Genomic DNA, 55,018 nt, shown 5'->3' with positions numbered 1-55,018 from the left:
GTGGAGGTCGAGGCGGTGGCGAGAGGTCACGCAGGCGGCGCTTCATGTCCGGACGGTGGCCGCTTCTCGGGCCGACTCCACGACCGTTGCCAACGCAGGCTGAGGGACCATCCTCCGGCCGACCGGGACTGCGGGTGTGAACGGCCTTCGTGGGCGGCCACCGGCACGGCCCTGCCGCAGGCGATGGCCGACCTAGGCGGCATCGGCGCTCCCAACGCCGGGTCGGCGGGGCGGGGTGTTCACCGATTCCTCGCTGTCCGTGCCGGGGGAGAGCGGTCGCGCTGCTGAGACGCTGGAAGAGCATCAGCTCGAGCCACAGACGGACGTTGCCCGGCCGCATGGCGAGGGCAGAGTTCATGATCACCTCACCGTGCAGCAGGGCGAGGTCACCGAGCCGGGCACCGCTGGCGGCGCCGGAGTGACAACTTGGCCCCCGGGCCCGTTATCCCGCGCGGCACCCCGGGGCTTCGGCGGGTCAGGACGGTGCCCAAGGCGGCCAGCGGCAGTTCGGCGAGCACTGCCATGGCGAGGGCCTGCGCCAACGGAGTACCGGGTGCGGAGGTGAGCAGGTCCGCCACCGCGTCGGCCAGCAGGAGCAGGGCGGCGCCCGCCGCCGGGACCCGGTGCCCACCGTGCCCGCGGGCCTGCCGTGATCAGGCAGTACGCCTCCAGGCTGTCGGGTAGCCCCCAGGCGACGGCCTGCGCCGGGGGCAGTGTCGCGGCGAGGTACCCGATCCAGGGCAGCAGGGCCAGACCGGCGCCGGTGAGCACGGGGGCGGTCCAGCGAGGGATGGCTGCCGGAGAGTTGAAAGCGGGGTGGGCCATGGTCGGTTGCCTTCCGGGGGCGGGCTGCCCGGCCGGTGCCCGGTCCGGGGAACCTTCTTGTGCGGGCTCGTGCTTCACACTCCCGGACACGTATGCGCAGGTCACTGCCATTGCTGTCCGTCTTGGGGTGGTACTGGTTGCACCCCCGGAACGGGTACGGGCTTCATGGTGGCTCCGTGGTCGCTGCGGCTAGGCTCGGAGCATGCACATGCCGTCCCGGCTGCGCCGTTCGCTGACGCGGCTGCGCCGCGACCTCGCCTTCCTCGCGTCCGGGATGCTCTTGCACCTGCTGACAGCACTGCTCGGCTTGTGGGCGGCCGCCCAACTCGTCGGCACCCTGGACGGCTCGTCCACTGCGGCCCCGATGATCCTGCCCGTGCCGGTACTGCTGCTCTTCGTCGCCGGCATCGGACTCACCGACGGACATCGCTGGCGCCACCGCGAGTTGACAGGTGTGCTCATTCCCCGGCTCCGGTTCGCCGTGCCGGGACGGCAGTTGGCCTACAACTGGCTGGTGGCCCCATGTCTTGGAGTACTCGAACTGCTGGTTCTGCCGCTCCTAGCGGGAGGCCTCGCCGCCACCACCGTCTACGCCTGGGAGTTCGCGCTGGTCCCGAACGACTGGCGCTCCGCCCACCCCGGCTACACCACCACGACCGCCTGCCTCATGGTCGCGGGCATCGCCACGCTCGCCCTCACCCCGGTGCTCGCCGCCGCCCTCGTACGTCTGGAACACCGCATCGCACCCGCCCCGTTGCGGGACGAGCGCGACGAGACGCTCAAGCGGCGGGTCGAGGACCTCACCGAGAGCCGGGCCGGCGCCCTCGACGCCGCCGCGGCCGAACGCCGCCGTATCGAACGCGACCTGCACGACGGAGCCCAGCAGCGCCTGGTCTCGCTCGCCCTCAACCTGGGCATCGCCAAAGTGGCCCTGCCCGACCTGCCGCCCGAGGCACGCCAGGTGATCGACGAGGCGCACCGGGAGGCCAAGGAGGCCATCGAGGAGCTCGACACCCTGGTGCGGGGCCTGCACCCGGCGGTCCTCGACGAACGCGGCCTGGACGCCGCCCTGTCCGGCCTGGCCGCACGGGTGGCTCTCCCGGTGAAGCTGCAGGTCGAAATGGCCGAACGGGCTTCCCCCGCGGTCGAGGGCGTCGCCTACTTCGTCGTTTCCGAGGCGCTCACCAACATCGTCAAGCACGCCCGTGCCACCCGGGCGGAAGTGACCGTCGCCCGGCTGGGGGCGATACCGCGGGTGGCCGTCACCGACGACGGCGCGGGCGGTGCCGTCCTGTCCGGCGGCACCGGCCTCAAAGGGCTCGCGCAGCGCGTGGGTTCGGTCGACGGGACCTTCCGGCTGACCAGCCCCGTCGGCGGCCCCACCGTGATGAATGTGGAGCTGCCGTGCCTCGCGCCGTGATCGCCGAGGATTCCGTCTTGCTCAGGATCGGCGTGGTGAAGGACTTGCGGATGGCGGGCTGTGAGGTGGTTGCCGAGCGCGGCGACGGCGAAGGGCTGCTGGCCGCCGTGGCACGGCACCGCCCCGCCCTCGCCGTCGTCGACGTACGGATGCCGCCGAGCTTCACCGACGAGGGAGTGCGGGCAGCGCTTCGACGCTGTTGGCACGGCGGCGGAGTGACCCCTTGGAGCGGCTCACCGAACGCGAACGCGAGGTGCTCGCCTTGATGGCGGAGGGCCGCTCCAACGCCGGAATCGCCGCCTGACTCATCGTCAGTTAAAGCGCCGTGGCCACACACATCAACAGCATCCTCGCCAAGCTGGACCTGCCGCGCGCGGAGGCGGACCACCGCAGGGTGCTGGCGGTCCTCCGGTTCCTGGAGGGCGTGGCTTAGTAGGGCCTTGATGCGTCGGGACGTGGGGTGATCTCGCCCGGGGGTCCTTCCCGTACAGGCGTCAGAGCCGACCCTGGCCCGAGGCTCTCAATCGGCACCGGAACAACCAACCCATCCGGCCCGACCCGCACACCCGCGCCGGGCAAGGGAATCAGTGCCTGGACAGAGCACCATGGGTGACGTCAGAGCTGCCGAGTTGCTCCGGAGTGGCCGCCCGAGCAGATGGCCGGCCGCGAGGGCGGTGACCGCGTTGACCACGACGGCCATCACGCCCCCGCTTGCGGCCCCAGCCGACCCTCCGCGGCGCCTTCCTGGTGCCATGCGCTTTGAGCGGCTGTCCCCGCTACTTCTCCGCCTGATAGAGCTTGATGTTCTTGTTGACGAAGAGGTGCACGTAGCCACATCGCCAGCAAATCAGGCCCGTAGCGCTCTCGTCGGCCCAGGCTAACTTCAGGAACTCCATACCGGTGCTGTTGAGCAGGACACTCCGCTCTCGGAACAGGTCTCCCTGACAGACCTGGCAGGTCAGCCAGACTTCACCTAGTGCTGCACGTACCGGCTTCGCCATTGAGCGCCCCCCGTCTTGCCATGTGAACGCAACGAGACTACGGGGCAGCACGAGCCGCTCAGGCACCCACCCCTACGCAGGCAGCGCACAGGGCTATGAGGCGCTCAGCCGTCGGCTGCCGGCCCGCTGCGGTGTGACTTCTCGATGGGGCGATGTGGTCTACGCGGGCACACTCGTCGCCAGTTGGGACAGGAGGCCACCGCATTATGTTCGGTCAGCACTTGGGGTGATGAGCTGGGACCACACGACATCGGGGCGCAGAGGAAGGGTGCTGAAGCGGCGGCCGGTGGCGTCGCGCAAGGCGTTGGCCAGCGCCGGGGCGACCGGGTTGAACGGGAGTTCACTCATCGGCTTGGGCGTCTGGTGGTGGGCGGGAACGTCGGGGCGGACGAAGTGGACCTGGGTCGGGGGCAGATCGCCGTAGTGCGGGACGGCGTAGCTCCGCAGGTCGGGCGTGATGATGTGGCCCTGGTCGTCGGTGGGCAGGCTCTCGAAGAGCGTGGTGCCGATACCTTGCGCGACGGCCCCTTCGATCTGCCCGCGGCACTGGGTCTCGTCGAGAACTCGGCCGGCGTCTGCGGCGTGCACGCTGTCCAGGACGGTCACGATTCCGGTGGTCGTATCGACGCTGACGCGGAACCACTGGGCGCTGAGGGCCAGGCTCGGGTGGCGTTCCGCGGTGGTGGCACGGCCGGATGCCGTCAGGTGCTGCCCGGCCGCCTGCGCGTACGCGTGCAGAGCGGTCAGGGGCAGGGCCGTCTCGGCGCACCGGACCTGGTCCGTGTCCAGCCGACAATGGGCGGGATGGCTGCCGCAGTGGGCTGCCGTCAGTTCGGTCATCTGCCGGGACAAGCTCTGGCAGGCACGGGTGACCGCCGTGCCGGCGAGAAGGATGCCGGTGGATGCGAAACCGCCGGAGTCGTGGGCGAGCAGGTCGGTGTCGGCCTGGTGCAGGCGGATGCGGTCCGGTCGGGTGTGCAGGGCGTCGGCGGCCAGACGGTGCAGGACGTTGCTCGTGCCGCTGCCGAACTCGGGTGCGCCGACGGCGAGGTCGTAGTGGCCGTCGGCGCGCAGAGCGACGCTCGCGGTGGCGATGTGGTCGTCCGCGGGTTCGGTGTGCCCTGCGGCGACGGCCAGGCCCTCCCCGACCAGAACATGCGGGTGGGCCGCCGGCACGGGCCGGGCAGCCCGGCGGTGGACGCGGGCGGCGGCGAGGGCGTCCAGGCATTTTGACAGGCCCGTGTCCATGATCGGGTGGTGGCCGCCCGCTCCCGCGAAGGGGCTCTTGTCGCCGGCTTGGAGGTATGCGGTGCGGCGCATGGCCAGGGTACCGAGGCCGAGGATGCGGCGAGTTCGTCGAGGGCGGACTCGACGGCGAAGGTGATTTGGCCGACGCCGTAGCCGCGGAAGGCGCCGGCGGGCACGTTGTTGGTACGTACGCTGTAGCCGTCGACCGCGATGTCCGCGCACCGGTACAGGGCGAGCGCCTCAGTGCACCCCTTGCGCAGCACGGCCGGACCGTGGTTGCCGTAGGCGCCGGTGTCGGCGACGACGTGCAGCTTCAGGCCGGTGAGGGCCCCGTCGCGCCGCGCGCCGAGAGTGACGCGCACCGTGAAGGGGTGGCGGGTGGTGGTGGCGGTGAGCTCTTCGGCACGGGTGTACTCCAGTTGCGCGGGGCGACCGGTGTGCAGGGCGGCCAAGGCGGTGATGTCCTCGGTGAGCAGGTCCTGCTTGCCACCGAAGGCGCCCCCGAGCCGGGCGGCGGTGACCCGGACCCGCTCAGGCGGCAGGCCGAAGATCGCACACAGGCGACGGCGCGCCAGGTGCGGGGCCTGGGTGGTGGTATGGACGTGCAGGCGCCCGTCGGCCGCCCTCCAGGCTCGGGTGGCGTGACACTCCAGGGCGGTGTGCTGCACACGCTGGGTGTGGAAGGTGGTTGTGTAGCGGGCGTCCGCCTGGGCCAGGCCCCGCTCCACATCCCCGGTGGCCAGGTGGACCTCCTCGACGAGATTGCCGTCGGGGTGCACGCGCGGGGCGCCGGGGTCCAGCGCCTGCTCGGCGTCGGTGACGGCTGGTAGGACCTCGTAGGTGACGCGGATGAGTGCGCAGGCCCGCTCGGCGGTGGCCGCGCTGTCAGCGACGACGGCGGCGACGCGCTGCCCGACGTGACGGACGACGTCGTCCAGGACGCGGGTGTCGGCGGGGTCGTAGTCGGTGCGTTCGTGCAGGGCCGTGGAGAAGCGCCCCGGCGGGGCGTGCTGGTGGGTGTGGACGGCATGCACGCCGGGCACGGCCCGGGCGGCGGTGGTGTCGAAGTGCCGGATGCGGGCGTGGCGGTGCGGGGAGCGCAGCAGGGCGAGGTGCAGCAGACCAGCCGGTTCGGGGTCATCAAGGGTGAAGCGTGCGGTGCCGGTGACGACACCGAGGGAGGCCGGATCCGCCGCATCCCAGGCGGGTGATGGGCCGGGCTGGGCATGTGAGGCCCTCACGGCCTCGCCGATGGGCCGGTAGCCGGTGCACCGGCACACGTTGCCTTTCAGGGCCTGCGGCAGGTCGGCGTATTGCTCCGGGGCAAGGGCGGCGGTGGTCATGACGAGGCCGGGGGTGCAGTAGCCGCACTGGAACGCCCGCGCCCGGTGAACGCCTCCTGCGCGGGATGCAGCCGATCCCCCGCGCCCAGCCCCTGCACAGTGGTGACGGCACGGCCGTCGGCGCGGTGCGTCGGATACAGACAGCTGTGAACGGCCAGGTCGTCGACGTGCACGGTGCAGGCACCGCAGTCGCCCGTGTCACACCCCTTCTTCACCTCCCTCCAGCCGTGTTCGCGCAGATAGGTGCGCAAACACTGGCCGGGGGCTGGCGGCTGTGCGGTCTCATGGCCGTTGATCCGGACCGAGAAGGGCATCCTCTACCTCCGCGACAGGGCACGCCGTACCTCGTCGGCCAGCTGAAACACCAGGTGGCGCCGCCACGCGGGCAGGCCATGGACGTCCTCGACGATGAGGCCGGGCTCCAACGCGTCCTCTAGGCGTCGTGCAGGACGGTGGCGGCCGGCGGTTGATCGAAGGTCAGCACGACGGGCCGGATGGTCGCCGCGGTGACCGCGATGCTCGTCCGGCCCGTGTCGGAGGCGCGGGTGCCCGTCACCAGGGCGGCGGAGCGGCCCAACGGGCGCAGGCTCACCCGGCGCCAAGCCACGGGCCGAGTGAGCGCCGCGGCCGGCAGGTGAAGTGAACGCAGCAGGTCACCGGGCCGGAGCACCGTGCGGCCGGGCCCGGTCACGAAGTCCGTCACCGGCACCCGGCTCCGACGCCCGTCCCGTCCCCACACCTGGCACATGCCGTCCAGGGCCACAGCCAAGGAGATCATCGGGCCGGCCGGCAACGCCAGGCACACATTGCCGCCGACGGTGGCGGTCTTCCACACCTTGAAGGACGACGAGAAGGCCCGGCAGCAGTCGGCGATGAGCGTCCGGGCCCGCGGCCACGGCTGCCCAGGCGCGCGGGCGAAGGCCAGCAGGTCGCTGACGGTGCAGGTGGCCGCCACCTCAAGGCCGTCCTCGGTCACGGTCAGGGGCGGCCATCCGCACCGGCTCAGTGCCTCGACCGCGGCGCGTACGTCCGCGGTTTCCAAATCCCTGCCGCTGGTGACCACAACCGTGCCGCTGTCGACATCCACTGTTACGGCGGTAACGCCGACGATGCGCTCCAGCTCCTCGGCGACCGACTCCGCGCAGTACCCGCAGGCCATGCCCGTGACCGTGTGCGTACTCTCGGTCACGGTGCTGCCTCTTGCCGCTCGCCGCTGCCGTCCACGGGAACAGTGCGGGTTGTCATGTGCGCCTGACGCATACGCCCTTCGGGGGTGAACTGGCCGAAGAAGTAGATCTCGATGGCGAGGTCCTTGCCGCGCTGCGAGGAGTGCAGGGTGTAACGGGCGGCGAGCCTGCCCTCGTCGGCGATGGCCTCGTGCACTTCCATACGGATGGTGGGCCGGTTCTTGCGGACCGGGCGAGTGTGCGCGATGAGCTTGTCGCGGTCCATCCGGTGTCCGTCGGCGATCTCGACGATGTCCGGGGTGTGATAGCGGTCGACGATCACCGCCGCGTCATCGTCCGTCTGCAGCAAGTCCTCGGTGAAGCAGGTGAAGAAGTCGGCGATGAACTGCTTGGGGTCGGTGTTGCCGAGTGGGCGCATGTCACTCCCGTCGGTCGGATGCTCACACGCGATCTTTTACACTCTGTAAGATATGCAGGCTCGAATAAGTTTGGCAACATGTAAGAGATGACGTCTTCCCCCGCCCGAAACCGCCGTGCTGACGCCCGCCGCAGCAGGGCCGCCATCCTTGATGCCGCAACCCGGGTCCTCAACGCCGAACCCGACGCCAGCCTGGAGACGATCGCCAGCGCCGCGGGCGTGACCCGCCCGACCGTCTACGCCCACTTCCCTTCACGGGAACAGCTGCTGCTGGCCGTGGTCGAGCGGATCACTGAGGAGGCCGTCGCGGCCATGGATGCCGCCGACCTCGGCACGGGCCCCGCCGCGGACGCCCTGATGCGCATGCTCGATGCCGCCGCACAGGTTACTGGGCGCTACCCCGTACTGCTGCAGGTGATCAGCGCGCACCCCGTCAGCTCGCAGGCCGACTACGACCGGCACACGCCCGTCGCCGACCGGATCAGACGGGTGATCCAACGCGGACGGCAGACCGGAGATTTCGACAACCGGCTCCCCGTCGACTGGCTGGTCGCGGCGACCATCAGGCTCGGCCATGCCGCGAGCGAGGAGCAGGACACCGGCCGCCTGTCCGCCCCGGCTGCACAGGACGCCCTCCGCGTCAGCCTTCTCCGCATGCTCGGTGCCACCGCACAAGCAGATTTCTCACCTCGGCTTCGGTGAGCGCATCGGGCCCCATCTCATGATTCCGGGTCGACCATGCGAGCGGCCTCGTCCGCAGCGCGGCGCGGGCCGCGGACGGTGATGGGCGCGAAGGAGCACTTGGCCGCGCTGGTCGAAGCCGGAGGCTTCTTCACCCAGCCGCGGGCGGGCTTCTTCCGGGTCAGCCGCCTGGTCATGAGGGTGATGAGCGACCAGTTCAGGTGAGCCTCGGAATGCTGCGGGAGGCGTTCGTAGTCGCGTGCGTTGCGGCGGGCGTTCATGATCCACCCCAGCGTGCGTTCGACACGCCAGCGGCGCGGGAGGGCGACGAACCCTTTGGCTCCTTTGGGGTGGGAGACGGTTTTGAGGGTGATGTGGAGGAAGTCCTCGGCCCAGGTGACGAGTCGGCCGGCGTAGGCGGAGTCGGCCCAGACCTGGGTGATCTGCGGGTGCGTGAGGCGAAGGCGCCAGAGTAGTTCGCGGGCGGCGTCCCGGTCTTGCATGTCGGCAGGCGTCACCATGATCATCACGGGGAAGCCCTTCGTGTCCACCGCGAGGTGTCTCTTCCGCCCATTGATCATTTTCGCGGGATCGAATCCGCGAGTTGCCCGGCTCACCGTGGTGGCGCCTTTGACCGACTGCGAATCGACTATCAGCGTCACCGGGTAGGGGCATCGTCCCAGGCCAGTGCGGAGACGGCGGCGGAGCTGGTCACGGATGAAGGTGACGACGCCCCGGCGGTTCCAGCGGGTGGAAAACCCGTAAACGGTCTCCCGCGGAGGATAGTCGGACGGCAGCGCGCGCCACTTCGCGCCGTTGTCGGTGATGTAGCGGATGGCGTCGACGATCTGGCGCCGGGGCCACTTCTCGGGGTGCCCGCCGGTCTTGGTCTGGCAGGCCGGGACGGGCAGGAACGGTTCGAGGAGGGCCCACTCGGCGATCGTGGTGTCGGACGGGTAGCGGCGACGGCGGTCAGGGCTCGGCATGGCGGACTCGTCGATGGCGTAGAGAGGACAGGGGTTACTTCGAGAGCTGGGCGAGTGTCGCGGACACTCCGGTCAGCTGGGCGGATACCAGCTGGGCCCATTCGTCGTCGGGGCAGCGTGCCAGGTGCGGGGCGAGCGTGCCCGTGATCATCCGGGTGAGGCGTCCGAGACCTGGGCGAGTTGCTTCTTCTCGTACTCGATCCAGTCCGCGGGGTTGTCGGAGAACATGTAGCCGTCCTTGCGCCGCCAGATGATCGGGGTGGGGTTCTCCGCGGCACCGACATCGCGAAGGTGCCGTCTCCGACCTGGAGATGACCACGGCCACCTACCTTGCCCAGGGGCGCCCGCAGCGCGAGGCCTGCAAGAAGGCGCGAGCCGACCTCCGGCAGATGGCCTCCCGTATTCGCCGCGCACGCGAAGGGGCCGGGGACCCGGATGTGCGGGTGAGCGAGTTCGGACAGTGGACCGCCAACCCCGAATACCAGCGGGCCCATGCCTACGCCCAACAAGCCCTGCACGACCCTGTCTACCGCGCCCTGTGCCGCCAGGGCACGCGAGAGGCGGTCAAGGCGAGGATGCCTGACAGCTGGGAGCCGACCGAAGCGCAGATCGACGCCGGGCTGGTCCACGGTGACAGGGCCCTGCCGTTCGTCCTCAACGCCGTCGGCATCCTGGGCGCACCGGAAGCGGTCACCGCCTACGGCAAGCCGGCCGCGCACTTCCAGTACTTCTTCACCGAAGGCGGCACCCACCGGGCTTTTCCCGGCCAGGGGATACATCGGCCTGCGCGCACGGCAGTGACAGCTACCAACTCCTCCCGGTGACACGTGAGGGACTGTGGCAAGACACCGGCCCCTCGTGCGACGGCCTCACTCGACGGCCCGGAAGCAGTCCGTGTGCCGCTGTAGCCGACTATTCCTGCAAGCAACGTCGGCCGGGAGTGGATGTGCAGGGGGGTCGTCAAGCCTGGTGGCCGAAGTGCTCGCATCGTGAATGAAGACCAGATGACGATTCTGGCGGTGGTTGCCCCGGCGGTCGTCGGATTCGGCGGCACCGGCACGGTAATCGGGGGCGACTCGGGCAAGCAATCGTCCCGATCGCTATCGGCCTTGGTGTACCCGGTCAAGTTCCGGCTGAGCAAAGAAGAGTGATCCCCGGCCGACGCCGCTCGGCTCTGACCTGGACCGCTCCCAACTCCTCCGATGCCTGAGTACGCGTACTCAGGTGCCGTCTGCCGGACTCCTCCATGCTGAGGCGCGAACGCCGGACCGCCTCAGGGGGGACACACACATGGGCCACGCGCTGCAGTTGCGCACTGCCACGCCTCAAGATCACGACTGGATCCACGAGCTGCGCCACCGGGTGTACGCGGAGGAGCTCGGCCAGCATCCGGTGGATCCGTCGGGAAGGCTGAGCGACGGACTCGACGGCGACAACGTCTATCTCGTGGCCGCGCGCGGCGAGACACGGATCGGCTTCGTCAGCCTCACCCCGCCATGGGTCGGCCGCTACTCCCTCGACAAATACCTGACGCGCGAGGAGCTGCCGGTCCTGACCGAAGAAACGACGTTCGAGATCCGCGTCCTGACCGTCGAGGAGCACTGGCGGTCCACCGCGGCGGCGGCGCTCCTCATGTACGCGGCCCTGCGCTGGGTCGCGGCGCGGGGCGGCCGCCGGGTGGTGGCGATGGGACGTACGGAGCTGCTGGAGATGTACCTCGCCGCCGAGTTGCGGCCGGTCGGGCGCACGGTCCGCGCGGGAGCGGTCTCCTTCGAGGTCCTCAGCGGCTCCGTGGCCGAGCTGACGAGGACGGTCGCGGAGCGCCACGGCCGGACCCTGGAGCGGCTGCGGACGGACCTGGACTGGCGGCTCGACGTGCCCTTCGCACCGCGTGCTGACGGCTGTGAGCACGGCGGGGCGTTCTTCTCGGCGATCGGCACCGACTTCCGGACCCTGACCCGCCGTCACGAGGTTGTCGCGGCGGATGTGCTGGACGCCTGGTTCCCACCCTCCCCAGGGGTCCGCGCGGTCCTTTCGGAGGATCTGGGGTGGGCGGCCCGGACCTCGCCGCCGACTGGCGCGGAGGGACTGCTCGCGGAGATCGCCGACGTACGCGGGCTGCCGGTGGAGTCGCTGGTCGTCGGGGCGGGTTCGTCGGATCTGATCTTCCGGGCGTTCGGCCGGTGGCTGACGCCGGGGAGCCGGGTGCTCCTGCTCGATCCGGGCTACGGGGAGTACGCCCATGTCACCGAGCGGGTGATCGGCTGCCAGGTCGACCGGCTCCAGCTGCGCCGGGAGGACGGCTGGCTGCTCGACCCGGCCCGGCTCGCCGCCGCGACCGGTGACGGACGGTACGACCTCGTGGTGGTGGTCAACCCGAACAACCCGACCGGCCGCCACGCTCCCGCCGACACGCTGCGCGCGGTGATCGAGGCCTCGCCCGGGCGGACCCGGTGGTGGATCGACGAGGCGTACCTGGGCTACGTCGATCCGACGGACTCGCTCGCCGGGCTCGCCTCGGCCGACGCCCGGGTCGTGGTCTGCACCTCGCTGTCGAAGATGTACGCGCTGTCGGGGATGCGGGCCGCGTACCTGGTGGCCGCTCCCCAGACGGCCGCGGCGCTGCGGCGCTGGACACCGCCGTGGCCCGTGAGCCTGCCGGCGCAGTTGGCTGCCGTGACGGCGCTGCGCGACCCGGCGTACTACGCGCAGCGCTGGGCCCACACCCATGTGCTGCGCGGGGAACTGGCGCAAGGCCTGGGGGAGTTGGGCCGGTTCCTCTCGGTCGACGAGGGGGTGGCGAACTTCCTCACGGTGACCTTGCCGCCGGGGGGCCCGAGCGCGGCGCGGCTGGTGCGCGAGTGTCGGCGGCACGACGTGTTCCTGCGTGACCTGTCGCCGATGTCCCCGGCGTACCAGGGACGGACCGTGCGGATTGCCGTCCGTGACACGGCGGAGAACGCCCGGATCGTGGCGGTGTGCCGGAGCGCCCTGGACGCGCTGAGCGCGCCGACCGCCGTGGTGGCGGACACGCTGGCACCGGCCTTCCGGTGACGACGGTCGCCGGTCTCGTGCCGCACCTGTGCGGGGCGCTGGCGGTCGGGGGCGTCGCGGTGGCGGCGACCGGACGCCGCGAGCTGATGGTCCGCTGGTGTGTGTGGGCGCTCGGAGTGCCTCTGGTGACTGCCGCGTTCTGGCTCGGTCCACCGGGGATCGCGGTGCTCGCGGCCGTGGTCGGTGTGGTCGCGGTGGCGGAGTTCGGTGGGCTGCTCCGGCTGGGTCCGGTGGACCGGGCGGTGCTTGCCGTCGCGATCGTCGGACTTGTCCTGGCCGCCTGGCTGGCCCCCGGAGAGGTGTTCCGGGTGGCGGCGGCCGGGGCGCTCGCGATCGCCGGGGTGCCGTTGCTCTCGGGCGACGCGGAGCACGGGCTCCGCCGCCTGGGGGTGGGACTGCTGGGCCTGGTGTGGCTGGGCGTCCTGGCCGGCCTCGTATCGTCCGGAGCCCTTGGTCTGGTGCTGTTCGTGGCCGTGTCGATCGCCGACATCGTCGCGTACGCGGCGGGTCGCCGTCTCGGCGGCCCCCGGCTCTCCCCGCTGTCGCCCGCGAAGCGGTGGAGCGGCACGCTGGCCGGGGCCGCGGCCGGTCTCCTCACGCTGGCCGTGCTCTCCTCCCTGACATGGCAGACCGCGGTGGCCGTGGCGGTAGGCGGCCCGCTCGGGGACCTGCTGGAGTCGATGGTCAAGCGGGGTGCCCGCGCCAAGGACGCCGGCCGGTGGCTGCCCGGCTCCGGCGGCCTCCTCGACCGGATCGATTCCCTTCTCGTCGCTCTGGCAGTGCTGTTGGTGCTGGGGTGAGCCACGAGGCGGGATGAGACGTGTGACGGTGTGAGACATGTGACGGTGTGAGACATGTAACGGGGTGAGACATGTGACGGGATGAGCGTGAGGCCGGGTGGGGCCGGTTGCGGGTGGGAGCCACATCCGCCGCGTAGTGAACGGCCCGGCTGACGGTGAAGCAAGACGACGGAATCAACCGAAATAGCCGACACGGGTGGCCAGCGAGGTCGAGTCGGCCAGCGCGTCCATCAGGACGTCGTCACCGAAGTCGGGGCCGAGCGCGTCGATGCTCGGGCCGAAGGCCTCGGACAGCGCCTGGTCGAACGCTGCCCACTCCGTGCCCGGCCTGAGCCGACCCACTCTGGGTCAGTCCTGCAGCCCTGGGCGGTCACCGCATCTGGATCCCCGGGACGGCCGGACCTGGTCGGCCGGCAGGGCACGGAAGGACGCGTCGATTATCCCTTCGAGCACAGCTCGGGCGGCCTGGGCGGCGTTCTCCTTGCTCAGCATGACCGCGTCCAAGTTCGTCTCAGGCTCGGGGTGGGAGCGGTAGAACCGGTAGACGGCCTGGGCCGGGGAGATGCGCCGATTGAGGACATCGACGCGCAAGGGACGGCTTGCGGGGCGCACAGCCTGCTCGGCCTGCTCGACAGCCGCCAAGACCTTCTTGGCGTGCGACAAGAAGACCTGCCCGCCCACGCCCGGCCGGGAGCCTCGGGAGGCCCGTACCAGAAGCATGACCTCGATGTGCCGCTCCAACTGGCCTGTATCGGTGTTTCACAACCATTAGTTGTGCCTGGCGTGACTCAGGGTTGTTTGATCGAGTGTTCTTCGCGGTGGTGAGATCTGCCCATGTCTACCCGCACAGAGCAGGTTATGTATGTCCAGACGCCTGAGTTCGCGCGTCATGCGGAGCGGATCGTGGAGGTGACCGATGCGACGTCTCGACTGAACGTGCTTCCGTTCAGCGACAGCCAAGGTCGCGCGGAACTACTTTCTGTTGTGTTCGGTGGTCCGCTGCCGGAATCGGTGGTGATCTATCCGCCCTTCTTCACCGAGTGCGGACTGAACACGACGTTCGGGGAGAATGTCTTCGTCAATCAGGGATGCACCTTCATGGACAAGGGAGGCATCCGTATCGGCAACGGCGTCATGATCGCCCCGAAAGTCAGCCTCATCACCGGAGGCCATCCACTGCCCCTGGCCGAGCGCCGCGAGTACCTCTCCTTCGCCCCGATCGTCATCGAGGACGACGTCTGGATCGGGACGGCTGCCGTGATCACACAGGGGGTGACCCTCGGTGCCGGTGCGGTGGTCGCTGCCGGTGCGGTGGTCACGCGTGATGTCCCTGCCGGCGCCGTGGTCGCGGGAGTGCCCGCCCGGGTGATCAAGAGGATCGACTGAGCCCGGCCGGGCTGGCGGTCCGGGTACGCAGTACCTCTGTGATCTGCTCCTGATGCCTCGTCACGCCCGGCTGCGACCGGCAGTGGGACCGCATCCGGCCTCTGCTGCCCTCCAGTACCGGTCGTCGCGGCAGGCCTTGGGCCGATCACCGCCCGATGGTGGAGGGCGATCGTCTACCGATACCGATACCGATACCGATACCGATACCGGCACCGGTATTCCTTGGCGAGACCTCCCAGCCGGGTTCGGAACCTGGCAGACCGTGTGGGCCCGCCACCGCCGCTGGGCCGCCGAAGGGACCTGGGACCGCGTGCTCAGCGTCCTGCTCACCCTCGCGGACGACGAAGAGCTGCCAGTACGCCACCAAACCAGCCGCCCCGAGAAGTACTGGCCCGCAGCCCGAGGCAGGGCCTCGACGCCCACCGAGAGCCCCCGGGCACGCTATCGGCCGTTCCCGCGGCGGGCTGACCACGAGGAGCCACCACGCCGTGGACGGTCAGGGCCGACCGCCGACCGCCGGCCGTCGTCGGGACGTCCGGGCAGGCGCACGACGGCCAGTCCCTGTCGTTGCTCCTCGGCGACCTGCGAGTCCCCAGAACCGGAGCAGGCCACCCGGTATGACCCCGGCCATGCTGCTCGGGGACAAGGCCTACTCCTCCGACCTCGCCCACCTCAAGCAGAGATCAGCCGGGACGTCACCCAGACCCTCGTTTTCCATGCCCTCCACGGCCTGGCCGGACACCTGCCGACCGTCCACGAACAGGCCGCGGCCATGCACGGATGCGCTCTCCACGCAGGTCCTGCACCACTCCGACGCCGCTGACCATGTCTCCCAGCTCGCCACCCACGGCCCCACGGCCCTCCGACAATGGCGAGAGCACCCTGTACTTTCGCCTGTCTGCTCGGTCTGGCCGGATGCGCCGACGGCGCCCAATCCTGGTGGCAGTTCTCGTGGCAGTTCACCGTCGGCGCGGGCAACGCAGCGGCCGCACGGTGCCTGAACGTCTGCCACCTCAGCTGCGGTGAGGTACACGACGCCAACTTCTGGGCCCAGGCGCATGAACGTCTTCTACGGCTCTGTCAGTTCTGCCGCTGGTCCAGCCCCCGGTCGGCCTCAGCCCAGTGCCTTCTTCACGAGGGCGCCGATGAGTGCTTCGTCGGCCGCGGTCAGCTCCTTCAGGGCGTAGGCGGTCGGCCACATCGCGCCCTCGTCGAGTGCCGCCTGGTCGCTGAAGCCGAGCGTGGCGTACCGCGACTTGAACTTCTCCGAGCTCTGGAAGTGGCAGACGACCTTGCCGTCCCTGGCGTACGCGGGCATCCCGTACCAGAGCTTGGGCGCGAGGTCGGGGGCGGCGGTCCTGACGATCTCGTGGATCCGCTCGGCCAGGACCCGGTCCGCTTCCGGCATATCGGCGATCTTCGCGAGCACGTCCTGCTCCGCTGCCGCCTCCTTCTCCGCCCGGGACGCACCGCGCCGTGCCGCCGTCTTCTTCTGCTCGTGTGCGTGCTCCTTCATCGCGGCCCGCTCCTCGGCGGTGAATCCGTCGTACTTTTCGGCGGTCGCGCCGGAGTCCTCGGCGGGCGATTTCGTGGAAGGCATAGCAGATCTCCTCTCGTACAAAGTGAGACATGGCGGTGCGGAAGGGGAAGTACACGACCGGAAGTCAGGACGGTGCGGGAGCGGGCGGCGCGGCGGCCTCCCAGGCGAAGCCGTCCGGGTCGGTGAAGGCGTCGGCGGTGCTGCCGAGGACGATGCGGTGCGAGCCGGTGCCGTCGGCGGGGACGCCGAGGTCCTTGGCCAGCGCGCGGCGCTTGTACAGCGCCAGCTTGACGGGGCTGGACTGACCGGGGGCGAACTCGGCGTACTTGCCGCCGAAGCTCTTGGCCACGGTCAGGCCCCGGCCTACGTAGAACTGCTTGGTGGCCTTCACGTCCTCGACACCGAGCAGCAAGACGACCTCGTCGATCTCGCGGGTGGCGGGGCCGGTGTCCTTCTTCGCCGAGGTCGCGATCTTCCAGATCGTCCCGTCGGGGGCCCGGACAACGCCGCCGTAACCCCACAGCGACTTCGTGGCAGGCTTCAGCACCGAGGCACCGGCGTACGTGGCGGCGGCGACGAAGCCGTCGACGGTGGCCGGCCCGGACACCGTGAGCGCGAGGGTGAAGCCGCGAAATCCAGTCGATTGCGCCTCGGACGCCCGCAGGCGTATGTACGTGTCCACGCCGAAGGCGCCGTAGAAGCTGCGGGCGGCCTCGAAGTCGGCCACCTCAACGGTGACGGACGCGAGGGTCGTGTGGGCTGCGGTGGAAGTGGTGGTTGCCATGTCCATAACGCTAGGGGCTGGGTGGTGCCCAGGGCTTCTCGATTCCTGACCGCTCTCGCCACTTGCTCGGCCAGGCACGCGGGCACCCCCTCCACCGTGATCGCCGAGCCCGCGTCACGGGTCGTATGAGTGGCACCGGCGAAGCTGACCTGTGGGCTGGCGAGTTGGAGTCGGTTTTCGCTTGTGTGGCGGGTCGGTTCTCACGGGTGGATCTTCGGTGGCGGATGCGGGACTACGTGCGTGGTCTGCTGGCTCCGGTGGAGCGGAAGAACGGCTGGCAGTTGGCCGAGTACGCAGGTCACCGTGGACCGGCTGGTTTCCAGCATCTGCTGAACGGTGCCTCCTGGGACGCTGACGCGGTCCGGGACGATCTGCAGCGGTACGTGGCCGAGCGGCTCGGCACCCCGGACGGGGTGTTGATCGTGGACGACACCGGCTTCATGAAGAAGGGCATCACCTCTGCCGGCGTGCAGCGGCAGTACTCGGGCACGGCCGGCCGCACCGAGAACTGCCAGATCGGGGTCTTCGCCGCGTATGGCCCCTCGAGGGGAAGGGCTTTGGTGGACCGGGAGCTATACCTGCCCAAGTCCTGGACCGCGGAGGCGGACCGGTGCAGGGCAGCGAAAGTTCCTGACAGTCGTGGCTTCGCGACCAAGGGAGAACTGGCCCGCGCGATGATCCTGCGGGCTCTTGCTTCGCCCCTCCCCATCGCCTGGGTGACGGGTGACTGCGCCTAACGGACAGGAATGGCTATGCGCCGAACCCTGGAGGAAGCCGGTGTCGGCTACGTCCTGGCCGTGCCGAAGTCACAGCAACTGCACGCTCCCTTCGGCCGCATCGACCAGGCCATCGCTGACGCTCCCGACGAGGCATGGGAACGACGTTCCTGCGGCGACGGTGCCAAAGGCCCGCGCACTTACGACTGGGCAGCCGCCCGTCTGCCAGTGATCGATGTCTTTGACGGTGACCGGCCCACCCAGCAACGGTGGGTGCTGGCCCGCCGCAGCCAGGCCCGACCGGACGAGACGCAGGCCGAAATCTGGCGTCAGGGGAAGGCGTCGGGCGTCGTCAGAAGGCGGCGTTCTCGTAGGCCCAGTTGTGCCACTCCCACCAGGCCGTGTGCGTCTTGGAACGGTTCATGGTGTGGTTCTTGGCGCGCGTGCCGGTCTGCTTGTCGACGGTGATCATGTAGCCGTAGACCTCGGGCTTGGCCCGCCCTGCGTAGGTGAAGGGCAGGTCGAGGAAGTAGCCGTGCCAGTGGTTCCGCTTCACGAGCAGGGTGTGCAGGGCGCGCGCGGTGTTGTAGTTCCACTTCGGTTCGTTGTCGAGCGCGGACAGGGCGTAGATGCCCTCGTTCACATCGCCCCAGAACACGACGTGGGTGTGGTTGGGGAAGCGCGACCGGTTGCCGTGCATGTAGCGCTCGAGGTCGGCCAGGCCCATGTCCTCGCGCAGGTACTGGATCTGCCGCTCGACGCTCGTCCTCGACGTGTAGCCGACGTAGTAGTCCCACCGCCTTTGGTGGCGCCCGAGCTTGCAGATGGGTTCGGGATGGCTGGGCATGTGCTTGTAGAGGAAGGCGAAGCGGCCGGTCTGGGCCTTCATCTGGCTCAGCCATGTGGTGCCGCCGTTGTGGATGCCCTTGAAGTAAGCGCCCATGCCGCCGCCGGGGACCATCAGGGTGTGCGTCCTTCTCCGAACCCCAGACGAAGAGCCGACCAGCGCAGGGCAACGGGCAGGCCGATCTTGCCACCGACGATGACGCAGCAGCACGAGCTGTTCCAGCAGTGCGGCGGCCCGCCAGTAGGCGTCGGGCTCGCCTACGTCGAGCTGCGGGGTGTTCACCCGGTGGCGGGCGACGGCGGCCACCAGGACCGAGTAGTCGCGCCATCCGGGCCTTCGGCGAGGTTGTGTCCGATGACTTCGAGCCGTGGCGGGCCCTGATAGAGGACATCCGCGCCCTGCGGCTGACGGTGTACGACATCGCCGACCGGCTGCGCTCCCTGAGAGCCCCGTGACCGTGGCCTCGGAACGAGATGTCCGCTGTTCAGGACCGGACGGCCACCCACGCTTCCTGGTCGTCGTCTCCACCCTGTTCTGGGAGGACGGACCTGGTCTTGTGGGTGCGTGCCCCTGACCTCTCTCGTCTCTATGATCGGGCTCCTCAGCCCCGGGACTGCGCGGCCCGCAAGCCGAGACAGTCGGCGATGGGGCGCTGGCGCAGCCCGCGGTAGAGGGTGAGCAGTTCCTCTTCGGTGAGCTGAAGCAACTCGTACAGCGTGATGGTTCGACGCCCGAAGTCCACGCGCCGGGTGTCCACGGTGCAGTTCTTCGGGAAGGCCAGTGTGAAGGCCGGTGACGTAGGTCGCCGCTCGATGCCGCTCGTCGGGTCACAGGCGATCCAGCCCTCCCCCCCGCCACCACCTGATCGCCGCGCGTGCGATGTACAGCTCCCGGGTGACGGCGTCGGCGCCCATCTCGTCGGCCCGCGCGGCCATCAGCTCTGCGAGCACCTCCGGCAGGGCTAGGTTGTCCAGTACACCGATGGGGAAGGCGGGCGGCTTTGCTCCCCGGCGGGCGGGACCGGTCGGCGCCGGTTCACCGGCGAACATCCACCCCCACGTCGTCAGCGAGATCCGATAGCCCTCTGCGGAGGACTTGGAGATTCCTGCGCTAGCGACGTACCGCTCGACCGCCGCGGCGTACGAGGACGGCTGGACGGACAGGGGGGCCGTCTGGGTATGGGGAAGTCGAGGCGTGCTCCCACTTCCGAGTTCGGTCACTGCTTCCATCGTCACGCTCGCCCTGCCTTTCCAGAACCGTCAGAGGCCGTCGTCGTCGTGGACGGGCCGGAGGCCCCGGTCATGCTGCCCACGCCGCGCCCCCACTCCGCAGCCTGAGTCCGCCATCGTCGTCGTGGACCAGGAGTTGGCCCTCGAGCCCACCCGGAGCAGGTCCTGGGTGGCGCAACCGCGCAGTCGCTCACCAGCTGGTGTTCGACCACATCGACCGGTACGGCGAGATGTTGGCGCAGCGCCTGTTCACCTGGGCGTTCGTCGCCCAGGTGTGCTCGGCTCGATCGATCAGGTACTCGGTCGGGGGACCACCCACGCGGGGCACGAAGCGGACTTCAGGTGCACAGGATATTTTTGATCGTGCGACTGTGAGACCACCCACGCGGGCGCGGAGCGGACTTCTTCAAGTCGCGCAGCGCCTTAGAACTCCTAACAGAATGCGTCGTCTGTAGCGTGGTTGGTTTCTTCGCGGCCCGATACCAAGGTGTCTTAGAGTCGCCGCATGCGGCGAAGGACGGGACTGGCGATAGCTGGGGTTGCAACTCTGGCCTGGGGCGAGTGGTTGAACTGGCGCTGGTCTCGAGCGCTCGTGGGAAGTAGCGGGGGCGCCTCCGCGGCTGTGGTGGTGTTGGGGTACCGGAATCCTCAAGCGACGGCGAACTTGATCAACCGATGGCGAGTCCGTGCTGGAATCCGCTCCATCGCCGTGGACGGTGCACACGGAACCTGCGTGATCTTCAGCGGCGGTGCGACCAGCAGCGGGGCCACGGAGGCCCATCTGATGGCTGACTACGCGAAGTCGGTGCTTGAGTTCGACGGCACGGTGCTCCTAGAAGACCAAAGCGTGACGACGTGGGAGAACATCACGAACGTGATCCCACTGCTTGAAGACGTGGATTACATCAAGGTCGTCTCCCAGCCAGCCCATGCGCTCAAGGCCCGTGCGTATTTGCGGCGGCAGCGCCCCGACCTTGCAGAGAGGCTGGTGCGCGCGGATGACTACCGCCCTGGCGAATGGATGGTCGTGAAACCGTTGTCGGCTCTGTACGGACTTTGGACGCTCCGTGGCCTCAAGGCCGACGAGCGGAAGGTCTCGCTGTAGACAGCGGCTGTCGCTTGGCCTCACGCATGGTGGTACTTGAGCCGACGAGTGAGGAGGGCTTCATGGATGTCGTCGCGGATCTCCCAACGGGTCCGCAGCCGGCGGAACCAGTGCAGGTGGGCGAACGCGCGCTCCACGACCCAGCGTTGGGTGCCCAGGCCGGAGCCGTGCTCGGTGCCGGTACGCCTCCAGGTCGGCAACCTGGACCAGAAGGTCGAGGCACTGAGCAACAAGATCGACCAGAACCAGGCCCAGATCATTGAGCTGCTCACCCAGCTCGTGGGCCAGCGCCCCGACGCCGACTGAACTCGCAAGGCCCCAGCGAGGGTCCTCGCTTGCACAAGACGCCTCGGCCAGAAATCTGGCCGGGGCGTCTTGTGTTCGGATCAGGGCTTGGCACGCAGGTGTCCCTGCCGGGCCTGGACCAGGTGGCGCCATGCGCAGCGGACGTCGTCTTCGCTGGTGATCCAGCGGGTGGTGGAAGGTTGTGGCAGGGGCAGGGCGGCCGAAGTGGGCGATGTCGGTGAAGTAGGCGAAGTCACCGGCGACGGTGAGCGCGCGGAGCCGTTCGATGGTGGCGGCCAGCTGCGGATGGTCGTTGCGGACGGCATGGTGAAAGGCGCGGGCGAGTTCCACGAAGCGGTGGAGGAAGGGGAGCCCCGCGGTCTCGATGTCGGTGTTCAGGCTGTGGGCGCGATCAGTGACGCCGCTGGTTCCGGCGTCCTTGATCAGGGCGACGGCCTGCGCGAGGAGGGTGTTGGGGCGCTGGTTGAGTCCGTCGCGGAGCTGAAGAACGCGGGCGGCCTGCTGTGCCGGGCGGACAACGGCGCGCTGCATCCGAGGCCCGGGCGGGCTCCGGATGCCAATGCCGCCGCTACCTCCGCTCGCGCCGTTCCAGCACACCCCACCGGCCGCCTCGTAGGCCAGCTCCGGGCATAGAAGCGATCAGGGGGAGCGGGTGCGGCTTTCCGCCCCCGTACGAGCGGCAGCGAGAACCCATTCCACAGGAATGGTCACCGCCTGAACAATTGCGAGCAATACAGGCTGATTGTCTGGATTGGATTTATTAATCCAGCCCCTACCGCATTGTCAGTGGCTGGTTCTACCTTCGAAGGGAATTCCTCCCAAGCGAAGGCGGTGCACGTTGGCGAACGTCGTCTGGCACACGAAACTGGGTATCGAGCTCGACCTCACCCGCGAAGATCTCGGCCACGAGGCGTTGCCGAGTCTGTGGGAAACGCTCTACCAGACCGACCGGCTGTACGCGGCGAAGAACGTGCCGGTATCCGAGCGGGGCCTGCAATGCGGTGGGGTGTGCCGGAAGGCGGGCGTCGAGGCGTGGATGTACCTGCGGCCTCGTTCGAGCGGGCGGCGTGAGGCGGTGCACGAGCGAGCCGAAGACGAGGAGCGGCACCGCGCGGCCGTGTCCGATGAGCACAAGGCGTACCAGGAGCGGATCGTGCGGACTGCGGAGGCTGCCGGGTTCCAGGCGGACAGTGAGGTATGCGGAGGAGCGTCGGGCCGCGGTCGTGGATTCAGACGGACACGCTCGTGCAAGGGGAAGGCGGGCTTCGGATCGGGTGGGAGGTCCAGCTGTCCACCGCCGGTGCCGAGGGCCCGCGAAGCGTGCGCGCCAGGGCGAGCCGGGCCGCGAAATACGGCATCACGCCGGCCTGGCACACCGATCGCGCGGAGTACGCTCGGCGCAACGACGCGCACTGGACGCGGAGCGACAACCTGCCCGCGCACGTGATCACGAAGTCGGGAGACCTGCGCGTGGTTTCGGGCTTCCGTGTCCTGGACTTCTGACGGTGCGATGTCCGCGCCCTGTACCGGTGCCCGGATAGCCAGAGGCGCTGCGGCAAGATGCACGCCACGCCCAAGCCGCGGGACGTGTTCTTCGACGACCTGGTGCGGCGGACCGCGGCCGGGCTGATCGTTCCGCTTGATTTCCGGGACGGATCGCGTACTCACCGGTTCTGGGTGACGAACGCGGACCGGGACCGGTACGCGGATCTCACCAGCGGTCGGCCAGTCCAGTCCTCCGCGGTGGCGGAGAGGCCGGACCACCTGTCGACGGGCGCGAGTCATCGTCCGCCAACATGCCGCCCGTCTGCCCTTGGCGCTCATATCCCGATCGCACCCGCCCCCTCCTCCTCGGTACTGACTCAGCCCACCGTCCCGCCTGCTGCAGAGTCAACTGCCTGGCTGCTAGCACAGCCGGTCAGCGAGCCCATGCCCGCTACGGACGTCGAGCGCGCTCCTCAGGACCCGGCGGACACCGGCGTGCCGGAAGGTGAATCAGATTCGAACGCGCATATCATTCCGGTAATGGCTGAGACCTCCTTCCCCGGTGACCTGCTCGCCGCCCAGACCCGCCTGCACCAGGCCACCGCGGAGCTTTCGGCGCTGCTGCGGTCCTTGCCCTGGTCGGTGGAGCCCCTGGAGGGCTGGCCCGGTACCGAACACCAGCACACCGGCGAGGTCACCGGCGGCCGGGAGTCGAGCCCGGGATGGACCGATGAGCAAAGGGCCGCGGTGGCCCGGCTGCGCCGGGAGTGCCTCGAGCTGTCCGCGACGGTCATGACCCACTCGTACTGGGAGGGCTTCCAGGGCGCCGACGTGGTCAAGGAGCGGATGCGACTCAAGGCCGCCTCCCGCGCCGAGGTATCGGTGACCACCGCGGACCTGAGTACCGCCGCCTGAGCTTGTTCTTTATCTTCTGGCCTCGAACGGTGTCCCGAACGAGGTCTCTCACCTGGGCACTCGCCGGACATGAGGGCGGCCTTCGTCTGATCCTGTGCTCCGTTACGAGGAGAACCAGCCGAAGGCCGTTGTCATGAGTGTGGTGTGCCCGGATGTCCGGCGGGAAGCGTTCGCGGAGGCGTCACGCTTCCGAGCAGAGTTCTATGAGTGCCTGGCCGCCCGGCGTGACTGGCTTCGTTCACGTTCGGCAGCAGCGTTTGTCGATGAGATTCGGTTCTGGCACAGGTTCCGTGCTTCGTCGCCGGGTGTAATGAAGGGAAGAGCCGGAGCGTGGCTGTTGATGCAGCCCAGCAGGCGAAAGGTGGCCGAAGACGTGCAAGGTACTGTCACCGGCATGCCTAACGACCTCCCTTCCTGTCGCTGTGTGATCTGTCATGACTACGGTGATCGCGAAGAGGCCGATCGCATGGACCTGCGGACTGTCGAGCAGGTTAAGGAGCATGGCTGGAGCGTGGTCATGGTGCCGGCCGACGACGAAGGGCCCGGCTTCGCGTACACGAGCGGGCTCTGGCACACGCACGCGGTGCCTGAGCTTGCCATGTTCGGACTGGGTATCCAGACGATGCACGTGCTGCTTAACTCCCTCGGCCACAAGGCTGCGGCCGGGGCTCTGCTGGAGGGTGGCAGGGAATGCCACGGCATCATCGAGGACCGGCCCGTCGTCCTGAAGCCAGCGGATCTCCGCTGGTACCGGGAGTTCTTCGGGCGCGCGATCTCCTTTTACCGGCGGCCTCCGTTCCCGGTACTCCAAGCAGTGTGGCCGGACGCCGATGGCCGCTTCCTCTGGCAGCCGGGGGCCGACGAGCAATACCAGCAGTCTCAACCGCAGTTGTGGTTGAAGCCGGCTGAGCACCCGCCGGGGGTCTGGACGGCACTCACGACTGGCTGAAGGTACGCAGGGACTCTCCGAAGGGCATGCAGGTCAAGCGAGCAGGACTCGTTTGCGTAGGAGAGCGAAGCCGGCGCGGCCGAACATCTGGCGCTTGAGCATCTTGATCCGGTTGACATGGCCTTCGACGACGCCTGAGTTCCAGGGCAGGGTGAGGCCGGCCATGACGGCGTCGCGGTCGTGGTCGATGCTTGCGGCGAGGGTGTGGAGGCTGGGCAGGTCGTCCTGTCGGACGGCGTCGAGCCAGCCCGGCAGGTGCTCGCCCTGGCGGCCGGTGAGCATGGCCGCGAAGGACCGGACGTGCCTGGTGAGCGCGTCGAGTTCAGGGCAGTGCGTCCGGACGGCCTTGAGCCGGAGTTGCTCGGATTCGGTGAGGGTGTCCGGGTGCCGAAGCACCCATCCGGCGACGGCCCGGGCCGAGGGTGGCCGGGCAGTCACCGGCCGTTGCGAGATGCGCTTGTCGTGCAGGTAGGCGCGAACCCGCTGGTAGCTGCCCTTGTAACCGAGCGGCACGATCTCTTCCCACAGCTTCCACGCATTGGTGCAGCCCTCGCTCCAGCGGTCGTCCAGGTAGGGCTTGTACTCGTCGAGGACCGAGGACCGGTTCTGCCACTGCCCGGTGAACAGTTCCTCCGGCTTCGCGGCGTCGGCGAACCGTTTGACGGTGTGCCAGCTCATCCCGAGCTGCCGCTGAACCGAGCGTAGGCTGTGTCCTGCCTCCAGCAGGGCATGGACGGCTGCGTGCCGGGCCCGAGTCCGGTCGGCAAAGCGGTGGCCCGTCGGCCATGGCGACGCGGATGGGTCCCGGGTCGGAACGGTGTCAGGTTCGGGTTGAGGTTGAGGCGTTGTGGGCGTCAGGACGCGCAGGCAACGGCGGTGCTGGGCGACGCTCCTCTCGGCGGCTTCGCTCAGGTTGTGCCAGAGGTGCCACCGGTCTGCGACCTGGACCGCCTGCGGCGCTCCAGCAGCGGCGCCTTCGGCGAAGAACGGCGCGCGGTCCCGGCAGACGACCTCGACGCCAGGTCGCTGGGCGAGCCAGGCGGCCAGGCTGGATGCCTCCCGGTCCGGGAGCAGATCGATCGGACGGCGGGTTTCGACGTCCACCAGCACGGTGCCGTAGTGGCGGCCCTTGCGGGTGGCGTACTCGTCGACGCCGACCACCCGCGGCGCGGGCACCTCCGGCTCAGGCAGCGCGTCGACCAGGCGCAACACCGTGCTCCGGCTGACGGACACGCCGAGGACGGAAGCCAGCCGGGCGCCAGCCCGTCCGGCCAGGGCAAGCCCGACCGCGGCCAGAGTGGAGCGCAGCCGCTCAGTGCGCTGGCCATACCTGCGGGTGAGGCCGGTTATCTGCTCCACGAAGGTCCGGCGGGCGCACATGGTGTTTCGACACCGAAACCGCCGAACTCGTAACTGGAGCACGACTCTGCGTCCGGCACTCGGCGCGTCAGCGGGAAACCGCAGGTAGGAGCTATGAACCCGGGTCGACCAGGCCCCGCACCCCGGGCAGGCTGCGCCGACCGTGGTGCACTGCGCGTCAACGCGCACTATCTCGATATTCACGTCTACCGACAGCACCGCGATATCCGCGATCGACGGGAACAACAGCTCCTTCAGCCGGAGCACGACCTCTTCCACGGCCCGGACTTTCAGCCCAACCACCGCGGAGACGGCTGATTTTCGGGCGACTTCCGAAGGCTTCCCGAGATGTTCAGCTGTTACTCACAGTGGCCGCTGCACGGAACCTGTGCCAGAACCGGTTCTCGTGAACAAAGCCACTCGGGCTTGGTGCGGCGATCGGCATGATGATGACCGAGCGAGGCATGGTCGCCCCGGCGGCCGGCGGCCGGCGGCAGCGTCCTCGCTCAGTTCGACGCCATCCTCGCCGCGGCCGTGCCCGAGCTCGCCGGGCGGGTCCAGGCCGTGAAGTTCGACGGCACGGCTGATGACGGACGCCGCCTCGCTTCGGAGTGTGTGGCCGGCGCAGCGCCCGGTCAGGACGTATGGGCCTGTGCGGGCGTGGGGTCCAGGGAGTCGAGGAGCTGCCGAAGGTGATCTTCTCGCCGTCGTAGCCGAAGGTCATCGCGGCGGCGAGTGCCTCCCACCGCTTGGTGCTGCGCCCGCAGTGCTCCAGCAGGATCGTCAGAGCGACGTCGGGTTCGTGGCGGGCGAGGACCTCCTCGGCGGGGATCTGGCGCAGGTGCTCCAGGGTGCGGTAGCGGGACTTCACGACGGCGCGGTAGACCTCGGAGCGGGAGAGGATCTCACCGGCGGCAGGCGAGTCGAGCCAGGACTGCAGGACGGCCGCAGGGTCGGGGTGCTTGCCGAGTTCCTCGTCGTCCACCAGCCGCACCACACCGTCGTCCTCGTCTTCGGGCACCGGGACGGCGGCCGCCGCGGCCAGGAACCAGTCGGGGCCGCCGGCCTTCTCGGCGATCCAGGCCAGTTCGGCGGGGTGCAGCCCGCCCAGGACGTCCACGACAGAGGCGTGCGGGGTGTGCGGGTTGGTGGCGAGGACGGTCAGGGCCTGGACCCGGCGGTGCTCGGAGTGGCGTTCCAGGAGCCGGGCCGGGCGGTCGTGGTCCGGGTCGACGTTGTCGAGGACGCGGATCAGGGTCCGGCTCGGCTTGGGGGAGACGACGGCCGGCGGATCCAGCCGGGCGAGCTGGGCGCAGGCCTCGGCGAGGTGGTCGCGGTTGGCGCTGAGGAGGGCCAGGTCCTGGGCGAGGCGCAGGACACGGCCGTCGAACTTGTAGTCGCTCTCCTGCTTGTCGGACCAGGTGAGCAGCTGGCCGCGGGTGACGAGAGCGTCGGCGGCCGCGTGCAGCTGGTCGGCGGCGAGGTCGGCCAGGCGCGGGTTGTTGTGGACGCGGTTGGCGATGTGGTGCAAGGTCCGGCGGGCGGCCACCTGCGGGTTGGGCAGGTCGGCCAGCTCGGGCAGGCACAGGGCCGGAAGGCAGGCGAGCAGCAGTTCCTCGCTGAGCGCGGGCGCCGGGCCGGCGGGAAGCTCCTCGCCGTCGGGGTCGGCGGCGCGGAGGCGGACGTCCTCGAGGGCCTGCGTCTCGGCCTGGTCAAGCAGCAGGTGCCGGACAGCCGCCCCGAACGTGGGGTGCGCGGTGAGCTGCGCCCACCGCTGGGGGCAGCGGGCCAGCATCGCCCAGCCGGCGCGGCCGCCCAGCTCCAGCGACCAGTCCTTCGAGAACGCGGACACGGCCTCCCAGCCCTCTTCGGGCTCGGGGTGAAGGAGGTACGCGGCGAGCGGGGTGAGGCAGGCTTCCAGGACGGCGTCGAACAGTTCCGGCGGCACGGGCGGGGCCGGCGCTGTGTCCTTGGCGCGGGTGTAGCGGTCGGGATCCCAGTCCCGGACGACCTGCTCCACCTCGTGCTCGGGCAGGCGGGGCAGGAGCGCGATGGCCGCCTCGACCTGGTCGGGGTGCCGTGCCAGTGCGGAGATCAGCCCGGCCCAGGCCCGGCGGTGCCGCAGGATGGCGGGCGCGTCGGCGGCGGTCACCGTGCCGTCGGATGCCAGCGCGGCCAGCGTCTTCTCGTCGGCGTGCACCAGGAGCCGGCCGCGCAGCCGCTTGGCAGAGGTCCGGGCCAGCAGCGCGGGCAGCGCGGCCTTGAGGGCTTCCTCCCGCCACCGGTCGGCCTGGGCGTCGAAGCCGTCCGGCGTCGTCGCCGGGGTACACAGGGCTTCGATCACCGTCTTGAGGGCTTCCTTGGGGAGGTCCTCGCTCATCGCGAGATCCCGCCACAGCGGGTACGTACGGGCGCTGACCATCCTCGGATCTCCTCCCATACCTGACCCGGCGTCACTGCCTGGTCGCGACCGTACGACGCACCCGGGCCCGAGCGGGGCGTGATCCACGAAGTCGCCTCGCCCTCATGCGCTGCGCCCGGCCCCTGCGAGGGCGCGGCGGATCAGGAGCGCGGGAGTTGGGGCATCGAGGAGGCGGCCGTCGAACCTCGCGATGAGCGCCCTCGTGACCCGTCGCATAACCCATGAATCGACACCAAGCTGGCGAGATACGTGAAACATATCAAGTACGCAGAACGGGCCCAAAGAATGGGACAGAACGCCCTCCTGAGCGCTTCATTTCGCGCAGCAAGAGCGACGTTGACCTCACTGGGACTTTCCTCAAGGAGAGCTCAAGAGGATCTCAGGAAATGAGAAACCAGAGCGGACATACCACCCTGCGGGGCCTGAAACGATCACCAAATCCGTGAAGGTCTTCTGGAGATGCCCCACTCCATGTTTTCATTCTCCTCACGGAAGGCCGAACAATGTCGGTCTTGAGACTGGGGGAACCTGAGTGTCATCCAGCGTTTCACGAAGACGGACCAGAGTCCTAACGAGCGGGGCATTTGTAGTAGCCCTGGCCGTGGGCTCGATCACGGCACCAGAAATCACAGGGGGCACCACTGCTTCTGCGGCAGAGGCGTGCGCTACCGAGGTTGCGACCTACCTCATAAACCCTGACGGGAACAAGCTGCAAAAGTACGTGGACTGGAACCCGTCGAACGCATCCGAATCGGCTCTCATCGATTCCGGAAAATCGGCGTCCTTGGATAGCGACAGCTATTACTTCACGGGCGGCCACGGCGTACTCTATGAGATCACGGCGGCCGGGGTACTGAAGTCCTACCAGGACCGAAGCGCCAGCGGAGGCAGCCTGCTCACCCCGGTCAAAACCTACACGTCCAACTGGACGGCGCGTCACAACCGCGTGTGGTCCAACGGGGAACTCATCTTCTCCATCCACGGCGGTGGCAAGCTGGAGATATGGCACCAGAGTGCGCCGCTCACCGGCGCCGGCGAGGTAACGCTGGACCCCGGCGTCCTGCCTGTTGACAACCCCGCGGTGGTCGCCTTCACCAAGGCCGACGACGTGTGGGCAGTTGGCTCCACGACGTACACCCTGACGGACGGGGTCATCCGGGCCTGGCCCTACACGGACAGCCCGCGCCCCAGCTTCCCCGCCCAGGGCACTGTCGTTGGCACCACCGACGCTACGCAGAAGCAGGGCTGGAGCGCCGGCCCGGGAACTGTGCGGACTGCTACCAGCGATGGCACCGTGCGGGCGTATGAGGCAACGTCGAATCTCGCCGTCACCAACACGGAGTACGGCCTGGGATTCTCCGGTGAAGCCCTCGTGGATACCGCTGCATGTCTTGCGGATGCGGGCGAGGCAAAGCCGACGATGGGCGCTGAACCGGACGACCCTGACGCCCCTGCCGCCGTGTCGGAGGAACCGGGCGAGCCGGCTGCCCCCGGTGCCCCGGAAGTGCTCAAGGGCAAGTTCGTTCTCGGGAGCGGCGCGCCTGCCGCCGGGCTGACTGTCAACGTCGAGGCGATCGACGCCGTCCCCGAGGACGGCACGGAGGTGGAGCTTCCCTTGCTCGGCACCACCGTGACGGCAGCCGACGGCAGCTGGTCGCTGCCCCTGCCCAAGACGCTTCCGGCAGACGTCCAGCAGGCCGCAGCCGAGAACGGCGGCATCGTCAACGCAATGGCGACCGTCACGGGCAAGACATCCACCGGTGTTCCCATGGGAGGAATCACCCACCTAGCGGCCGCACCGGCTACCGCCACCGCGTCGGCGCTGAGCCTAGCCGTCGCCGATGACGAGAGCACCACGCCTGCGGAGGTCCTCCCGTTGGGCACCACACCCGACAGCAGCGAAGTGTCCAGCCTGAGTCAGGCAGAGGACTCGACGACCAGCGCCGAAATGTCTGCCGGCTATGCCGCGAGTTGGGCCTCGAAGCAGGAAGCAAGCGCTATCGACACGCTCGGTGACAGCCCGCTTCCTAAGTGGCAGAACGCTACGGGTGACCTGCCGACCGGCTTCAACCCCTACATGGTCAACGGGCAGGACACCAAGAACTTGGCGGTGGGGCCGATGGACGGCGGTTGCGACCGCACAAAGACCAAGGTCATCAATAAGAAGATCTACTACACCACGGTGGGGGAAGGGCACGCGTACTGGGATGCCAAGGCGTCGGTGGACTACGACAGCAAACTGTCCTCGACCGTGGAGGTCGCAGCGAAGACGGGCAGCAACTGGACGATCACCGGAAGTGCCACCCTCGGCTCCTCGATGAGCGTCACCACCGGCTATACCAACAAAGGGCCTCACTACGCGAAGCAGTGGAAGGTGCCGATCAAGTACACGAAGTACAAGGAGACATGGAAGTGCGGTGGAAACAACACGTTCACCCGCTACGTCATCGTGCCCGGCAAGTACAAGATCCCCTCGGGTGGCGCCGCGGGTAAGTTCGGCAAGGACGTCCGGCACAAGGACGGGAGCGCCTACTACAACTCCAAGAAGAGCCACCGTGCTTACGTCGCTCGGGGCTCGTACTTCCAACTCAGCAAGAACCGCAGCATCAAATGGTCGGGCGCCGTCAGCGCGTACGGAGTCTCGCTGGGCGGGTCGACGGCTTACGACCGCGAACACAGGCAGCGCATCACCGCAGGCGACAAGAAGAGTTACAAGCACTACATCTGGGGAAAGAATGGCAGTCTTTCGGGGAAGCCGGGCGTCTTCTACTCCTACTAGAATGACGGCAATGCTGGCGAGCGCCCTCGTCTTCGCCGGCTGCTCAGCATCCCCCTCCCCATCCCCGTCCGACGGCAGAGCGTTGGATGCGGAGGGAGCACAGTCAAGTGGGACGGTCGGGAACGTCCATGCCAAGGTGGGCCAGACATGGTACTTCGCACTCCCCGTGCCGAAAAATGTGAGCAGCAAGAGCATTGAGATCACGGAGGCGAGCATCATTGACCCGCCCAAGGGGCTCAAGGTAGTCGGTTACGCGGCCTACAATGTCAACGACACCGACGGGCTGCCTCTGCTGGCTCTGGACGGCGAGTCGGACACGCCAGACTTCGCCCACCTCAAGGATTTCGCCGAGTCCCCGGTCAAAGTACGGCCCAAAAAGCAGAGCGAAATATTCTTCCAAGCCAAGATTCGCATAACCGCACCCCCACAGAATAATATTGAGCGCTGCCGGTTCCAGTACCGTCAAGGAGATCAGGAGTTCACTCAGACTCTTGACTGCGAGATGGAACTGAAGGTGGGCTAGACCCTTCCCCGGACCAAAACACACGTATCCCCCTCAGCCGAGCAGGCTGCAGGGGGATACGCGCGCAGCGGAATCGGCCAGGGGCACGTCACCCCACCGCCCTTGTGGCGGCGGGGGGGGGGCAGGTACACGTGGGGGCCGCCCATAGCGGGAGCGGCAACACGCGTCGCAGTGACCGGCGAGGGCCCGATTCGGCTCGTCCACGCGTCCCACCGCGGCTGGTTACTCGCAGCTCTGCACCCTCCGCTCGGATACCATCGGCGACTCGCCGACGCCCGCCCCACCTGCTCCTACGGCCTGTACTCGTCGACCGACGACCCGGTAACCGCCCTCGGCCGCTCCTACGACATCCTCATCCACCTCCACCAGCTCGAGTGGGTCTCTCTCGCTCTCTGGTGGTTATTCCGGCGAAGGCCGTGGTGGGAACCACGGTCTGCCGGACCGCGCGTGCGTGCGCGAGGACGGCGGCCCGCTCCGCGGGGAGAAACCGAAGAAGTCCCCGTCGATCAGCAGCGAGAAGCCCGGCCTCCGACCGGTGGCCGATGGCCCGGTGCGGGTCGTGGGCGGTGCGGGTCAGGGCAGGCAGCAGCGGGGGAGGGTGCCTCTGCCGCCGGCAGTCTGCGGGCCGTCCTGGCTCCGGTCGACCTGGTCTGGGCGCGGCTGGACCGTGCGGCCGCCCGCCGCCTGGTGGAGGCCGCCGCCCGCAGCGAGCTGACCCGCGTGCAGGGCTTCGCAGGCCGTACGGACGCCCCGCAGGTGCTCGCCGACCGGCTCGTCCGGCGCCTGGACGAGCAGCTGCGCACCGGTGGCCCGATCATCACCGACCCGGTGGGCTGGCTGCTGGCCCGGGGTATGCCCCAGCGCCAGCAGTGCGGCGATGCCCGGTGCGACGACCGGATACTTGCCCGCGCTGCGAGGACCGGCAGGCCGGCCGCCGCGCCCAGCGCCCCGCGGTCGCGACCGCCGTGGACACCGCGATGCCCGAGGCTTCCGAGGACGAGCGCCGCGCGGCCGCCGGCAGCTGCACGAGCGGGTGACCGCCCAGGCGTGGGCCCGCGAGCACGAGTGGGAGCAGCTCCGCGCACGGCAGGCCGCCGCCAACGCCCACCGCGCCGAAGCTGCAGCCGCGCAGCCGGCCGACGACGTCCCGGCCGTGCTGGTGCCACCGGTCGCGATGCCCGCGCCGTGCCCGGCCGCCAACGTCCTCGCTGCGGGGCCGGAGGGATCATCCCCGCGCCCGCGTCCCGTCGCGGCCATCCTGATCAGCCTCCACCTTCTGTGCTCCCCGGTTCGTGGCTGGCGAGGACCCCGTCGGCGCGGATCTGGCGCAGGTGCTCCAGGGTGCGGTAGCGGGATTCCACGACGGCGCGGTAGACCTCGGAGCGGGAGAGGATCTCACCGGTGGTGGGGGAGCCGACCAGGCAGGACGGCTGCGGGGTCGGGGTGCTTGCCGAGTTCGTCGTCGTCCACCAGCCGCACCACACCGTCGTCCTCGTCTTTGGGTACCGGGACGGCGGCCGCCGCGGCCAGAAACCAGTCGAGGCCGCTGGCCTTCTCGCGATCCAGACGAGTTCGGCGGGGCGGAGCCCGTTCAGGAGGCGCTCAGCAACTTCTGCCGGCCCGGCGGCCGCGGCGATGATCGAGCGCCCCGGGCGCTTCGCGTCGGGCCGTGCCGCAGTGACCTGCGCCAGCGGCGGAGCAGCAGATGACGCCAGCTGAGGGGTTGCTAACAATGCCCCCTCCGGGCCGGGCCCAGGAGGGCGCGGGCGTCCTTCGCGCCGGTCGGGCCGCTCGAATCGTGCAGGGGCCTGTGTCACTGTCCGGTTAGATGGCCGTTCTTGTCGTGTTGACGGCCGTGCAGGTAATCGAGGATGTCTGCGAGCATCGACATGGACTTCGGTTCAGCTCGTGCGATCTGGTCGGCGGTGCTCAGAGCCTGCACCGTGGGGGCCAGCTGGTTCAGCAGCGCCAGCGCATCGGGGAGTGTCTCGGCGTAGGCGGTTTCGAAGCGGTCTGGACCCTCGATGTCGAAGAGGTAGGAGGGCGGCGCAGGCCGCGACCACACGGTGAGCGTCATGGGGGCCATGTACAGCTCGCCCACCTGGATCCAGTTTTCGTAGCCAGCGGCCTTGATCTGCTTTTCCCAGTCAGCTCCCGGTTCGCTGTGGACGGGGTCTGCGGTCCGGGTCCACTCTCCGTTTTTGAGGACCCATACCTCACGGCGCTGACCGGGCTCTTCCATTGAACTGTCCGTCACGCTCTTTCCTTTCGCAGTTTGTGTCCTTGTTGCGGCAGCACCCTCCTGCTGACACTGGACGTTGCAGGTCAGGAGCGTTTCTCATCCGTCGGCCTTTGCCGTGGGGCTGCTGCCTCGGGCCGGGGCGAGATCGTGGATGCTGTCGAGCAGTTCCCCGAAGGTGATTTGTTCGTCGGTGGGGCCATAGTCGAGGGCCCTGAGCAGGGCTTTCCAGCGTTTGGGCTGGTTGCCGCAGTGTGCGAGCAGGTGCGGCAGAGCGAGGGCGGGTTCGTTGTGGGTGAGGATCTCGTCTGCGGGCACCTGGCGTAGGTGGTGCAGGGTGTGGTGGCGGGAGTCGAGGACTGCGCGGTACACGTCCCGGCGTGACCAGAACCCTTCGGATTCGGGAGCGTCCAGCCAGGACTGCAGTACGGCGGCCGGGTCAGGATGGCGGTCGAGTTCCTCGTCGGTGAGCAGCCGCAGCACAGCCTCGTTGCCATCGACTGGGGCGAGGGCGGCCGCAGCCGTGTGCAGCCAGTCGGCGACATCGTTCTGGTGGACGATCCAGGCGAGTTCGAGCGGGTGCAGCGTGGAGAGTGTTTCGGTGACCGCAGTGCGCGGGGTGTGCGGGTTGTCGGCGAGCGCGGTCAGCGCGGCGACGCGCCGGTGCTGGTAGTGGTGCTCCAGGAGGCGGACCGGGCTATGCAGGTCGGTGTCGGCGGTGATACGGGCCGGGAGAGGGCGGGGTGAGCTGGAGACGACGGCGGGTTGTTCCACCGTGGCCAACAGGGCGCAGGCCTTGGCCAGGTGCGTGGCGTTGGTGCTGAGCAGGGCAAGGTCCTCGGCGATGGCGAAGGCCCGGTGCTCGCGCTCGTCGTTGTGGAGTGGGGAGAGCAGTCGGCCGCGACGGACGCATTCCTCGGTGGTCTCCTGCAGCTGGGTGGCTGCGATGCTGGTGAGGCGGGGGTTATGGCGGACCCGTTTGGCGATGTGGTGGAGCCGGTGGCGGGCGCTCACGCCCGGCCTAGGCAGCTCGGCCATCTCCGGCAGGCACAGGGCAGGCAGACAGGCCCGCAGCAGGGCGAAGTCGAGCGCCGGCTCCGGCTCGGGCTTTTCGGCCGGGCTCTCGTCCGTGTCCTGAGTGAGAGGGCGCCTGCTGAACGCCATCATGCGGTTGCGGCGCGCCTCTACTTCGGCCTGATCCAGCAGGAGGTGCTGGATGGCTGTGCCCAGAGCGGGGTGTGCGACCAGGTCATGCCAGCGGTCGGGGCAGGTCGCGAGGATCCGCCAGGCGGCGCCGTCGCCGAACTCATGGGGCAGCCCTCGGTCGACACGTTGCGCGAACTTCCAGTCCTCGTGGTGCGGGTTTGCCAGGAGCCGGACGAGTGAAGTGAGGGCGTGCTCCAGGACCGCGTCGAAGAACACCGGGGGGATGGGAGGGGCAGGCTCGGCATCCGGCCGGTACAGGTAGCGGTTGGGGTCCCAGTCGCTGATGACCGCCTCGAGGTCGGTGTCGTGCATGCCGGGCAGCAGACTGATCGCGGTGTCGATCTGGTCGGGGTGGCGGGCCAGGCCGATGACCAAGCCGGGCGTCGGGCGGCGGGTGCGCAGGATCGTCGGCAGGTCCGCAGCCACCACGACGCCCTCAGCCGCAAGTTCAGCGAGCTGCTTGTCGTCGGCCTGCTGAAGGAGCTGGCGGCGCGGCCCGGGGCGGGCGACGCGACGGAGCAGGACGGGCAGGGACTCCGCGAGGGCCTTGGTGCGCCACTCCTCACCTCGCCCGTCGATGCCGTAGGGAGCGAGAGAGGGTGAGCACAGTGCCTCGGCCACCGCGGGCAGCGCCTCATCCGGCAGCGCGTCGCTTGTGGCGAGCTGCTGCCACAGCCAGTACGTCCCTGCGTTCACCATGCTTCGTCCCTCCCCGGTGCTTTGACGCTGCGTAACCGGATGGTCGCCGATTCCCCTGGGTGACCGTACTCGCGGCGACTGCCCACTGGTCTGGGTTTGCCTTAGTACTGCAACGGTGTTTGCCGGAGTAGTTCCGTCGGTCGGCCTTGCCGGTGCGGCGCCTGGTGCGAATGAGAGTGCCGTCGATCAGGACCACCTCCCCACCCTGCTTCGCGACCTTCCGTAGGGCGCGGTCCAGGCGCGGTGCCTGGGCTGCGAGCAGGCCGATCAGCTCGTCCCGCCAGCGGCGGACGGTGGACTCGGACACGTTGTTGCCGTCGGCCATGTCGGCCAGGCGCTGGTCGTGGCGTAGTACGGCCAGGACGATCACCGCGATCTTCCCGGGCGGCAGCATCCGCCACCTGGACCGGATCGCCTTCAGATGACGCCGCAGCAGGTCGGCGAGGTGGTTGACGGTGCGCGTGGACAGCGGCAGACGGCACTGGTAGACAAGCGGGCAGGTATCCTCGGCGCGTTCTTTGGTATTCGTCACACAATCCCAACGGCCGCCGGGGGCAACCGGGTCACGCCCGTTCCGAGCCGCTCCGAGTGGCGGTGTTGCTGGTCGCAGGCGGGTGGTGAACCGACCGTCGGGCAGTTTGCGCAGCCAGCCGCGATCGACGAGCCTCACCAGCTTGCTGCGGAGCGGTTCCGGCTTGGACTTCACGCTGACGTCCACCCTCACGCTCTCGCCGACCTCACGGGCCATGACCGGTCCGGCGGCCTGCCGCACGGCGGCGATGATGCGCTGGCGAGGAACTGGAATGCGCTCCCACTCCAGGCTGGGAAAGGAGCCAAGGCGGCTCGCCATCAGTGTGCCCAGGGCAGGCGCACCGCCTCGATATTTCGGGAGTAACTGTCAAATCCTGTGGATCACCGCGGAGAACCTCAAGCCAGCTGTAGCCATTGATCGAGGACTGCGAAGTCCTGGTCGGTAAGGCCGCGGGACGACGCGACGTGATGGAGGATCGCCTGGGCCGGGTGGTGGGTGGATACCCAGTCTCGGTCGGCGTCGGTGATCTCGTCGTCGACCCAGGCGAACGGGCGTCCGTCCGCCCACGCGACGAGGGTTCGGGTCTTCCAGTGGAGCCCAAACCACTGGTCTTCGCGTTCGTGGGCGGCTGAGGGCTCTGGCCAGTTCACGACCGGCAGCTGCGGCAGGCCGAGGCGCGGTGCCAGCTCGATATTGGCCTCTTCTTCCCAGGTGGTGGCCCAGACCAGGTCGCATGGCAGCGCCGCGAGCCGCGGCCCGATCTGCGGGTTGAGCCGCGCCATGTGCGAGTTGGATGCGGTGCCCGCCAGATCGCGCTGTGGGCCGTCACCGAACGGCAGGAGCGGCCCGTCGACGTCCAGGAAGAGCAGTGGACGGTTCCCGTGCCTGGTCATGCTGCGCTCACCTCGGGACGCTCGACGAGGTAGCCGTTGTGGAATGTGGCGCCGTTGCGGACGAGGGCGACGAGGTGGGGTGCGGTGATCGCGCGCCAGCGGGCCTGGGCGGACTCGGCGAGCTTGAACACCATGGCCAGGGCCGCTGCGGGGCTGCCAGCTCCGCGGGTGACCCGGGTCCTCAACTTGACCGTGCTGAAAGTGGATTCGATCGGATTCGTCGTTCTGAGATGGACCCAGTGTTCGGCGGGGAAGCCGTAGAACGCCAGAAGTTCATCGGTCTCGTCGGTGACTTTCTTCACCGCTTTGGGCCACTTCGCGCCGTAGGCGCGATCGAAGTCCTTGACGGCCTTCTCGGCGTGGTCCCGGTCTTCGGCGTTGTAGATCTCCTGCAATGCCTTCTTCGCTCCAAGCTGGGCCGACTTCGGCAGGGCGTTGACCGGGTTTTGTGAACCCAGCACCTTTGGTGCCTGGCCTGCGGAGACACCTCCGTGAGAGCCCGCCACAGGCCCATCGCGCCGTCACCGACCACGAGCTCGGGGGCCCGCATGCCGCGCCGCCGGCAGTCACGTAGCAGGTCGTCCCAGGACTCGGTAGACTCGCGCAGTCCTTCGGCGAGCGCGATGAGCTCCTTGCGGCCGTTGGTGCGCACGCCCATGAGGACCAGAATGCAGGAGCGGGCCTGGCCGAGGCGGATCTTGGGGTGGACGCCGTCGGCCCACACGTAGACGTAATCGGATTCCGACAGGTCGCGGGCTTGGAAGACGGCGTGGTCATCGCTCCATTGCTTGGTCAGCCGGGTCACGGTGGCCGGCGAAAGCCCGGCCGAGCTGCCGAGGAACTGCTCCATGGCGGGCACGAAGTCGCCGGAGGACAATCCGTGCAGGTAGAGCAGGGGAAGGACCTCGCCGATCTTCGGGGACTTCCGGCACCAGGGGGCCAGGATCTTCGACGAGAACCCCTCGCGCTAGCCCGTAGCGGCGTCGACGCGCTTGTCGTTCACGCGCGGCACCTTGACCGGGACCGGGCCTGCGGCCGTGGTCACGGTGCGCTCGCGGTGGTGGCCGTTGCGGACCACCAGCCGACGACCGGCTTCGTCACGCTGGTCGGCCAACTCGGCTATGTACAGGTTGACTTCGGCCTCCAAGGCCGCGGCGAGCATCCGCCGGGTGCCCTCGCGGACGATGTCGTCCATCAGGAAGCCGGTCTCGGTGGTTCCGTCGTTGTTGACTACGCTGAGCACGGGCGTGCCTTCCCGACCCGCGCGCCAACGCGGGCCTACTCGATGACCAGAAGTCGATCACTCGGGAAGGTACGCCCTCCGCATTCCGCGAGGCACCCTTCCCGAGGCCGATCCACAGGTCTTGAGCATTGCTCTCGACATGGCGCCGCAGACGCCAATATCAGGCACGCATCAGCCACTACAAACGACGCGGACCCAGCCCCTGAAAACTGCTCAACACTCAGAACAAACACCGTTGCAGTATTAGACCGTGTCCTACGTGGTGAGGCGTCGTTGACCTCGGTATGGGACGGGGCGCGTGGAGTTGGATTGTTCCGGATGGGCTGTGGGAGATCGCAAAGCCGCTGATCCCGCCGTCGAGGGTGCGGCCGCAAGGCGGCGGAACACAGGACACGCCTGATGAAACGCTGTTCGCGGCCATCATCTACGTACTGGTCAGCGGCTGCGCCTGGCGCCAACTACCGTCTTGCTTCGGCATATCGAAGTCGACCGCCCACCGCCGGTTCCTGATCTGGTCGAGAGCCGGAGTCTGGGGGCGGCTGCACGAAGCCGTGCTGCACCGACTCGATGACGCCGGCCTCATCGACGTCACCCGCGTCGTCCTGGACACCGCCCACGTGAGGGCTAAAAAAGGGGGCGAACGCACAGGTCCGAGCCCCGTGGACCGGGGCAAGCCGGGTTCCAAGATGCACGTCCTGTCGGACGCGAACGGACTGCCCCTCCTCGTCGGCGTCTCGGCCGGCAACACCCACGACAGCGAAGGGCTGAAGCCCATGGTCGAGGGTCACCAAACGAGACACGACCCCCACCGCGGCCGGTACTTCAAGCCCCAGCGCCTCCACGCAGACAAAACCTACGACCGCGCCGACCTGCGGAAATGGTTACGTGGCAAACGCATCGGAGTACGGATCGCGCGCAAAGGCATCGAGTCCAACAAACGATTGGGCCGCCGCCGCTGGGTCATCGAGCGGACGATGTCCTGGCTGTCCGGCTACCGACGCCTGAGCCCTCGCTACGAACGCGATCCCCGCAACTACCTGGCCTTTCTCGGACTCGCCGCCGCCATCTGCTGCTACAAACGACTCATCCGCCTCACCACGTAGGACACGGTCTTAGTCCGGCAGGCCTCGACGGGCAACAGGGGTCCGAGCAGGGCCCATTCGGCGATCGTGGTGTCGGAGGGATAGCGGCGGGGCCGGTGACGGACCGTGGTCGGCATGGCAGGACTCGTGTCAGGACCGGGACGGCTTGGAGAGCTGGGCGAGGGTGGAGCGGACCCCGGTGAGCTGGTCGGTGACCAACTGGGCCCACTCATCATCGGGGTAGCGGGCCAGGTGGGGGTCGAGCGTCCCCGTGATCATCCGGGCCAGCCGTCCCAGGATCTGCGCCATCAAGAGGCAGGGCCCGCAGGTGGCTGTCCGGAATTCCGCAGCTGGTGGCGACCCGCTTCAACACCACATCAACATGCTCGGCCGCTACTCCTTCCAGCTCCCCGACCTGCCCGGAGGCTTGCGACCACTGCGCGATCCGGATGCCGTAGACGGCGAGTGACCGCCAATCATCGGGAGATGCCGACCAGCCCCAGCTGCGGTCGGCGGGGCTGCGGTTGGGTTGCTTACTGAGTTTGTAGGCGTGGTGTCGTCAGTGTGAGGCCGGTCGCGGTGAGACACCCGTCGATGATGTCGCTGCGGTATTGGATCTGGCGGAGGCCGTGTCGGAGTCGGCTGATGAGATGGTCGGAGTTGGTGAAGGCGGTGTTGGCCTGACTGGTCCGGCGGAGGATCGACCAGATGCCTTCGACGGGGTTGAGGTCGGGTGTGTAGGGCGGTAGGTGGTAGGCGGTGATCCAGTCGTGTGTGTCGATGAAGGCCCGCATGCGGCGGTCTTTGTGGACGTTGAGGTTGTCCCAGATGAGGACGATCGGTCCGCCGAGCTGCTGGTGGGCGGCTATGAGGAGGTCGCGGTACTCGGTCCAGGCGAAGCTCTTGCGGCCGCCGCTCTTATGGTCGGTATGCCGTCTGGGCCGGTAGATCAGGCGGGAACGCTCGCCCGGTTTGTGGCAGCACAGGGCTGCGATGGAGAAGCGGCGTTGGGAACGGCCGCGGACCCGGATGACCGGTGTGGTTCCGCGCCGGCTCCAGGTGCGGGAGGTCGGCGGCGTCATCGAGAATCCGGCTTCGTCCTCGAAGACGAGCCAGGCCCCGAGCGCCGCCGCGGTGGTTCCACGTGTGGCCACACGTCCTTGACCCAGCCGGTCACGGCCTTCTCGTCACGCTCGATGACCCGACGTGCTGGAACCTGGTGGCTCCAGCCATGCCGCCGCAGCATCTGGGAGATCCCCGACAGCGTCATGGACTTGTGGAACCGCCGCCCGATCAGGGTCTTGATCCGGGCGAGTGTCCACCGCTGATCAGGCCACCCGTGAGCGACCGGACCTTTGGCCAACTCCTCCTCGAGCACGGCGAAGAGCGCATCGCTGAGCTTCGGCCGGGACACCGGACCACGCGAACGAACCCCGTCCTCGCCCGCCTCCTGCCAGGCCCGCCGCCACCGCTGGACCGACCGGACACTGACCCGTAACTCCTTGGCGATCTCCGTACTGCCCCGCCCATCGGCGAACATACCGACCGCTTCCATCCGGACCCGCTCACGGAACACTTGCCTCTCCGCGGTCAGACCCCCACCCTGCGGATACCTCATACCACCGGCATACCGCGACGATCATCAACCGTCAGCCCCTACGACAAGACGACTTCAACGTCAGTAGATGGTCACGCCTGGCCGCTGCCGGGGCAGTTCGGCGTGCCGCACCGCGTCGGAGGCCAGGGCGATGCCCACGCCCAGGCTGGCGAAGGTGCCGCAGGCGACGAACACCGGGGCGGCGCCCCAGGCTCCAATGGCGGCACCGACCAGCGGATAGCTGAGGGGGGCGAGACCGACCATGGTGAGCATGACCACGGAAGTGACCCGGCCAAGATAGGCCGGGTCCGCCGCAGTCTGTATGAGGGCGTTGTCCAGGCTGCCGAAGACGCCCGCACACAGTCCGATGACCGCAGCCAGCACCGAGGCGAGCCACAGGGTCGGCACCAAAGCGATCGTGGCCGCACCCGCGCAGCCCACGAGCAGCGTCCCGGCCATCATCAGGCCGGCACGCGGCAGCCAACCGGCGATCGCGAGCAACGCGGCGCTGGCCGCAGCCCCTCCGCTGAAGCTGCTGACGATCCAGCCGTAGCCGGAAGGACCCCAGCCGCGTTCGGCGTTGAGGAGCACCATGCCGACGTTGAGGGTGCCGGTGAGGCCCAGTTCGCAGACGGCGCCGGCGGCGACGAGCGGGCCGATGAGTCGGTGGCGGCGGATGTAGCGCAGGCCGTCGAGCAGGTCCTGCCGCGCGGTGCCGGGCTCCGGCCGCTCCGCGTCGGGCGCCCCGAGGGGCCGTATCCGTATCGTCAGCAGGAGCGGCAGGGACAGGGCTATGAGCAGTCCGGCGACGGTGAAGGCGGCTGCGGGTCCACCGAGTCCCATGGCCAGGCCGCCGATCGGCGGGCCCGCGATCTGGCTGAGGCGCGTCGACAGCGAGCGCATGCCGGTGACCCGGGCCAACTGGTCGGGGGCGGTGATCCGGGGCGGAAGAGCACCGACAGCGGGTACGAACAGTGCGTCGACGGCGCCGAAGACGAGCGCCACCGTGACCAGGATCCACAAGGCCGGAGCCGTCAGCGCGATACCGGCGGCCACCGCCAGGATGAGGAGGCAGCGCAGCGTGTCACTGCCGAGAAGCACCCGGCGGGGGTCGAACCGGTCGGCCACCACGCCCCCACCGAGCATGAGTAACGCTCGTGGTACTGCCCCGGCAGCCATGACTAGACCGACTTCGGTAGGACCGGCGGCCTTCTGGGCGGACCAGGCCAGGGCGACGAAGTACACGCTGTCGCCAATGAGGGAGACGGTGTAGGCGGTGAGCCAGCGCAACACGTTGCCGTCGCGGTGGGCCGGTGTGGCGGCGTGTTTGGGCAGGGCTGTCTCTGGGGTGGCCATGGTGGGCTCCAAGTACGTTGGGAATTCGGCTGAGTCAGGGCCGGAAGGGAAAGCCGTAGAGGTGCACAGACACGTGCTCGCGGTCCTCGGTGTCGTCGGCCGCCTTGGCGGCCTTGCCGCGCTCCCGCCAGCGCCGGGCCAGCGCCTCAAGCTCGTCGCTCATCTCGGCGAGTTCGGCCGGGGTGAGGTCGAGCAGCCACTCGGAGCTGAAGGATGCGTCGGTCCACGCCTTCCCCCAGGCGGACTTCTGGTCGAGATACGTGCGGTACTGGGCGACGCGGGTGTCGAAGATCCCTCGGGTCACCGCGCCGACGGCGGCGGCTCCCTCGGGCGTGTCCGCGAAGTCCGAGTCACGGAAGCCCCAGCCCTCTTCAGATGCCACCTGCCACCAGCGCTCGCGGCCGTCGGTGCCCTGGCCACTCGCCTGGGTCACGAAGCCGTGCTCAGCCAGCTTGCGCAAGTGGTAGCTGACCAGCGAGGGCGTTTCGTCGACATGCTCGGCGAGCTGAGAGGCGGTCGCGGTGCCCGCGGCGTACAGCAGCCGGTACAGCTGCATCCGCAGCGGGTTCATGAACGCCCTCAACCGTGACAGGTCGGTGATCTGCTCAGGCTCGTGCTTCGGTCGCATGCGCTTACCGTAGGTATGAAGTGAAAACTTCGCAATAACCGCTTCAGAGTTGGATGGCCGAGTAGCCCGGCTCTATGCGCAGGGGACTGGAGACAGCCAGCTCAGCTCGACTCGACTGGCGCTGACGAGGTCAGCGCCTGCTGTCTCCGGGCGCGAGAAGGCTGGTGACCTCGGCGATCGCCTCAGCCGAGGGGTGGAAGTAACGCCGCATGTTCTCCGGCTTCTTGTGCCGCGACTTCGCTATGAGCATCGGCAGGCTGGCCCCGGCCTCACCGAGGTGGGTGAGGCCGGAGTGCCGGTACTCGTGCAGGTCCCAGCCCGTTCCCGCCACACCCCCGACAGCCGTGTGCGCGTCCAGGAGGGCGCGGGCCTGCCCGTACGACAGCCGGACCAGCCCGGTGTCCGGGCACACGTCGCGCGGGCTGACGACCTTCCCGGGGCCCGGCTTGCGGTGGGTGACGAACACCGGCCCGCGGGTACGGCCCTTGATCAGTCGGGGCAGCAGGCGGGCGGTGCCGGCGTCCCAGTACACGGGCTCCATGACGTAGTCCTCGCGCGGGGCGCCGCAGCTTCGGGTGCGCGGCTTCGCGCCCTTGGCCTTCACCGGGGCCCTGCGGGCGGCGAGGTCCAGCTCCTCGATGTTGACGCCGAGGATCTCCTCCGCACGCGCGACGGTCTCGTAGAGCATCCGCCACAGCATCTTCTCCCGGAGGTGGACGTCGCGTCGGGCGATCAGCCGGTCGACGGCCATCTTCGAGCGGGCCGGGGTCTCCGAGTCCGGCGGGGGCATCCGCTTCACCCAGGCCGGGACAGCCGGGCCGTCGTACCCGCGCTCGGCGCACCAGCCCAGCCATGACAGCACCGACGCCCGCCGGGCGTTCCACGTGTTGACCGCGGCCTCGCCCCACAGCTGTTCGAGGGCGCCGCCGATCTCGTCGTCCGCGACGGTGGCGAGCGGGCGGGTCTCGCCGAGGTGTTCGGCGGTCTTGCCGACGCCAATTCCGTACGACCGGAGGGTGTTCGCATTGTCGAGTGAGTCGAGGAACACGTCGGCCGCCGCGCGGACGGTCAACGCCTTCCCGACGGGCAGTCGTACGACGGCGGGCACAGCTTCCCCCTTGCCACAGATAACGCCCTATTATCTGCGGGGGCTTGGTTCGTCACCTGCGGTGACGTTCTCCGGGCCGTACGTGAAGCGGCCCTGTTATCTGTGGCAAGGGGGAAGCAGTGCCCACCGTGGTGCAACTGCCGGCCGGGAAGGCGTTGACTCTCCGCGCGGCGGCGGACGCCTTCCTCGACTCGCTGCGCAATCCGAACACGGTCCGCAGCTACGGAGTCGGCGTCGACAAGACCGCCCAGCGGATCGGGGAGGCCCGCCCGCTGGGGTCGGTCGCGGACGACGAGATCGGCGAGGCCCTGGAACTGCTGTGGGGCACTGCGGCGGTCAACACCTGGAACGCCCGCCGGGCGGCGGTGCTCTCCTGGCTGGGCTGGTGCGAGTCGTACGGCTACGACGGCCCGGCGGTCCCGGCCTGGACGAAGCGGCTGGCGGTGCCGGACTCCGAGACCCCGGCCCGCTCGAAGATGGCCGTGGACCGACTCATCGCCCGCCGCGAGGTCCACCTGCGGGAGAAGACGCTGTGGCGAATGCTCTACGAGACCGCCGCCCGCGCGGAGGAGGTCCTCGGCGTGAACATCGAGGATCTGGACCTCGCCGCCCGCCGCTGCTCGGTGAAGGCCAAGGGCGCCCGCAGCAAGGCCCGCCGCCGCGGTCAGGCGCGCGAGGACTTCGTGCTGGAGACCGTCTACTGGGACGCCGGCACCGCCCGGCTCCTGCCCCGGCTGCTGCGCGGCCGTATCCGGGGGCCGGTGTTCGTCACCCATCGCCGCCCGGGCCCGGGGAAGGTGGTCAGCCCGCGCGACGTGTGCCCGGACACCGGCCTGGCCCGCCTCTCCTATGGCCAGGCCCGCGCCCTGCTCGACGAGCACACCGCCGTGCGTGGGCCGGGGACGGGCTGGGACCTGCATGAGTACCGTCATTCCGCCTTGACCCACCTGGGCGAGCAGGGCGCCTCCCTGCTGATGCTGATGGCGAAGTCGAGGCACAAGAAGCCGGAGAACGCCCGCCGCTACTTCAAGCCCTCGCACGAGGCGATCTCGGAGTTGACCAGTCTGCTCGCACCTGGCGACACCCGTCGGTGAATGTGCGGTGCTGCCGAGACCGGTGCGTATCCGCGTCCGCGTCTCCCCCGGTCCGATGCGGGCCGTGGAGAGACTGGGGCACTTGCTACAATCCACGAGTCGGCCTTCGGCGCCCCAGGTTGGGTGCGCGCGGAGGCTTTTTTCATGCCTTCTGACACATCTGCCTCCGGCACGCCTCCCACCACCTACCGTGACCTGCTCCGCAACCGTGAATTCGTCGGCCTGTACGCCAGCTTCACACTGACGGTCGCCGCGAGCACCTTGTCGGGCTTCGCGCTCGGCACGCTGGTCAACCAGCAGACCAAGTCCCCGTTCCTGACCGCTGTGAGCATGTACGGCGCCACCTTCGCGACGGTACTCGGTGCGCTGACGCTGATGTCGGTCGCGGACGGAAGCCGTCCTCGCCGGACCCTTGTCGCGCTCCAGTGCGTCTCGCTCGTAGGTGTTGCCGCACAGGCGGTTCCAGGGCTGCCGCTCGCCGCCCGGTTCGGTCTGCTCCTTGTATTGGGGTTCTTCCAGTCTCTGGGAACAGGCACACGGATGGGGCTGCTCGCCGAGGTAGTACCGAACTCCTCATATGCACTGGCACGTTCGCTGATGAACATCACCTCGGGAGGCATGGCCATCCTCGGCTACGCCATCGGCGCCGTACTGCTGCGGTACCTGAGCCCGCAGGAGGTCTTCGCCGTCGCGACCGCCCTGACCTGCGGTGGATTGATCATTGTGGCGGTGACGGTCCGGGAACGCTCGATCCGTCTGACCCGCCGCCCTGGACTGCGCCAGACCTGGACGACGAACATCGAGGTTTTCTCCCACTCCGGCCAACGCGCGCTGCTGCTGAACCTGTGGGTCCCCAATGGCCTGATCGTTGGCTGCGAGGCCCTATTCATCTCCTACGCCCCTCATCACGCCGGCGTCTTCCTGGCCGCCGGATCGGCAGGCATGCTCCTCGGTGACCTGGCGGTCGGGCGGCTGTTCACCGCCGAGCAGCGGCGCCGCTACGCATTCGCCCTGCGACTGCTGCTCGCCGCCCCCTACCTGCTGTTCGCCGTCCACCCGCCCGTGCTGGTGGCGACAGCCCGGTGTTCATCGCCAGTGTCGGCTTCGCTGCCACCCTGCCGCTCCAGGAGCAGCTTCTGGAGCTGACCCCTGATCCGGTCCGTGGCCAGGTCCAGGGAGTTGAGTCCGCCGGCCGGATGACGTGGCAAGGTATCGGAGCCGCGATCGCTGGCGGCATTGCCCAGCACTTCACTTCTGGCACGGCCATCACCTTTGTGGCCGCCGTCTCCATTGCCATCACCGTCTTCTCCCGGCCCTTCGTGGTCCGCGCCCGAGCCGTCCGCGTCCAGGCGGCCAACGCATAGAGCTCCCACGACGGTGCGAGCGGCGGGCGCGGCCAGACGCGCCCGCCGCGTCTCGCTACCCGTCGACAGCGTCCGGGGCACGGAGGGGCCGCATTCCGCCGGGCACGTCGGGGAGCTGGAAGGAGTACCGGCCCAGCACGTTGATGTGGTGGCGCACGAACGGGGAGAGCCGGGCCACGTCCTCGTCGCGGACCTCGAAGCCGTCCGCGCGCAGCTGGTTCACGGCGGCGTCCATGTAGCGGGTGTTGAACAGCACGAGCGCGTTCAGGACCAGGCCCAGGGCGCCGATCTGGTCCTCCATACCTTCCTGGTAGCGCTGGTAGCGCTGGTAGAGCTGCCCGGCCCGGCCGTGGAAGATCTTCCGGGCCAATGCGTGGCGGCCCTCCTGGAGGTTGGCCTGCACCTTGATCTGCCGCCGGTAGCCGGGCTCGTCGGCCAGACGCAGGATGTGCAGGGTCTTCGCGATCCGCCCGTAGTGCGCGATCGCGTCACCGAGCGGGGTGGGCCGCCCGTCCCGAGACAGCATCCGGATGACGTCGTAGGCGCGGACGGCTCCGGTGTGGATGGAGCCGATGATCCGCAGGATGTCCTCCCAGTGCCGCTCAATCCGGGCGAGGTCGACCCGGCCGCGGGCAGCGCCCTGGAAGGCCCCGTAGTCGGCCGTGCGGTCGATCCGCCACATCTTCTGGTCCGGCAGGTCCGCGAGCTGCGGAGCGTAGGCGAACCCGGCCAGGGTCAGCAGCCCGAACACGATGTCGCTGTCCTTCGGGTTGCCGCTCGGGCCGTTGGCGGTGTTGGTGCGGGCCGGAGAAGCCGCGCGCATAAAGTGAGATCTTCGATGGAGTGGCAGGGGTGGAGGCCGTGGAAATCACCGTCCAGTGGATACGGACGTCCTGGACGAAACAGTCCCGCGGAGGAGAGGCCGCCGCCCGTAGGAACGCGGCCCCGGTCGGCTTCACTGTCCCGCCTGTGCCGCCCTCGTTTGCGCACGTGGTCCGCATGCATGAACGAGACGGCTTCGAGCCCCATGGCGTCGAGGAAGACCTGCGCAAGGTTGACGTCCAGCTTCGCGAAGCCGACGGCCGGCTGCGCGTCCTTCCCCGAGTGCAGCCCCTGTTCGCCATCCCACCTCGGCCGCGACGGCCCCCAGCCGTGCGTCTTGCCTCCGGCCAGTGGGTCCGCTGGCAGCTCAACTACCGTTTCAGCAGCGCGGCGGGTGTGCGGGACTGGTCGTACTGGCTGGACACCTTCAACATCGCCTATGGCCCGGTGGATGCTGACGTGTTCTTGTCGGAGCCCACTGTCCACGTTGACGAGCAAGGACCGCTCCGGTAGCTCCGCCATGGGGTGATCACGCACTGGAGCCGTCCTCCTCCGCTGCCGCGTTGATCGGCTGGCTGAGGTCGGCCAGGAGTCTTTCGATACGTTCGCTGGTGCAGCGGTGACGCTCGACCTCCCGGTCCCAGCCGCGTTCGGCCGCGTCGTGGGCGAGGGCCTCCTCGACCTCCCGCCGTGCGCGCAACCTCGGCGCGTATTCGGGGGTAGTCACGAACTTCGCGCAGGTCAGGTAGAGGTCGCATTCGCAGGGGCCTTCAGCGGGGAGCGGAGGCAGCGGCCCAGTTCGAGCTCGGTCTTGAAGAAGTTGGTCTTGAGCCAGTCGATCGACGTATCGGGCAGTGTGCCGCTGCGCAGTTCCTCGGCGGCCGGGCCGGCGATGGTGGCGCCGGGGCCGAGCACGGCCTTGTAGTCGCGCAGGACCTCCTGGTCGCTGATCTGCGCGTAGACGAGTGCCATGTTCACCGAGGTGTGTCCGAGGACCTTCATGATGGTGTGGAGCTTGGCGCCGCGTTCGGCGAGCTGCGTGCCGACGGTGTGGCGGAAGCGGTGGGCCGAGACGGTGCCGCGGCCGGTGCCTCCGCGACCGCCGGGGCGGACCAGGCCGACGGCCTTGCAGGCGGCCTGGATCGGGGTCTCGAACAGGTAGTACGTCGACAGCAGCTTGCCGTGGTTCATGAACAGGTAGCGGATCTCCTCGCCGGTCCGCTCGTCGGTGAACGGCCGCTCCGGTGCGTTCCTGCGCAGGTCAATGACCTTTTGCAGGGCCTCGGCGGCGTCCTCGTGCAGGGGGACGACGCGCTCCTTGTAGGTTTTGCGGCCGGACAGCCGAAGCCGGGCGGTGCCGTAGGGATAGCGGTCCAGGCAGTCCAGCGGCAGGCGCTGGATCTCGGTGCGGCGGGCGCCGGACCAGCGGGCGACCAGCAGGGCGGCCCGCTGGAACGGGCAGGCGATCGCATTGATGGCGGGCATCAGCCGGTCGAGGTCCTGCTCGGGGATGAACCGCGGAACTTTCTCGGTGTACTTCGGTGCGTCCCCGGCGCCGATGAGGGTGTGGCCGGGCACGTCGTCGTACTGCCAGAGCGCGGTGTCCCGGAAGAACTGTGAAAGCCCGGAGATCCGCTGGATCCGCGACATGACGCCCAGCGGCTTGCCTGTGCTCTTGGCCGGCGCCTCGGCGAGGTGACCGATCCAGTCCAGGCAGTGCTGGCGGGTGACGTCGGTGAAGGTAGTGATACCGGGGTGGTGCTCGCCGAGCCACTGGCCGAAGACCCGCACCGCGAGTTCCAGCTTGTCCACCGTCGAGGGCGCGTCAGTCAGCTTGCGGGCCGCCAGCCACCTCTCCGCGACGGCCAGCATCCGCGGCGGCAGCTTCAAGGGCTCCTTCCACGAGGGCATCAACTCGCGCGGCTGGGTGGCGACCTGGCCGCGGTGGAAGAGCACCACCTCCAACTGGTGCAGGTGGGTGATCCAGCCCTTCGCCGGCCCTTCGTAGAACTGCTGGGCCGAGGGGTAGAAGGCCGTGAACTCGGGGTCCTCGGGGAAGAGCCGGATCGCCTCCAGCACCTCGGCGACGTGCTCGCCGGTGATTTCGTTGACGTCCGTCAGGCCGTTGCGGAGCACGATGCGGGCCACCGACCAGGACATCGCCTGCCGCGCGGCCGGGCCGCTGTAGCCGAATTCGAGGGCCTCCTCGACCAGCGCCGTGGTGCCCAGGTCGATCCCGGCGAGCGCGGCCTGGTCGTGGACGCGCAGTTGGTCGACGGCGAACATCCACCGGTAGTCGAACGTCGCATATCCGCGCAGGCCGAGGTAGGTCAGGTAGGGCCGGGCCCGGTGCGAGGCCGGGAACGAGGGGCGGTGGAAGGGCTCGCCGGCCCGTCGGCCCACTCGCTCGACCAGCGGCTCGGCGAACCAGGCGGACAGGTCCGGCCACCGCTCGCGAAAGGCGCGGTAATAGCGCAGTTTGGCGTTGAGGTAGTGGTGGTTGAAGCCGTCCTGAGCGCGGACGAACCGCACGTACTCGCCATCGGGGCAGTGCCGTGGACGCTGTCGGCGGATCGTTTCCGGGCTGGCCGTCATGGCCGCGGTGGAGGTGGGGCCGCCCCTCATTCGGTGATCTCCCGCGGCTTGCCCAGGGCGTCCAGGGCCCGGTGGTAGTCGGCGACGACGGCGGGGTCGGAGACCCGGGTATAGAGGCGAGTCGATTCCGGCGAGGCGTGACCGAGCCGCTTCTGCAGCGTCAGCTCCCGCATCCCGCCCTCCCACATGCGCGTCGCGTGCGTATGGCGCAGGGCATGCGGCGTCACCCAGGGCTCGCGGATGCCCGCCCGGGTGCAGGCCCGGGAGAACATCCGCACCAGCCCGTCGTAGCCGAGCGGCTCCAGGCGCCGGGTGCCGCGGCCCCCGATCAGGAACACCAGCCGGCTGTCGGCGTCCTGCGGACGCTCGTTCATCACGTAGGCACTGACCGTGGCCAGGGTCTCCGTCTCGTGCAGGTCGACCACCCGCTCCTGGCGGGACTTCGACCGAGCCCCCTTGGGATGGTCCTCGCGGTGCCGGACCACCACGCGCCGCCGACCGTAGGTTAGATCATCCAGATGCAGGCCGAGAACCTCGCCAGGCCGCAGCCCACCGTTCAGCATCAGCAACACGATCGCCCGGTCACGCAGTCCACGCAGCTGCGCGAGCAGTGACTCGACCTGCTCGTCGTCCAAGGGACGGGGCACCCGCTGGACGGTCTTGACGCGCACCGCGCGGCGGACCGGACGCTGCCGGCTCGCGCGCCCCATGAACGGGCGGTGCCGCTCGGAGACCCGCTGCAGCGCGGGGTCGGGGCGCTTCTCGATTGGATTGGCCCGCTCCAGCAGCCCGGCCAGGATCGCGTACTCATAGAACGAGGACACCGCGGCCAGGATCCGGTTCACCGTGCTCGCCGCGAGCTTGGTCGCCGGACCGTCGGCGCCCATCGTCACCACCGACAGCGTCATCCGGCGACGTGGCCGACGCGAGGGCACCGACCGCAGGTACTCCAGCAGGGCGATCGCGTCCGGAGGGCCGAAGCGGTCCCAGCTCAGACTCCGGCTCTCGAAGAACCGCCAGAGATGACGTAGGTCGTAGGCGTACGAGACCAACGTGTTCGGCGAGCAGTCCCGGGCCTTGAGGAACCGCAGGAACCCCGCAACGACCTCGACCGGGTCCTCGTTCTCGTCGAGCAGCTCGACCACGGTCGAGCCGTCCTCCTGACACCGCCGCCGTACGCGCACGGACGCCCCCAGGGCCATCGCACCTGACGACCGTGACGGCCGCCCCCGACCCTCAACGAGGGGAAAGGTGTCCAGGTAACCAAATAGGACGCGGTATCGGTGACGATCATCTCCGGACGGCGGCCGCCATCGCGGTCGTCGAGGACGTCCAGCACGTACAGGGAGTCGCGCGGGGTGCCGGCCACGACCTTCCCGCCCAGGCCCGCCGCCTGGTCGTTGATCATGTTGAGCCAAGTGGCGCCGCCGCGGCGACCGAAGTACTTCGGGTTCGGCCGTGCGTACACGCTGGGGACGGGGACGACGAACCGCATCCCGTCCACCGAGGCGACCAGGCCCCCGCCCCAGCTCTGCGCGAGCCCGATGGACACCTGGTGCTCGATGAGGGCCGCGTTCGCGGCCCGGTACGTTGCCAGCCGCAAGTACGTCTGGTCCACGTGGGACAGCCGCCCGTACTTCAGCGGGTCCGCGCCGCCCATGACCGGGGTGTAGCCGACGTTGCAGCCGTGGGCGACCAGCAGGGCCGCGATCGTGACGTGCAGGTCCTTCAGCCGGGCCTCGCCGCCGGTGACCGAGGCGAACGCCTGGTCGGCGCCGGTCCAGGAGAAGACCTCCAGCAGCACCTCGGGCAGGTCCACGCGCGGCAGCATCGCGTTCACCGCGGCCCGCAGGTCGAGGAGGGAGGCTGGTTCGGGCTCCGGCTCCAGGGCGGCAAAGTGCAGGCGGCCGTCGTCGTCGAAGACGATCTGCGCGTTGTCCGGGACCCGGGCGGCGACCTCCCGGTAGGTGCCGTCCAGCAGCGCCGCCCGTGCCTGAAGGTGGCCGCCCGCTTCCTCGGGCAGGTTCAGCGAGGCCAGCACGGTCGGGCGGGCCTGCTGCCACGCCTGCCCGGCCAGCAGCTTCGCCCGCGGATCACCCCACTTCGAGGAGTTCTTCGCGAAGACCTGCTTGCTGCGAAGCATCCGGTGCAGGTGCTCCAGCACGCAGAACGTGTACGCCTACCAGTCCACCGTCCCGGGCTCCAGGTGCGGCGCCGCCAGCACCAAGCGCCGCCACGAACCGCTTAGCAGGGCGGTGTCGATCTCGGCCGGGCCGACCTTCTTGCGGCCCATCAGCTCCGGCAGCGACAGCAGCGCGGCCAGCACCGGCTCACCCTCCGGGGTGGCGTCGAAGTCCACCACGCTGACCAGCAACTTCAAGAACGGCCGGACCGTGCCGAACCGGTTGACCAGCATGGCCCGCCATGCCTCGTCCGCATCCGAGTCCAGCGGCGGGGTCAACTCGAACAGCGTGGCGATCGCTGCGGCCAGCTCGTGCCGGGGCACCACCTGCTCGATGGCCGCCCACATCCCTTCCAGGCTCTCCACCTTCGGCGGGGCGATCTCCCCCGTGTCCGTATCGACCTGCTCGGAGGTAGTGTCGAACACGACCTGGAACGCGGTCGCCAGCTTCGCCGACGCCCGCTCCACCCGCGGCAGGGTCTTCAGCTTCTCCTTCGCACTCTCGCGCTCCGCCTTCGCCAGCAGCTTCGTCGCGATCAGCACCTCCAGCGCGTCGTCCACCGCCCGCGAGGTCAAGTACACGGTGGTGGCCAGCAGCGTCGCCAGGCGGCGCGTGTCGGAGTGCCGGCGCAGCAGCGACGCCTTCCCGTCCACCCCGTAGCGCGACAGCTCCGCCAAGCGCCGTGGCGGTATCCCCGACACGTCCACAGCGCCCATTCCGAGCGCGGCGATCTCCTCCGCCCGCTCCAACGCCCGCTTCATCTGCGGGCCCGACACCCGCACCGGGCCCCGGCGCAGCCGGTCCAGCTCCGAAACCCGCTCACCCGGCGGCACCGTCAGCAGGGAGTCCAGCACCGCCCGCTGCCCGACGCCGAGCATCCCGTACAGGGTGTCCCACAGCCGGTGGTTCGCCGCTTCCCGTACCGAGGCCACCAGCCGCGTCAGCGTCGTCACCCCCGGCAGCAGCACCCGCCGCTCGCGCAGCCACCCGGCCGCCGCGTCGAACAACGCCTTCGGACCCTCGCCCGTCGTCCACGCCCGCGCGTCCACCCACTCCCGCAGCTCGGCCTCCGCCTCGGCGAACTCCCGGTACTCCAACACCCGCCGCAGCTCGCGTACGTGCTCCAGCCGGGTGTTCTCCCGCTCGCCGTACACCTTCAGCACCGACGGGTCACCGACGCCGAGCTGCTCGGCAAGGTAGTCCACGACCTCCGGCGGTACGTCCACCGGATCGTCCAGGAACACCCCGAGATACCGCGCGGTCGTGAGCTGGGCCGCGAACCCCAGGCGGTTGTGTGCCCGCCTCTTGGACTCGATCAGCTCCCGGTCCGCGTCGTCCAGGAAGAAGAACCGCTCCAACTCCGTACGGGACGGCGCCCCGCGATACGCCGCGTACGCGGCAGCCTGCTCATCCGTCAAAAACTCGACCGGCACCCCGGACCTTCAGACAGTCGATCAATACGACTGCCGAAGGTTCATCTCTCACAGAACCCCAGGTCAAAGCCCACATCGACGCCAGGCAGGCTTAGCGCCGGTTTTCGTTCCGATGTTCCTCAGCCCCCGGGAGCTGCGGAGCGGCAGACTACCGCGATGCGCGAGCTGTCCCGTTGCGCGTTCCCCGAGCCGCCCGCTGTGCCCGATCGATGATGTCAGCAGTCACCATCGAGCACCTGCCGGGTAGCCACCAGAAACTCTCTCCGTGCCGCATCCAGGCGCGTGGACTCGCCAGCCATGAGGTCCAGCATCGCAATCCGTCCATCGGCCATGGTGTCTCGCATCAGTACCTCGACTTCCCGAGACGGCATCCCCAGGCGGCTTCGTAAACATGCATCTGCTGCCTCATAAGACCGGCCTAGTACTGCAACGGTGCTTGCTGTGACTGGTGGCCAGGTTGGTCGTTGGTGTGGTTATGGGTGGGGACCTTGCTGATGTCAGGTTGTGGGCGGGCGAACTGGAAGCTGTGCATGGGCGGTTCGTGCACCGTTTCATCAGGTCGGAGCCGCGGGAGTCCGCACTGGCTTATATGCGGGGCTTGATCGCTCCGCTGCAGCGGGAAAACGGCTGGACGCTGGCGGAAGAAGCCGGCCACGCAGGCCCGGACCGCCGCATCCACCGGATGCTGAACCGGATCGAGTGGGACGCTGACGAGGTGCTCGAGGGTGTGGTGGAGGCCGTCGCCCGCGGCCTCTGCAGATCCGATGCATGCCAGACGTGGGCGTCGGCCTTGGTCCCCGGCGCCGGATACGGGCGCTTGCGATGACCAGGCGGGTGTCCGCGTCGATGATGACCTGCACGCTCGCCGAGAACCGGTAGTTCCTTGACGAGGCGCCAACCCTGCGGTCGCGCACCGGGATCAAGGTTGCGGGTGTACGGAGTCCGTCGGAGGGTTCGGGTTCTTGCTCAGCCTACTCAGCCGCAACACCGTGTGCCCGTCTGACCACGTTCCCGTCCTGCATGACGAAGTCAGAGTGTTCCATTGCCGCGATGTCTTCGAAGGGGTTGCCGGGGATGGCCACCAGGTCCGCGAGTGCTCCGGGCGCGATGTGCCCCAGGTCTGGGCGGCGTAGGAGTGTGGCGGCTTGGGTCGTCGCGGCACCCAGGGCCTGCCGGGGGGTGAAGCCGTTGGTGACGAGGGTGGGGAACTCACGCCAGTTCTCCTCGTGCGGGAACATCCCGGCATCCGTTCCGAAAGCGATGGGCACGCCGCTGGCGGCAACATCAGGTAGGCCGGCCCGGAGTGCGTCGGCGTGCTGTGCGTAAGTCGCCCGAAGGCTGTCGGGGCGGTCCTGCCAGAAGAGCTCATCGTCGAGTCTGTCCACGTAGTACATCTGGGCGTACTGGGTGGGTACCACGACGATGCCCGCGTCGGCCGCCAGACGGAGCGTAGCGGCGCTGGCCAGGCAGGCGTGTTCAATGCTGCGCACGCCCGCGCTGATGGCTCGTCGCACGGCCTCGTCGGAGAAGGCGTGGGCCGCTGTGGGAAGATTGCGGTCTGTAGCGGCCTGGACGAGAGCGTTCAGCTCCCCTTGAGTGAAGCCGAGGTCAAGAGGGGTGTCGATAGGGGATGAGA

Annotated in this window: 52 protein-coding genes and 10 pseudogenes (1 of these 62 only partly in view); 24 read left to right on the top strand and 38 right to left on the bottom strand. The window is 68.9% G+C overall.

Annotated features, from left to right (window positions below):
• Nucleotides 1-1,027 precede the first annotated feature (1,027 nt).
• Together KKZ08_RS00605 and KKZ08_RS00600 are read left to right on the top strand one after the other, a co-directional pair.
• Nucleotides 1,028-2,245 (top strand): histidine kinase, encoded by a 1,218-nt coding sequence (locus tag KKZ08_RS00605; protein ID WP_223772524.1) that lies wholly within the window; start codon nucleotides 1,028-1,030, stop codon nucleotides 2,243-2,245.
• A 50-nt stretch (nucleotides 2,246-2,295) separates the two neighbouring features.
• Nucleotides 2,296-2,678 (top strand): annotated as a pseudogene (locus KKZ08_RS00600) (LuxR C-terminal-related transcriptional regulator).
• Nucleotides 2,679-3,021: 343 nt separating this feature from the next.
• Here KKZ08_RS00600 and KKZ08_RS00595 read toward each other — a convergent pair.
• From KKZ08_RS00595 to KKZ08_RS00580, 6 genes and pseudogenes are all read right to left on the bottom strand, one after another.
• Nucleotides 3,022-3,246: a hypothetical protein gene (locus KKZ08_RS00595; protein WP_223772523.1), complete on the bottom strand. Its 225-nt coding sequence runs from the start codon at nucleotides 3,244-3,246 to the stop codon at nucleotides 3,022-3,024.
• A 204-nt stretch (nucleotides 3,247-3,450) separates the two neighbouring features.
• A complete protein-coding gene (locus KKZ08_RS38880; protein ID WP_346657859.1) occupies nucleotides 3,451-4,566 on the bottom strand; it encodes a molybdopterin cofactor-binding domain-containing protein in 1,116 nt (371 codons plus the stop codon).
• An 80-nt stretch (nucleotides 4,567-4,646) separates the two neighbouring features.
• Nucleotides 4,647-5,837, bottom strand: a pseudogene (locus KKZ08_RS38875) (molybdopterin cofactor-binding domain-containing protein); the annotation flags it as partial.
• On the bottom strand, nucleotides 5,834-6,151 hold the full coding sequence (locus KKZ08_RS38870; RefSeq protein ID WP_320592374.1) for a 2Fe-2S iron-sulfur cluster-binding protein: 318 nt from the start codon (nucleotides 6,149-6,151) through the stop codon (nucleotides 5,834-5,836). The gene KKZ08_RS38870 and the pseudogene KKZ08_RS38875, both read right to left, overlap by 4 nt.
• A gap of 119 nt (nucleotides 6,152-6,270) precedes the next feature.
• A complete protein-coding gene (locus KKZ08_RS00585) occupies nucleotides 6,271-7,026 on the bottom strand; it encodes an FAD binding domain-containing protein (protein ID WP_223772522.1) in 756 nt (251 codons plus the stop codon).
• Entirely contained in the window at nucleotides 7,023-7,442 is a 420-nt protein-coding gene (locus KKZ08_RS00580) for a nuclear transport factor 2 family protein (protein WP_223772521.1), read from the bottom strand. Before KKZ08_RS00580 ends, KKZ08_RS00585 begins: the two co-directional genes overlap by 4 nt.
• Nucleotides 7,443-7,529: 87 nt before the next feature.
• Here KKZ08_RS00580 and KKZ08_RS00575 point away from each other — a divergent pair, with 87 nt between their 5' ends.
• Nucleotides 7,530-8,144 (top strand): TetR/AcrR family transcriptional regulator, encoded by a 615-nt coding sequence (locus tag KKZ08_RS00575; RefSeq protein ID WP_223772520.1) that lies wholly within the window; start codon nucleotides 7,530-7,532, stop codon nucleotides 8,142-8,144.
• Between the two features lie 17 nt (nucleotides 8,145-8,161).
• Here KKZ08_RS00575 and KKZ08_RS00570 read toward each other — a convergent pair whose 3' ends face one another.
• Entirely contained in the window at nucleotides 8,162-9,109 is a 948-nt protein-coding gene (locus KKZ08_RS00570; RefSeq protein WP_346657858.1) for an IS5 family transposase, read from the bottom strand.
• A gap of 311 nt (nucleotides 9,110-9,420) precedes the next feature.
• On the opposite strand from KKZ08_RS00570, the gene KKZ08_RS00565 reads away from it, so the two are divergent.
• From KKZ08_RS00565 to KKZ08_RS00550, 4 genes are all read left to right on the top strand, one after another.
• Nucleotides 9,421-9,933 (top strand): tRNA-dependent cyclodipeptide synthase, encoded by a 513-nt coding sequence (locus tag KKZ08_RS00565; protein ID WP_263303323.1) that lies wholly within the window; start codon nucleotides 9,421-9,423, stop codon nucleotides 9,931-9,933.
• Between the two features lie 165 nt (nucleotides 9,934-10,098).
• On the top strand, nucleotides 10,099-10,260 hold the full coding sequence (locus KKZ08_RS00560; protein WP_223772519.1) for a hypothetical protein: 162 nt from the start codon (nucleotides 10,099-10,101) through the stop codon (nucleotides 10,258-10,260).
• A 139-nt stretch (nucleotides 10,261-10,399) separates the two neighbouring features.
• Nucleotides 10,400-12,163 (top strand): histidinol-phosphate transaminase, encoded by a 1,764-nt coding sequence (locus KKZ08_RS00555; RefSeq protein WP_223772518.1) that lies wholly within the window; start codon nucleotides 10,400-10,402, stop codon nucleotides 12,161-12,163.
• On the top strand, nucleotides 12,160-12,963 hold the full coding sequence (locus tag KKZ08_RS00550) for a phosphatidate cytidylyltransferase (protein ID WP_223772517.1): 804 nt from the start codon (nucleotides 12,160-12,162) through the stop codon (nucleotides 12,961-12,963). The genes KKZ08_RS00555 and KKZ08_RS00550 overlap by 4 nt, the downstream gene beginning before the upstream one ends.
• Nucleotides 12,964-13,137: 174 nt before the next feature.
• On the opposite strand, the gene KKZ08_RS00545 is transcribed toward KKZ08_RS00550, so the two are convergent.
• Nucleotides 13,138-13,305 (bottom strand): hypothetical protein, encoded by a 168-nt coding sequence (locus tag KKZ08_RS00545; protein ID WP_223772516.1) that lies wholly within the window; start codon nucleotides 13,303-13,305, stop codon nucleotides 13,138-13,140.
• 6 nt (nucleotides 13,306-13,311) lie between these two features.
• Nucleotides 13,312-13,683, bottom strand: coding sequence for a hypothetical protein (locus KKZ08_RS00540; protein WP_223772515.1), 372 nt, complete (start codon nucleotides 13,681-13,683; stop codon nucleotides 13,312-13,314).
• A 138-nt stretch (nucleotides 13,684-13,821) separates the two neighbouring features.
• Between KKZ08_RS00540 and KKZ08_RS00535 the strand changes: the two genes are divergently transcribed.
• Both KKZ08_RS00535 and KKZ08_RS00530 read left to right on the top strand, forming a co-directional pair.
• A complete protein-coding gene (locus tag KKZ08_RS00535) occupies nucleotides 13,822-14,349 on the top strand; it encodes a DapH/DapD/GlmU-related protein (RefSeq protein WP_223772514.1) in 528 nt (175 codons plus the stop codon).
• 92 nt (nucleotides 14,350-14,441) lie between these two features.
• Nucleotides 14,442-15,008 (top strand): annotated as a pseudogene (locus tag KKZ08_RS00530) (IS5 family transposase); the annotation flags it as partial.
• A 455-nt stretch (nucleotides 15,009-15,463) separates the two neighbouring features.
• Here KKZ08_RS00530 and KKZ08_RS00525 read toward each other — a convergent pair.
• Nucleotides 15,464-15,949, bottom strand: coding sequence for a DUF1801 domain-containing protein (locus KKZ08_RS00525; protein ID WP_223772513.1), 486 nt, complete (start codon nucleotides 15,947-15,949; stop codon nucleotides 15,464-15,466).
• Nucleotides 15,950-16,013: 64 nt separating this feature from the next.
• Complete coding sequence (locus tag KKZ08_RS00520) at nucleotides 16,014-16,679, bottom strand: glyoxalase (protein WP_223772512.1); 666 nt, start codon at nucleotides 16,677-16,679, stop codon at nucleotides 16,014-16,016.
• Between the two features lie 119 nt (nucleotides 16,680-16,798).
• Here KKZ08_RS00520 and KKZ08_RS00515 point away from each other — a divergent pair.
• Nucleotides 16,799-17,698, top strand: a pseudogene (locus KKZ08_RS00515) (IS701 family transposase); the annotation flags it as partial.
• Nucleotides 17,699-17,741: 43 nt separating this feature from the next.
• Here the strand turns inward: KKZ08_RS00515 and KKZ08_RS00510 are convergent.
• The 5 genes and pseudogenes from KKZ08_RS00510 to KKZ08_RS38560 form a co-directional block, all read right to left on the bottom strand.
• Nucleotides 17,742-18,350 (bottom strand): hypothetical protein, encoded by a 609-nt coding sequence (locus KKZ08_RS00510; protein ID WP_223779366.1) that lies wholly within the window; start codon nucleotides 18,348-18,350, stop codon nucleotides 17,742-17,744.
• Nucleotides 18,351-18,434: 84 nt separating this feature from the next.
• Nucleotides 18,435-18,557: pseudogene (locus KKZ08_RS00505) on the bottom strand (toxin Doc); the annotation flags it as partial.
• Between the two features lie 280 nt (nucleotides 18,558-18,837).
• Nucleotides 18,838-18,993 carry a hypothetical protein gene (locus KKZ08_RS00495; RefSeq protein ID WP_223772511.1) on the bottom strand — a complete coding sequence of 52 codons (156 nt, stop codon included), beginning with the start codon at nucleotides 18,991-18,993 and terminating at the stop codon, nucleotides 18,838-18,840.
• A gap of 70 nt (nucleotides 18,994-19,063) precedes the next feature.
• Nucleotides 19,064-19,456 carry a hypothetical protein gene (locus KKZ08_RS00490; protein ID WP_223772510.1) on the bottom strand — a complete coding sequence of 131 codons (393 nt, stop codon included), beginning with the start codon at nucleotides 19,454-19,456 and terminating at the stop codon, nucleotides 19,064-19,066.
• Between the two features lie 199 nt (nucleotides 19,457-19,655).
• Nucleotides 19,656-19,784 carry a hypothetical protein gene (locus KKZ08_RS38560; RefSeq protein WP_263303322.1) on the bottom strand — a complete coding sequence of 43 codons (129 nt, stop codon included), beginning with the start codon at nucleotides 19,782-19,784 and terminating at the stop codon, nucleotides 19,656-19,658.
• Nucleotides 19,785-19,970: 186 nt separating this feature from the next.
• Between KKZ08_RS38560 and KKZ08_RS00485 the strand changes: the two genes are divergently transcribed.
• Entirely contained in the window at nucleotides 19,971-20,570 is a 600-nt protein-coding gene (locus tag KKZ08_RS00485) for a YdcF family protein (RefSeq protein WP_223772509.1), read from the top strand.
• A 20-nt stretch (nucleotides 20,571-20,590) separates the two neighbouring features.
• Here KKZ08_RS00485 and KKZ08_RS00480 read toward each other — a convergent pair.
• A pseudogene (locus KKZ08_RS00480) lies at nucleotides 20,591-20,746 on the bottom strand (transposase); the annotation flags it as partial.
• Here KKZ08_RS00480 and KKZ08_RS00475 point away from each other — a divergent pair.
• The 5 genes from KKZ08_RS00475 (at nucleotide 20,721) to KKZ08_RS00455 (ending at nucleotide 24,225) form a co-directional block, all read left to right on the top strand.
• Nucleotides 20,721-20,876 carry a hypothetical protein gene (locus KKZ08_RS00475; RefSeq protein WP_223779365.1) on the top strand — a complete coding sequence of 52 codons (156 nt, stop codon included), beginning with the start codon at nucleotides 20,721-20,723 and terminating at the stop codon, nucleotides 20,874-20,876. The pseudogene KKZ08_RS00480 and the gene KKZ08_RS00475 sit on opposite strands and share 26 nt — an antisense overlap.
• A 156-nt stretch (nucleotides 20,877-21,032) precedes the next feature.
• Nucleotides 21,033-21,509 carry a hypothetical protein gene (locus KKZ08_RS00470; protein ID WP_223772508.1) on the top strand — a complete coding sequence of 159 codons (477 nt, stop codon included), beginning with the start codon at nucleotides 21,033-21,035 and terminating at the stop codon, nucleotides 21,507-21,509.
• 687 nt (nucleotides 21,510-22,196) lie between these two features.
• Complete coding sequence (locus tag KKZ08_RS00465) at nucleotides 22,197-22,379, top strand: hypothetical protein (RefSeq protein WP_223772507.1); 183 nt, start codon at nucleotides 22,197-22,199, stop codon at nucleotides 22,377-22,379.
• A 522-nt stretch (nucleotides 22,380-22,901) separates the two neighbouring features.
• Nucleotides 22,902-23,276 (top strand): hypothetical protein, encoded by a 375-nt coding sequence (locus tag KKZ08_RS00460; protein WP_223772506.1) that lies wholly within the window; start codon nucleotides 22,902-22,904, stop codon nucleotides 23,274-23,276.
• Between the two features lie 94 nt (nucleotides 23,277-23,370).
• Nucleotides 23,371-24,225 (top strand): DUF4262 domain-containing protein, encoded by an 855-nt coding sequence (locus tag KKZ08_RS00455; RefSeq protein WP_223772505.1) that lies wholly within the window; start codon nucleotides 23,371-23,373, stop codon nucleotides 24,223-24,225.
• A 33-nt stretch (nucleotides 24,226-24,258) separates the two neighbouring features.
• Here the strand turns inward: KKZ08_RS00455 and KKZ08_RS00450 are convergent, their stop codons facing one another.
• Nucleotides 24,259-25,863, bottom strand: a complete 1,605-nt coding sequence (locus KKZ08_RS00450; RefSeq protein WP_223772504.1) for an ISL3 family transposase — start codon at nucleotides 25,861-25,863, stop codon at nucleotides 24,259-24,261.
• 73 nt (nucleotides 25,864-25,936) lie between these two features.
• Nucleotides 25,937-28,006, bottom strand: coding sequence for a hypothetical protein (locus KKZ08_RS00445; protein WP_223772503.1), 2,070 nt, complete (start codon nucleotides 28,004-28,006; stop codon nucleotides 25,937-25,939).
• 601 nt (nucleotides 28,007-28,607) lie between these two features.
• Between KKZ08_RS00445 and KKZ08_RS00440 the strand changes: the two genes are divergently transcribed.
• Nucleotides 28,608-30,785, top strand: a complete 2,178-nt coding sequence (locus KKZ08_RS00440; RefSeq protein WP_223772502.1) for a hypothetical protein — start codon at nucleotides 28,608-28,610, stop codon at nucleotides 30,783-30,785.
• 10 nt (nucleotides 30,786-30,795) lie between these two features.
• Complete coding sequence (locus KKZ08_RS00435) at nucleotides 30,796-31,308, top strand: hypothetical protein (RefSeq protein ID WP_223772501.1); 513 nt, start codon at nucleotides 30,796-30,798, stop codon at nucleotides 31,306-31,308.
• 1,262 nt (nucleotides 31,309-32,570) lie between these two features.
• On the opposite strand, the gene KKZ08_RS00430 is transcribed toward KKZ08_RS00435, so the two are convergent.
• The 6 genes and pseudogenes from KKZ08_RS00430 to KKZ08_RS00405 all read right to left on the bottom strand — a co-directional run bounded on the left by KKZ08_RS00430 (nucleotide 32,571) and on the right by KKZ08_RS00405 (nucleotide 38,039).
• Nucleotides 32,571-32,792, bottom strand: coding sequence for a hypothetical protein (locus KKZ08_RS00430; protein ID WP_223772500.1), 222 nt, complete (start codon nucleotides 32,790-32,792; stop codon nucleotides 32,571-32,573).
• 329 nt (nucleotides 32,793-33,121) lie between these two features.
• Nucleotides 33,122-33,565, bottom strand: a complete 444-nt coding sequence (locus tag KKZ08_RS00425; protein WP_223772499.1) for a hypothetical protein — start codon at nucleotides 33,563-33,565, stop codon at nucleotides 33,122-33,124.
• 81 nt (nucleotides 33,566-33,646) lie between these two features.
• Nucleotides 33,647-35,452 (bottom strand): hypothetical protein, encoded by a 1,806-nt coding sequence (locus KKZ08_RS00420; protein WP_223772498.1) that lies wholly within the window; start codon nucleotides 35,450-35,452, stop codon nucleotides 33,647-33,649.
• A complete protein-coding gene (locus KKZ08_RS00415) occupies nucleotides 35,388-36,302 on the bottom strand; it encodes a hypothetical protein (protein ID WP_223772497.1) in 915 nt (304 codons plus the stop codon). Before KKZ08_RS00415 ends, KKZ08_RS00420 begins: the two co-directional genes overlap by 65 nt.
• Nucleotides 36,303-36,379: 77 nt before the next feature.
• Nucleotides 36,380-36,877, bottom strand: coding sequence for an HAD domain-containing protein (locus KKZ08_RS00410; protein WP_223772496.1), 498 nt, complete (start codon nucleotides 36,875-36,877; stop codon nucleotides 36,380-36,382).
• Nucleotides 36,874-38,039: pseudogene (locus tag KKZ08_RS00405) on the bottom strand (IS256 family transposase). Before KKZ08_RS00405 ends, KKZ08_RS00410 begins: the two are co-directional and overlap by 4 nt.
• Before the next feature lie 365 nt (nucleotides 38,040-38,404).
• On the opposite strand from KKZ08_RS00405, the gene KKZ08_RS00400 reads away from it, so the two are divergent.
• Nucleotides 38,405-39,223: an IS5 family transposase gene (locus KKZ08_RS00400; RefSeq protein WP_223772495.1), complete on the top strand. Its 819-nt coding sequence runs from the start codon at nucleotides 38,405-38,407 to the stop codon at nucleotides 39,221-39,223.
• A 129-nt stretch (nucleotides 39,224-39,352) separates the two neighbouring features.
• Here KKZ08_RS00400 and KKZ08_RS00395 read toward each other — a convergent pair whose 3' ends face one another.
• The 6 genes from KKZ08_RS00395 to KKZ08_RS00370 form a co-directional block, all read right to left on the bottom strand.
• Nucleotides 39,353-39,511 (bottom strand): hypothetical protein, encoded by a 159-nt coding sequence (locus KKZ08_RS00395; RefSeq protein ID WP_223772494.1) that lies wholly within the window; start codon nucleotides 39,509-39,511, stop codon nucleotides 39,353-39,355.
• 224 nt (nucleotides 39,512-39,735) lie between these two features.
• Nucleotides 39,736-40,284: a transposase gene (locus KKZ08_RS00390; protein WP_263303394.1), complete on the bottom strand. Its 549-nt coding sequence runs from the start codon at nucleotides 40,282-40,284 to the stop codon at nucleotides 39,736-39,738.
• Nucleotides 40,281-40,820 (bottom strand): winged helix-turn-helix domain-containing protein, encoded by a 540-nt coding sequence (locus KKZ08_RS00385; protein WP_223772492.1) that lies wholly within the window; start codon nucleotides 40,818-40,820, stop codon nucleotides 40,281-40,283. The genes KKZ08_RS00390 and KKZ08_RS00385 overlap by 4 nt, the downstream gene beginning before the upstream one ends.
• Nucleotides 40,821-40,880: 60 nt before the next feature.
• Nucleotides 40,881-42,155 (bottom strand): MFS transporter, encoded by a 1,275-nt coding sequence (locus KKZ08_RS00380; RefSeq protein WP_223772491.1) that lies wholly within the window; start codon nucleotides 42,153-42,155, stop codon nucleotides 40,881-40,883.
• A 34-nt stretch (nucleotides 42,156-42,189) separates the two neighbouring features.
• Nucleotides 42,190-42,783 carry a helix-turn-helix domain-containing protein gene (locus KKZ08_RS00375; RefSeq protein WP_223772490.1) on the bottom strand — a complete coding sequence of 198 codons (594 nt, stop codon included), beginning with the start codon at nucleotides 42,781-42,783 and terminating at the stop codon, nucleotides 42,190-42,192.
• Nucleotides 42,784-42,913: 130 nt separating this feature from the next.
• Nucleotides 42,914-43,891 (bottom strand): tyrosine-type recombinase/integrase, encoded by a 978-nt coding sequence (locus KKZ08_RS00370; protein ID WP_223772489.1) that lies wholly within the window; start codon nucleotides 43,889-43,891, stop codon nucleotides 42,914-42,916.
• 119 nt (nucleotides 43,892-44,010) lie between these two features.
• Here KKZ08_RS00370 and KKZ08_RS00365 point away from each other — a divergent pair, with 119 nt between their 5' ends.
• The 3 genes from KKZ08_RS00365 to KKZ08_RS00355 all read left to right on the top strand — a co-directional run bounded on the left by KKZ08_RS00365 (nucleotide 44,011) and on the right by KKZ08_RS00355 (nucleotide 46,349).
• Nucleotides 44,011-44,985: a site-specific integrase gene (locus KKZ08_RS00365; RefSeq protein WP_223772488.1), complete on the top strand. Its 975-nt coding sequence runs from the start codon at nucleotides 44,011-44,013 to the stop codon at nucleotides 44,983-44,985.
• A gap of 123 nt (nucleotides 44,986-45,108) precedes the next feature.
• Nucleotides 45,109-46,131: an MFS transporter gene (locus KKZ08_RS00360; protein WP_223772487.1), complete on the top strand. Its 1,023-nt coding sequence runs from the start codon at nucleotides 45,109-45,111 to the stop codon at nucleotides 46,129-46,131.
• The gene (locus KKZ08_RS00355) at nucleotides 46,068-46,349 is read left to right on the top strand and encodes a hypothetical protein (protein WP_223772486.1); all 282 of its coding nucleotides are present in this window, start codon (nucleotides 46,068-46,070) and stop codon (nucleotides 46,347-46,349) included. Before KKZ08_RS00360 ends, KKZ08_RS00355 begins: the two co-directional genes overlap by 64 nt.
• Before the next feature lie 55 nt (nucleotides 46,350-46,404).
• On the opposite strand, the pseudogene KKZ08_RS00350 reads toward KKZ08_RS00355, so the two are convergent.
• Nucleotides 46,405-47,109: pseudogene (locus KKZ08_RS00350) on the bottom strand (Tn3 family transposase); the annotation flags it as partial.
• A gap of 101 nt (nucleotides 47,110-47,210) precedes the next feature.
• On the opposite strand from KKZ08_RS00350, the gene KKZ08_RS00345 reads away from it, so the two are divergent.
• Nucleotides 47,211-47,684 carry a hypothetical protein gene (locus KKZ08_RS00345; protein WP_223772484.1) on the top strand — a complete coding sequence of 158 codons (474 nt, stop codon included), beginning with the start codon at nucleotides 47,211-47,213 and terminating at the stop codon, nucleotides 47,682-47,684.
• Between the two features lie 16 nt (nucleotides 47,685-47,700).
• On the opposite strand, the gene KKZ08_RS00340 is transcribed toward KKZ08_RS00345, so the two are convergent.
• The 4 genes and pseudogenes from KKZ08_RS00340 to KKZ08_RS38865 all read right to left on the bottom strand — a co-directional run.
• Nucleotides 47,701-47,898, bottom strand: a complete 198-nt coding sequence (locus KKZ08_RS00340; protein ID WP_223772483.1) for a hypothetical protein — start codon at nucleotides 47,896-47,898, stop codon at nucleotides 47,701-47,703.
• Between the two features lie 14 nt (nucleotides 47,899-47,912).
• Nucleotides 47,913-49,766: a site-specific integrase gene (locus KKZ08_RS00335; protein ID WP_223772482.1), complete on the bottom strand. Its 1,854-nt coding sequence runs from the start codon at nucleotides 49,764-49,766 to the stop codon at nucleotides 47,913-47,915.
• A gap of 26 nt (nucleotides 49,767-49,792) precedes the next feature.
• Nucleotides 49,793-50,968 carry a tyrosine-type recombinase/integrase gene (locus KKZ08_RS00330; RefSeq protein WP_346657857.1) on the bottom strand — a complete coding sequence of 392 codons (1,176 nt, stop codon included), beginning with the start codon at nucleotides 50,966-50,968 and terminating at the stop codon, nucleotides 49,793-49,795.
• Between the two features lie 65 nt (nucleotides 50,969-51,033).
• Nucleotides 51,034-53,382 (bottom strand): annotated as a pseudogene (locus tag KKZ08_RS38865) (Tn3 family transposase); the annotation flags it as partial.
• Nucleotides 53,383-53,857: 475 nt separating this feature from the next.
• Between KKZ08_RS38865 and KKZ08_RS00315 the strand changes: the two are divergent.
• Entirely contained in the window at nucleotides 53,858-54,208 is a 351-nt protein-coding gene (locus KKZ08_RS00315) for a transposase (protein WP_346657913.1), read from the top strand.
• On the opposite strand, the pseudogene KKZ08_RS00310 reads toward KKZ08_RS00315, so the two are convergent.
• A pseudogene (locus tag KKZ08_RS00310) lies at nucleotides 54,204-54,308 on the bottom strand (IS5/IS1182 family transposase); the annotation flags it as partial. The gene KKZ08_RS00315 and the pseudogene KKZ08_RS00310 sit on opposite strands and share 5 nt — an antisense overlap.
• Nucleotides 54,309-54,353: 45 nt before the next feature.
• Nucleotides 54,354-55,018: the 3' portion of an amidohydrolase family protein gene (locus KKZ08_RS00305; protein WP_223772479.1), read on the bottom strand. It continues 574 nt past the right edge of the window; the window shows 665 of its 1,239 coding nt (coding positions 575-1,239); its start codon lies off the right edge, out of view; its stop codon occupies nucleotides 54,354-54,356.

Source organism: Streptomyces sp. 135, from assembly GCF_020026305.1.
Lineage (GTDB): Bacteria > Actinomycetota > Actinomycetes > Streptomycetales > Streptomycetaceae > Streptomyces.
The sequence above is the reverse complement of the archived record's forward strand: the minus strand, read 5'-3'. Positions and strand labels throughout refer to the sequence as shown.

Coding starts and splice junctions, on each gene's coding strand:
- KKZ08_RS00400 (WP_223772495.1), top strand. CDS start 38,405: ATGGGACGGGGCGCGTGGAGTTGGATTGTTCCGGATGGGCTGTGGGAG.
- KKZ08_RS00485 (WP_223772509.1), top strand. CDS start 19,971: ATGCGGCGAAGGACGGGACTGGCGATAGCTGGGGTTGCAACTCTGGCC.
- KKZ08_RS00580 (WP_223772521.1), bottom strand. CDS start 7,442: ATGCGCCCACTCGGCAACACCGACCCCAAGCAGTTCATCGCCGACTTC.
- KKZ08_RS00390 (WP_263303394.1), bottom strand. CDS start 40,284: ATGACGCCGCCGACCTCCCGCACCTGGAGCCGGCGCGGAACCACACCG.
- KKZ08_RS00605 (WP_223772524.1), top strand. CDS start 1,028: ATGCACATGCCGTCCCGGCTGCGCCGTTCGCTGACGCGGCTGCGCCGC.
- KKZ08_RS00445 (WP_223772503.1), bottom strand. CDS start 28,006: ATGGTCAGCGCCCGTACGTACCCGCTGTGGCGGGATCTCGCGATGAGC.
- KKZ08_RS00535 (WP_223772514.1), top strand. CDS start 13,822: ATGTATGTCCAGACGCCTGAGTTCGCGCGTCATGCGGAGCGGATCGTG.
- KKZ08_RS00415 (WP_223772497.1), bottom strand. CDS start 36,302: ATGGCGAGCCGCCTTGGCTCCTTTCCCAGCCTGGAGTGGGAGCGCATT.
- KKZ08_RS00595 (WP_223772523.1), bottom strand. CDS start 3,246: ATGGCGAAGCCGGTACGTGCAGCACTAGGTGAAGTCTGGCTGACCTGC.
- KKZ08_RS00330 (WP_346657857.1), bottom strand. CDS start 50,968: ATGGCCCTGGGGGCGTCCGTGCGCGTACGGCGGCGGTGTCAGGAGGAC.
- KKZ08_RS00315 (WP_346657913.1), top strand. CDS start 53,858: ATGGGTGGGGACCTTGCTGATGTCAGGTTGTGGGCGGGCGAACTGGAA.
- KKZ08_RS00380 (WP_223772491.1), bottom strand. CDS start 42,155: ATGGCCACCCCAGAGACAGCCCTGCCCAAACACGCCGCCACACCGGCC.
- KKZ08_RS00410 (WP_223772496.1), bottom strand. CDS start 36,877: ATGACCAGGCACGGGAACCGTCCACTGCTCTTCCTGGACGTCGACGGG.
- KKZ08_RS00460 (WP_223772506.1), top strand. CDS start 22,902: ATGGCTGAGACCTCCTTCCCCGGTGACCTGCTCGCCGCCCAGACCCGC.
- KKZ08_RS38870 (WP_320592374.1), bottom strand. CDS start 6,151: ATGCCCTTCTCGGTCCGGATCAACGGCCATGAGACCGCACAGCCGCCA.
- KKZ08_RS00375 (WP_223772490.1), bottom strand. CDS start 42,783: ATGCGACCGAAGCACGAGCCTGAGCAGATCACCGACCTGTCACGGTTG.
- KKZ08_RS00565 (WP_263303323.1), top strand. CDS start 9,421: ATGACCACGGCCACCTACCTTGCCCAGGGGCGCCCGCAGCGCGAGGCC.
- KKZ08_RS00435 (WP_223772501.1), top strand. CDS start 30,796: ATGCTGGCGAGCGCCCTCGTCTTCGCCGGCTGCTCAGCATCCCCCTCC.
- KKZ08_RS00395 (WP_223772494.1), bottom strand. CDS start 39,511: ATGGCGCAGATCCTGGGACGGCTGGCCCGGATGATCACGGGGACGCTC.
- KKZ08_RS00570 (WP_346657858.1), bottom strand. CDS start 9,109: ATGCCGAGCCCTGACCGCCGTCGCCGCTACCCGTCCGACACCACGATC.
- KKZ08_RS00385 (WP_223772492.1), bottom strand. CDS start 40,820: ATGAGGTATCCGCAGGGTGGGGGTCTGACCGCGGAGAGGCAAGTGTTC.
- KKZ08_RS00555 (WP_223772518.1), top strand. CDS start 10,400: ATGGGCCACGCGCTGCAGTTGCGCACTGCCACGCCTCAAGATCACGAC.
- KKZ08_RS00520 (WP_223772512.1), bottom strand. CDS start 16,679: ATGGACATGGCAACCACCACTTCCACCGCAGCCCACACGACCCTCGCG.
- KKZ08_RS00510 (WP_223779366.1), bottom strand. CDS start 18,350: ATGGTCCCCGGCGGCGGCATGGGCGCTTACTTCAAGGGCATCCACAAC.
- KKZ08_RS38880 (WP_346657859.1), bottom strand. CDS start 4,566: ATGCGCCGCACCGCATACCTCCAAGCCGGCGACAAGAGCCCCTTCGCG.
- KKZ08_RS00575 (WP_223772520.1), top strand. CDS start 7,530: ATGACGTCTTCCCCCGCCCGAAACCGCCGTGCTGACGCCCGCCGCAGC.
- KKZ08_RS00525 (WP_223772513.1), bottom strand. CDS start 15,949: ATGCCTTCCACGAAATCGCCCGCCGAGGACTCCGGCGCGACCGCCGAA.
- KKZ08_RS00335 (WP_223772482.1), bottom strand. CDS start 49,766: ATGACGGCCAGCCCGGAAACGATCCGCCGACAGCGTCCACGGCACTGC.
- KKZ08_RS00540 (WP_223772515.1), bottom strand. CDS start 13,683: ATGCTTCTGGTACGGGCCTCCCGAGGCTCCCGGCCGGGCGTGGGCGGG.
- KKZ08_RS00420 (WP_223772498.1), bottom strand. CDS start 35,452: ATGGTGAACGCAGGGACGTACTGGCTGTGGCAGCAGCTCGCCACAAGC.